This is a genomic window from Marinobacter sp. G11, assembly GCF_021282325.1.
GTDB classification, from domain to species: domain Bacteria; phylum Pseudomonadota; class Gammaproteobacteria; order Pseudomonadales; family Oleiphilaceae; genus Marinobacter; species Marinobacter vinifirmus.
On the sequence record NZ_JAJSPB010000006.1, the window covers coordinates 54899 to 112569 of the forward strand.

At 58.2% G+C, this 57671-nt stretch carries 43 protein-coding genes and 1 riboswitch (2 of these 44 running past the window's edge); of the genes, 26 read left to right on the forward strand and 17 right to left on the reverse strand.

The features are described 5' to 3' along the window. A protein-coding gene (locus LWH94_RS05770; protein ID WP_232901572.1) for a glycosyltransferase family 2 protein crosses the window boundary here: on the forward strand, positions 1-175 show its final stretch. It extends 629 nt beyond the left edge of the window; only the last 175 of its 804 coding nucleotides appear in the window; the start codon falls outside the window, past its left edge; its stop codon occupies positions 173-175. 16 nt (positions 176-191) lie between these two features. Here LWH94_RS05770 and LWH94_RS05775 read toward each other — a convergent pair whose 3' ends face one another. The 4 genes from LWH94_RS05775 to lpxL are packed head-to-tail and all read right to left on the reverse strand — an operon-like array spanning position 192 to position 4234. Further along, the gene (locus LWH94_RS05775) at positions 192-1199 is read right to left on the reverse strand and encodes a glycosyltransferase (RefSeq protein ID WP_232901515.1); all 1008 of its coding nucleotides are present in this window, start codon (positions 1197-1199) and stop codon (positions 192-194) included. Then, a complete protein-coding gene (locus tag LWH94_RS05780; protein ID WP_232901516.1) occupies positions 1196-2305 on the reverse strand; it encodes a glycosyltransferase family 4 protein in 1110 nt (369 codons plus the stop codon). Before LWH94_RS05780 ends, LWH94_RS05775 begins: the two co-directional genes overlap by 4 nt. Continuing rightward, the gene (locus LWH94_RS05785; RefSeq protein ID WP_232901517.1) at positions 2302-3267 is read right to left on the reverse strand and encodes a mitochondrial fission ELM1 family protein; all 966 of its coding nucleotides are present in this window, start codon (positions 3265-3267) and stop codon (positions 2302-2304) included. Before LWH94_RS05785 ends, LWH94_RS05780 begins: the two co-directional genes overlap by 4 nt. Positions 3268-3271: 4 nt before the next feature. Further along, positions 3272-4234: an LpxL/LpxP family Kdo(2)-lipid IV(A) lauroyl/palmitoleoyl acyltransferase gene (gene lpxL, locus LWH94_RS05790; RefSeq protein ID WP_232901518.1), complete on the reverse strand. Its 963-nt coding sequence runs from the start codon at positions 4232-4234 to the stop codon at positions 3272-3274. Positions 4235-4336: 102 nt separating this feature from the next. Between lpxL and waaA the strand changes: the two genes are divergently transcribed. After that, positions 4337-5590, forward strand: a complete 1254-nt coding sequence (gene waaA, locus LWH94_RS05795; protein WP_232901519.1) for a lipid IV(A) 3-deoxy-D-manno-octulosonic acid transferase — start codon at positions 4337-4339, stop codon at positions 5588-5590. A gap of 46 nt (positions 5591-5636) precedes the next feature. On the opposite strand, the gene LWH94_RS05800 is transcribed toward waaA, so the two are convergent. Beyond that, positions 5637-7001, reverse strand: coding sequence for a TolC family outer membrane protein (locus tag LWH94_RS05800; protein ID WP_058341508.1), 1365 nt, complete (start codon positions 6999-7001; stop codon positions 5637-5639). Positions 7002-7138: 137 nt separating this feature from the next. Further along, positions 7139-7252: riboswitch (TPP riboswitch) on the forward strand. Between the two features lie 80 nt (positions 7253-7332). Between LWH94_RS05800 and thiC the strand changes: the two genes are divergently transcribed. The 4 genes from thiC (at position 7333) to cpdA (ending at position 11744) form a co-directional block, all read left to right on the forward strand. Next, positions 7333-9210, forward strand: coding sequence for a phosphomethylpyrimidine synthase ThiC (gene thiC / locus LWH94_RS05805; protein ID WP_232901520.1), 1878 nt, complete (start codon positions 7333-7335; stop codon positions 9208-9210). Positions 9211-9669: 459 nt separating this feature from the next. Then, positions 9670-10290, forward strand: coding sequence for an NUDIX domain-containing protein (locus tag LWH94_RS05810; protein ID WP_232901521.1), 621 nt, complete (start codon positions 9670-9672; stop codon positions 10288-10290). Then, positions 10287-10772: a DUF1249 domain-containing protein gene (locus LWH94_RS05815; RefSeq protein WP_232901522.1), complete on the forward strand. Its 486-nt coding sequence runs from the start codon at positions 10287-10289 to the stop codon at positions 10770-10772. The genes LWH94_RS05810 and LWH94_RS05815 overlap by 4 nt, the downstream gene beginning before the upstream one ends. 165 nt (positions 10773-10937) lie before the next feature. Next, positions 10938-11744: a 3',5'-cyclic-AMP phosphodiesterase gene (gene cpdA / locus LWH94_RS05820; RefSeq protein WP_232901523.1), complete on the forward strand. Its 807-nt coding sequence runs from the start codon at positions 10938-10940 to the stop codon at positions 11742-11744. An 84-nt stretch (positions 11745-11828) separates the two neighbouring features. On the opposite strand, the gene metE is transcribed toward cpdA, so the two are convergent. Then, positions 11829-14099, reverse strand: a complete 2271-nt coding sequence (metE, locus tag LWH94_RS05825; RefSeq protein WP_232901524.1) for a 5-methyltetrahydropteroyltriglutamate--homocysteine S-methyltransferase — start codon at positions 14097-14099, stop codon at positions 11829-11831. Between the two features lie 111 nt (positions 14100-14210). On the opposite strand from metE, the gene LWH94_RS05830 reads away from it, so the two are divergent. From LWH94_RS05830 to LWH94_RS05840, 3 genes are read left to right on the forward strand one after another with little or no spacing between them, the layout of a single operon-like run. After that, the gene (locus LWH94_RS05830; protein ID WP_094625532.1) at positions 14211-15101 is read left to right on the forward strand and encodes a LysR family transcriptional regulator; all 891 of its coding nucleotides are present in this window, start codon (positions 14211-14213) and stop codon (positions 15099-15101) included. A gap of 47 nt (positions 15102-15148) precedes the next feature. Beyond that, the gene (gene gcvH / locus LWH94_RS05835; protein ID WP_153741312.1) at positions 15149-15541 is read left to right on the forward strand and encodes a glycine cleavage system protein GcvH; all 393 of its coding nucleotides are present in this window, start codon (positions 15149-15151) and stop codon (positions 15539-15541) included. A gap of 6 nt (positions 15542-15547) precedes the next feature. Continuing rightward, complete coding sequence (locus LWH94_RS05840; protein WP_232901525.1) at positions 15548-16744, forward strand: class I SAM-dependent rRNA methyltransferase; 1197 nt, start codon at positions 15548-15550, stop codon at positions 16742-16744. A gap of 92 nt (positions 16745-16836) precedes the next feature. On the opposite strand, the gene LWH94_RS05845 is transcribed toward LWH94_RS05840, so the two are convergent. Continuing rightward, positions 16837-17493, reverse strand: coding sequence for an HAD family hydrolase (locus tag LWH94_RS05845; protein ID WP_022989891.1), 657 nt, complete (start codon positions 17491-17493; stop codon positions 16837-16839). Positions 17494-17664: 171 nt separating this feature from the next. On the opposite strand from LWH94_RS05845, the gene LWH94_RS05850 reads away from it, so the two are divergent. The 3 genes from LWH94_RS05850 to LWH94_RS05860 all read left to right on the forward strand — a co-directional run bounded on the left by LWH94_RS05850 (position 17665) and on the right by LWH94_RS05860 (position 21842). Continuing rightward, positions 17665-18177, forward strand: coding sequence for an RNA pyrophosphohydrolase (locus LWH94_RS05850; protein WP_022989890.1), 513 nt, complete (start codon positions 17665-17667; stop codon positions 18175-18177). Between the two features lie 29 nt (positions 18178-18206). Then, the gene (gene ptsP / locus LWH94_RS05855; protein WP_232901526.1) at positions 18207-20513 is read left to right on the forward strand and encodes a phosphoenolpyruvate--protein phosphotransferase; all 2307 of its coding nucleotides are present in this window, start codon (positions 18207-18209) and stop codon (positions 20511-20513) included. 87 nt (positions 20514-20600) lie between these two features. After that, the gene (locus LWH94_RS05860; RefSeq protein ID WP_058341516.1) at positions 20601-21842 is read left to right on the forward strand and encodes a patatin-like phospholipase family protein; all 1242 of its coding nucleotides are present in this window, start codon (positions 20601-20603) and stop codon (positions 21840-21842) included. A 32-nt stretch (positions 21843-21874) separates the two neighbouring features. On the opposite strand, the gene LWH94_RS05865 is transcribed toward LWH94_RS05860, so the two are convergent. Together LWH94_RS05865 and tnpA are read right to left on the reverse strand one after the other, a co-directional pair. Then, complete coding sequence (locus tag LWH94_RS05865) at positions 21875-23080, reverse strand: Fic family protein (protein WP_199456771.1); 1206 nt, start codon at positions 23078-23080, stop codon at positions 21875-21877. A 317-nt stretch (positions 23081-23397) separates the two neighbouring features. Continuing rightward, positions 23398-23814, reverse strand: a complete 417-nt coding sequence (gene tnpA / locus LWH94_RS05870) for an IS200/IS605 family transposase (RefSeq protein WP_081697630.1) — start codon at positions 23812-23814, stop codon at positions 23398-23400. A gap of 21 nt (positions 23815-23835) precedes the next feature. Here tnpA and LWH94_RS05875 point away from each other — a divergent pair, with 21 nt between their 5' ends. After that, positions 23836-25059, forward strand: coding sequence for an RNA-guided endonuclease InsQ/TnpB family protein (locus LWH94_RS05875; RefSeq protein WP_232901527.1), 1224 nt, complete (start codon positions 23836-23838; stop codon positions 25057-25059). 51 nt (positions 25060-25110) lie between these two features. On the opposite strand, the gene hslU is transcribed toward LWH94_RS05875, so the two are convergent. The 6 genes from hslU to LWH94_RS05905 form a co-directional block, all read right to left on the reverse strand. After that, positions 25111-26442, reverse strand: a complete 1332-nt coding sequence (hslU, locus tag LWH94_RS05880; protein WP_058341517.1) for an ATP-dependent protease ATPase subunit HslU — start codon at positions 26440-26442, stop codon at positions 25111-25113. 11 nt (positions 26443-26453) lie between these two features. After that, the gene (gene hslV, locus LWH94_RS05885) at positions 26454-26984 is read right to left on the reverse strand and encodes an ATP-dependent protease subunit HslV (RefSeq protein ID WP_022990117.1); all 531 of its coding nucleotides are present in this window, start codon (positions 26982-26984) and stop codon (positions 26454-26456) included. 261 nt (positions 26985-27245) lie between these two features. Then, positions 27246-27881 carry an SPOR domain-containing protein gene (locus tag LWH94_RS05890; protein ID WP_232901528.1) on the reverse strand — a complete coding sequence of 212 codons (636 nt, stop codon included), beginning with the start codon at positions 27879-27881 and terminating at the stop codon, positions 27246-27248. A 7-nt stretch (positions 27882-27888) separates the two neighbouring features. Next, complete coding sequence (argS, locus tag LWH94_RS05895; RefSeq protein ID WP_232901529.1) at positions 27889-29574, reverse strand: arginine--tRNA ligase; 1686 nt, start codon at positions 29572-29574, stop codon at positions 27889-27891. Positions 29575-29712: 138 nt separating this feature from the next. Next, the gene (locus tag LWH94_RS05900) at positions 29713-34359 is read right to left on the reverse strand and encodes a hypothetical protein (protein WP_232901530.1); all 4647 of its coding nucleotides are present in this window, start codon (positions 34357-34359) and stop codon (positions 29713-29715) included. 232 nt (positions 34360-34591) lie between these two features. Then, a complete protein-coding gene (locus LWH94_RS05905; RefSeq protein WP_232901531.1) occupies positions 34592-36763 on the reverse strand; it encodes a primosomal protein N' in 2172 nt (723 codons plus the stop codon). Positions 36764-36996: 233 nt separating this feature from the next. Here LWH94_RS05905 and rpmE point away from each other — a divergent pair, with 233 nt between their 5' ends. Continuing rightward, complete coding sequence (rpmE, locus tag LWH94_RS05910; protein WP_022990121.1) at positions 36997-37218, forward strand: 50S ribosomal protein L31; 222 nt, start codon at positions 36997-36999, stop codon at positions 37216-37218. A 215-nt stretch (positions 37219-37433) separates the two neighbouring features. Beyond that, positions 37434-38699 (forward strand): malic enzyme-like NAD(P)-binding protein, encoded by a 1266-nt coding sequence (locus tag LWH94_RS05915; protein WP_022990122.1) that lies wholly within the window; start codon positions 37434-37436, stop codon positions 38697-38699. A 79-nt stretch (positions 38700-38778) separates the two neighbouring features. On the opposite strand, the gene LWH94_RS05920 is transcribed toward LWH94_RS05915, so the two are convergent. Further along, entirely contained in the window at positions 38779-41310 is a 2532-nt protein-coding gene (locus LWH94_RS05920) for a penicillin-binding protein 1A (RefSeq protein ID WP_232901532.1), read from the reverse strand. Between the two features lie 238 nt (positions 41311-41548). Between LWH94_RS05920 and LWH94_RS05925 the strand changes: the two genes are divergently transcribed. The 11 genes from LWH94_RS05925 to LWH94_RS05975 all read left to right on the forward strand — a co-directional run bounded on the left by LWH94_RS05925 (position 41549) and on the right by LWH94_RS05975 (position 56425). Continuing rightward, positions 41549-42613: a pilus assembly protein PilM gene (locus tag LWH94_RS05925; RefSeq protein ID WP_232901533.1), complete on the forward strand. Its 1065-nt coding sequence runs from the start codon at positions 41549-41551 to the stop codon at positions 42611-42613. Continuing rightward, positions 42613-43176, forward strand: coding sequence for a PilN domain-containing protein (locus LWH94_RS05930; RefSeq protein ID WP_094625481.1), 564 nt, complete (start codon positions 42613-42615; stop codon positions 43174-43176). Before LWH94_RS05925 ends, LWH94_RS05930 begins: the two co-directional genes overlap by 1 nt. Beyond that, positions 43176-43787, forward strand: a complete 612-nt coding sequence (locus LWH94_RS05935) for a type 4a pilus biogenesis protein PilO (RefSeq protein ID WP_022990126.1) — start codon at positions 43176-43178, stop codon at positions 43785-43787. Before LWH94_RS05930 ends, LWH94_RS05935 begins: the two co-directional genes overlap by 1 nt. Positions 43788-43789: 2 nt before the next feature. Beyond that, the gene (locus tag LWH94_RS05940) at positions 43790-44332 is read left to right on the forward strand and encodes a pilus assembly protein PilP (RefSeq protein WP_058341526.1); all 543 of its coding nucleotides are present in this window, start codon (positions 43790-43792) and stop codon (positions 44330-44332) included. Positions 44333-44352: 20 nt separating this feature from the next. After that, positions 44353-46470 (forward strand): type IV pilus secretin PilQ, encoded by a 2118-nt coding sequence (gene pilQ / locus LWH94_RS05945; protein ID WP_232901534.1) that lies wholly within the window; start codon positions 44353-44355, stop codon positions 46468-46470. Between the two features lie 139 nt (positions 46471-46609). After that, positions 46610-47194, forward strand: coding sequence for a shikimate kinase AroK (gene aroK, locus LWH94_RS05950; protein ID WP_199456782.1), 585 nt, complete (start codon positions 46610-46612; stop codon positions 47192-47194). After that, positions 47169-48257 (forward strand): 3-dehydroquinate synthase, encoded by a 1089-nt coding sequence (aroB, locus tag LWH94_RS05955; protein WP_232901535.1) that lies wholly within the window; start codon positions 47169-47171, stop codon positions 48255-48257. Before aroK ends, aroB begins: the two co-directional genes overlap by 26 nt. 255 nt (positions 48258-48512) lie before the next feature. After that, entirely contained in the window at positions 48513-52961 is a 4449-nt protein-coding gene (gltB, locus tag LWH94_RS05960; protein ID WP_232901536.1) for a glutamate synthase large subunit, read from the forward strand. A gap of 78 nt (positions 52962-53039) precedes the next feature. Beyond that, positions 53040-54458, forward strand: a complete 1419-nt coding sequence (locus tag LWH94_RS05965; protein ID WP_232901537.1) for an FAD-dependent oxidoreductase — start codon at positions 53040-53042, stop codon at positions 54456-54458. 125 nt (positions 54459-54583) lie between these two features. Next, positions 54584-55648 (forward strand): uroporphyrinogen decarboxylase, encoded by a 1065-nt coding sequence (gene hemE, locus LWH94_RS05970; protein WP_232901538.1) that lies wholly within the window; start codon positions 54584-54586, stop codon positions 55646-55648. Positions 55649-56056: 408 nt separating this feature from the next. After that, on the forward strand, positions 56057-56425 hold the full coding sequence (locus LWH94_RS05975; protein WP_232901539.1) for a PilZ domain-containing protein: 369 nt from the start codon (positions 56057-56059) through the stop codon (positions 56423-56425). A 183-nt stretch (positions 56426-56608) separates the two neighbouring features. Here the strand turns inward: LWH94_RS05975 and radA are convergent, their stop codons facing one another. Continuing rightward, positions 56609-57671 carry the 3' portion of a DNA repair protein RadA gene (radA, locus tag LWH94_RS05980; RefSeq protein ID WP_022987737.1) on the reverse strand. 314 nt of this gene lie beyond the right edge of the window, so the window shows 1063 of its 1377 coding nt (coding positions 315-1377); its start codon lies beyond the right edge, outside the window — the gene reads right to left on this strand; its stop codon occupies positions 56609-56611.

A 57671-nucleotide genomic window follows, 5' to 3' on the forward strand; every position in this document is an offset into this window, starting at 1 on the left:
CGAATTTCCTTTGAAGTTTTTGAAGTATTACCTGATTCACCGCCAGGTATTGAATGGCTGGTTCGGGTTCAGTGTTTCTGTTGTGGCCGCTAACCGTAATTTCATGCGATTGGCGAAGGCAAGGGAGCTGCAGGTGCTTGAGGGAATCAGTCGTTCCGGTGGCGAGGAGCGGTAAGACGCTCTCGCAGGTACTATTCGGCTTGATACACTCTGACGGTTGCCTCTGCCATGCCCCTGAGCGTGAGATGTGTCTGCGCATAGTCAAATGCGGATTGCTCAGATTCTTGAAGACCACCCAGGTTGTTCAGTGCGCTAGCGATCACGTCGGCGATAGCCTGAGCGGAAATGTCCCTGGCGAGAGCGTTGTCTGGAAGCAGGTCGACACTGCCTGACACCGGGGTTGAGACAACCGGTAGTCCGGCCATCAAGGCTTCGATCAACACGTAAGGAAACCCTTCCCGCCTTGAGCTGAGAACCATCAAGTCGGCGTGGGACAGTGCCGACGCCAGTGTTGTTTGGTGCCCTGCCATCGTCACAGAGTGTCTCAGGCCTTCATCGTCAATCAGCCGATGCAGGTTTCTGGCTTCAGAGCCATCACCAAAGATGGTTAGGTGTGCCGTCGGAAAACGGTCATGGATCATACTCCATGCCTGAATTAGCATATCGAAGCCCTTTACTGCCTCCAGTCTCCCGGCAGCAATGACGTTCGTTGTTTCGGGGAGTGGATGGTTGCCGGGGGGCGATTTAGGAGTTTCCTTCCGGATTCCATTGTAAATCAGATGACGGGACGGGTGACTCAGGCCCTCGTAGATCGACCCGCTGACGGCAATGACTTTGTCCAGCAGAAGGAAAGGGCGAAGGTGTGATTTGCTTCCGTGAATAGTCCCTACGGTTTGCCAGGTCTGACGAGGCAACCTGCCCAGTATGAGGGCAGCTTTATTGCCGTGGGCGTGGGCGACATCAGGAGAAACCCGCTTCAATATCCGGGAAACGCACCAACGAAGCCAAGGGTTGTTTCGGCTCAGCTTCATCGGGCACGGGTGAAACTCGGCGAATGGGAAGTGCGAGCGGTAGTCGGGATGGGCGATTATGTGCACCTCGTGTCCGATGCCCGTGAGGGCTTCCGCCAGGTCCGCCACATGTTTTTCCATGCCCCCCCAGGCACTACCAGGCGTTGCGAATATCAGGGCGACCTTCAAACCGGTTTTCCGTTCAGGGCTTGTTGATAAACCCGAAGCGTCCCCTCCGTCTGGGCCCGCAACAAAAACCGCTCCGGCAATTCAATCTCCGGCCGGGGCTTATCCAGCAGGCCCAGCACCGCACTGGCGAAGGCTCCGGTATCATCCGGCGTAACCAGTCCCTCGCGGAAACAGGCCTGCAGGGTTTCGGCCGCACCGCCCCGGTTGTAAGCCACCACCGGTGTGCCGGACGCCAGGGCTTCGGTTACTGTCCGCCCGAAGGGTTCAGGCTTGGTGGACATATGGCAAACCACATCGGCCAGCAGGTACAGGTTGGTCATGTCATTGCGCTGGCCCAGGAAGGTGACCTTGTCGGTCAGACCCAGGCGGCTGCGTTCTTTTTCCAGCTCTTGCAGAAATCTTTCCTTACCGGGCTCTGCGCCGCCAACGATGATGCCGTGACAGTCCGGCCGTTGGCGTACGATTCTGGCCATGGCTTCCATGAAATGCAGTTGGCCTTTCCAGCGGGAAATTCGGCCGGGCATCATGATGATCTTCTTGCCAGCCAGTTGTGGAAACCGTGATAGCAGGATATCAAGCCACTGGCCGTTGATGGCGCGGTTGCGGAAGGCGTCAATGTCTACGCCGCGCTGGATTACCGTCAGTTTGTCTTCCGGAACATGGAAGTTCTTCTGTACGTAATCCCGCACGCAATTGGACACCGCAATCACCCGGTCTGCCCTGGCCATGATGGCGCTGTACGGATTGACGGAATACATGCCGTGGAAAGTCGAGACTATGGCCGGGTGTTCGTTCCGTGGCAGTGTTTTCAGGGCCAGATGAATAATCCATGCGGGCATCCTGGAGCGCACGTGCACAATATCCGGCTTGAGCTCTTGCAGCAGTTTGCGCATCGGCAAAACCTGCCCGAACGAGGCGGGTGTTTTACGATGAATGGGCATGTGGATATGAGTCGAGCCCTGGCCGCGAACTTGTTCGGCCATTGGGCCACCGTTGGAGACCACGAATGACTGGTGGCCGCGTTTAACCAGTTCTGCCGCAAACTCTACGGTGCCACGTTCCACGCCACCGCTGTACAAGGCGGGCAAGGCCTGCAGTATTTTCACGGTCGTTGCTCCTTGTCTTGTCTGGGCTGGAGAAGGCGGGGAAATCGTTCGATGATCCAGCGCGCTGCTCTGTCGGCTTCCCATAGCCTCGGGTGTTGTGGCCGGTGTTCTGCCATTACACTGGCATGGTCGCTCCAGTGGGCGACCAGCCCGAGCCTGGCTAAACGGCTAATGCCATTAACCACCCGGCTACCCGCCCGGGGGGGCAGGTCGAAAATGCCGGTAGGAACGCCAGAGGTGGCGGCTTCACACACCATGGACATGCTGTCTGGCGTTACCCAGACAGCCCGGGAATCTGCCAGTTGGTATTTCAGCCAGTCGTCGCAGGTCTGGCTGTGGTGAACAACCGAGATGGTTTCACTTTGAAGTTCCGTCAGTCGCCGGTAAAGAGCCTCCGGTGTGCGCCGGGAATCGCTGATGGTCCAGTGCCACCGGGGGTATCGGGCAATCAGGTCGCTGATCTGCGAGGTGATTGTGTCGTTGTTCCAGTCAAAGTGCTCCGAGGGACCACCGACGAGTATGAGTGCGTTGGGCTTGCCGGTCAGTTCGGCCAGCGGCGTGATTGCATTGATGACGCCCTCCGTGTTCAGCACGGTTTTTGAAGGTTTTACGTCGTCGTGGGCGGGAATGATGGCGCCATCTACCCAGTTAAGGGGAAAGGCTGGTTTCATCAGTACCAGTGTTTTTGCCTTGCGGTACCGGCGCAGGGCCAGTAGCAGCCGGTGAGTGCCGGAACCTGCCGCAACAATCAGGTCAGGTTGGGGCAAGGCCTTGTCCAGAGTGGGAGCGAGCCCCAGCAAAGCCCGCCACAGCGGCACGGGGTAATCCGCGGCGTTTAACCAATACAGCTTTGCACCCGTTAGTGCGCGCAAACGCCCGGCAAGGCCTCGCAACTGGCTGCGGTGGCCGGGTTTGTTGTCGGTAATCAGCCAGATTGCCGGCGCCTGCGCATCGTCTTCCAAGGGACTAGCCTTTTTTCTTGCGTTTGCGGCCATAGAAGCCGGGGTCGTCTTTGTCCGGCCGGGTTTTGAAGCGGCGGTGCATCCAGAGGTACTGATCCGGCGCCTTGCGGATTTCCTGTTCGATGATGGCGTTGATGCGGGTAGCATCTTGCAGGTCATCACCGGTCGGGAAATTTTCCAGCGCCGGCTGGAAATAAATGTCGTAGCCCGGTTTGTCTTCGCGGCGGAAGTGGCTGAACGGCACTACCTTGCATTTGCTGCGCTCCACAATCCGGGAGGTGGCGGTAATGCTGCCGGCCGGAATGCCGAAGAAAGGGGCAAAAACGATGTCTTTGCGACCGTAATCCTGGTCGGTGGCGTACCACACAGCGTGGTTTTGCTTCAGGCACTTGAATAAGCCGCGCAGGTCTTTGGCGCCGAGCACTGTGCCATAACGCCGGCCCCGGGCCCGGGTCATCACTGCGTTCATCAGCGGGTTGTTGTGGTCCCGCTGCATCACATCCGCGTTAATAAACTCGGTTACCAGGCTGCCGCCCAGATCGAGTGTGCTGTAATGACCGCCCAGAAGCAGCACGCCGTGGCCGCCTTCCAGCGCTTTCTCAAGATGCTCCACGCCATGAACCTGCGTGATGCCAGTGAGTTTGGCCGGGTTTCGGAACCAGGCAATGCCCAGTTCCATCACGCCAATGCCGTTGGCGATAAAGGCATTGCGCACCAGTGCGTCCTGTTGGTGCTTGTTCAGCTCCGGAAAACACAGCCGGATGTTGGTTTCGGTAATATGTCGCCGGCTCTTCGCCAGTTTCCAGGCAACCAGGCCGATTATCTTTCCCAGCCACCACTGAAAACGAATGGGTAACTGCGCAGCCAGCCACATCACCGCAATGCCCAGCCAGGTTGGCCACCAGCGGGGATGACGGTAAGCTGAGTAGTCGGTGTTTCTGGGGAGTTTGCGGTACTTCTTTTTCAAAATCGTGAATCCTGCATCGACAAACGTTTTACCGGGGGGCAAGATGCCCGTCCACAGCAAATTTATCCCTATGATAACGCACTGTTTTGCCGGGAGTCCTGCGTGTTCCAGTTTATCTATTCCCTGCTGATCCGGCTCGCCCTGCCGTTTATCCTTGTCCGGCTCTGGTGGCAAGGCCGTAAGGCGCCGGCGTTGCGGCAAGACTGGCAACATCGCCTTGGGCTGGTGCCCCAACTACACGGCCCGGTGATCTGGGTGCACGCGGTTTCGGTGGGTGAAACCATTGCCGCCGGCCCCATGGTCCGGCGCCTGCTGGCCCGTAACCTGGGTGCGACCATCCTGATGACAGCCATGACCGATACCGGGCTGGCCCAGGCCCGGAAGATGTTTGGTGACAGGGTAGCCTATGCCTATGCTCCTTACGACACGCCAGGAGGTATTCGGCGCTTCCTGAATCGTGTTAACCCCCGCATCCTGGTGATCATGGAAACGGAAATCTGGCCCAATATGATCCGCCAGTGCCGACACCGTCGGGTGCCTGTTTTTCTGATCAATGCCCGCCTGTCTGAACGATCTGCCCGGGGGTATGAGCGGGTTCGGGGCGTGGCAGCACCGATTATCAAAAGCATCAGCTGGGTGGCTGCGCAGGCGGAGAAAGACGCGGAGCGGTTTCGCCGCATTGGAGTGGCTCCGGGAAATGTTGAGGTCACCGGCAGCGTAAAATTCGATGTGGATATTCCTGATGATGTCCGTGCGGCCTCTGTCAGCTTCCGAAAATCCCTGGGTGAGCGCCCCGTCTGGATTGCCGGCAGCACCCACACCGGAGAAGACGAGCAATTGCTGGCGGCTCATCGCCAGATTCTGGCTCAGCACGCCGATGCCTTACTCATCATTGTGCCCCGGCATCCGGAGCGGTTTGATTCGGTAGCTGAGATGGCTCAAGGCGAGGGCTTTTCCGTGGTTCGCCGGTCAACAGGAGCATCTCTCGCTGGTGCGGAGGTGTATCTTGGCGACACCATGGGAGAGCTGATGATGCTTTACGGAGCCAGTGACCTCGCCTTCGTGGGCGGCTCACTGATCGAGCGGGGAGGGCACAATCCGCTGGAGCCTGCGGCCTGGGGCATTCCGGTATTCTCCGGCACTCATGTGTTTAATTTCGAGACAATCTATCAGCGCTTACTGGATGATCAGGGTGTCCAGTTGGTCGAAAATGCGGATGAGCTGGCCCGGGCAATCTGTTCACTGATGGACGATCCGGAGGCGCTGAAGGCATACGGTGAGCGGGCATTGGCAGTAGTCAACAAGAACCGGGGTGCGCTGGATAAGGTCGTGGAGGGTATTACGGAGCGGTTGTAACTCCGGGTGCCGCGCTGGCACCCGGAATTCAGCACGGTTAGCCCGCTTACTGCATCGGGTCGTCCAGTGTTTTTCCTTCTTCGGCCAGGGCTTCAATGCCCCGGGCGCCTTCGCTGAGCCAGTTGTTCAGATCAATCAGGTCCTGCGGGCTCAGGGTGCCTGCCGCCTGCTTCAGTTGCAGGGTGTTGATCACGTAGTCATACCGGGCGTTGGCGTAATCCCGCAGCGCTACGTAGTAAGCGCGTTCGGCATCCAGCACTTCCACAATGTTCCGTGTACCTACATCGTAGCCGGCGCGGGTTGCATCCAGTGCGCTGCGGCGGGAGATGATGGTTTGCTCAAGAGCAGAGGCAGTTTCCACATTGTTGTTAACGGTCAGGAACAGGCTGCGGGTGTTCACCTGCACATCCCGGCGCGTGGTGTTCAGGTCCTGCTCGGCCACGGTGACCAGTGAACGCTGTTGGCGCACGCCGGCTTCGGTACCACCGCCCATGTAAAGGGGAACGTTCAGCTGCAGGCCGATGACGCCTTGTGATCCTTCAAACTGGCTGGCGTTTTCCCGGCCATGAATGTCGGTTTCACTGTATGACGCAGTAAGGTCAAGAGTTGGCAGATGGCCGGACTTGGCCACTTTAAGGTTCGCCTCGCTGGCGTTTAGCTGCGACATGGCCGCCTGAATCGCCCAGTTCTGGTCGAGCGCAGTATTTTCCCAGTCATTCGGGTTCATCGGCTCCGGGCGGCCCAGCGGGAAGTTCTCCCGCAGATTTTCCAGGTCTTCCGCGTATTCACCGGTCAACCGGGCCAATTGTTCGCGCGCCACGTTCAGCTGGTTCTCGGCGGCGATGCGCTGGCTCTTGCTGTCGTCGTAGCTGGCGCGGGCCTCGTATACTTCGGTGATCGCAATCAGGCCTACGTCGAAACGCTCCTGGGCCTGTTCGTACTGGCGCTGGATGGCGGCTTCGGTAGCGCGGGCGGTTGTTACGGTATCCTGGGCGCGCAGCACGTTAAAGTAGGCGGTGGCCACATCCAGAATCAGCTGCTGCTGGGCCAGGTTGTACTGGGCCTGGGCGGCTTCGGTCTGGAACTGGCTGGCGTCGTAGCGGAACCAGTTGTCGGCCCGGAAGATGGGTTGAGTAAGCTGTACGCCATAGCTGAATGGGCGGTTGTTTGTTGCAGAGCCCCGTTTCGGATCTGCAGAAACGTGGCTGCCTTCAGCAAACGCACCAATCTGCGGCAACAAAGAGCTCTTGCTCACATCACTGGCGGCCTGCTGGGCCTGGAACTGTGCCATGGCAGAGGCAATGCCGGAGTCGTAAGACAGGGCTTTCTCGTAGGTTTCCATCAGATCCAGAGCAAGCGCAGGCTGGGCTGCGAGCAGGGTGATCAATCCTGGAAGTAAACGTTTTTTCATTGGTTCTCCTGAAATACTGACTCCGGGAATCTGCCCGGCAATGACCCAAAGGTATTGGTTGACCATTATGGACAATAATCGTTCCCGTCTCTAGACTTGCTAAGTCCACGTATTTTGTGGACAAACGAATTCAGAATCGCGTCTTGACGGGGTGCTGATCTGCCGGAAACCGGCGATCGGCTGAGATTGCAACGCAGAACCCGCGACCTGATCCGGATAATACCGGCGTAGGGATTAAGACCAGATGAACCGCGACACTAAGCCTGCAGGGCAGTCTGTCGCAACTCCGTCATACGCGACCCGATACCACAAGAGCAACCGGGAGCATTTCATGACGGACTTACCAGCATACCTCAGCGACTCCGCAAAAGTAGACTCCGCAGCAATCAAACCATTACCAAGCTCACGAAAAATATACGTGCAGGGTAGCCGACCCGATCTGCGGGTGCCAATGCGGGAAATTACTGTGGGCGACACCCCCACTGAAATGGGTGGCGAAAAGAACCCGCCAGTGGTGGTGTACGACACCTCCGGGCCCTACACAGACCCGGAAGCCACTATCGATCTGCGTAAGGGCTTGCCGCCGGTTCGCGCCGCCTGGATTGCCGAACGGGGCGATGTAGAGCAACTGGACGGCTACACCTCCGAATTCACCCGCCGCCGCATGAAAGACCCGCAACTGGACCCGCTGCGTTTCATGGACGAACGCAAGCCCCTGCGCGCCAGGCCTGGCCGGAACGTGTCGCAAATGCATTACGCTCGCCAGGGCATCATTACGCCGGAGATGGAATACGTTGCCATCCGGGAAAACATGAAACTGCAGGAAGCCTGGGCCAACGGCTTGCTGGCGGACCAGCACCCCGGCCAGTCCTTCGGTGCCAACCTGCCGCCGGAGATCACCCCCGAGTTTGTTCGGGACGAAGTGGCCCGCGGCCGAGCCATCATTCCCGCCAACATCAACCACCCGGAAACCGAGCCGATGATCATCGGTCGCAACTTTTTGGTGAAAATCAACGGCAACATCGGCAACTCGGCGGTGACCTCGTCCATCGAAGACGAAGTAGAAAAACTGACCTGGGGCATCCGCTGGGGTTCCGACACGGTGATGGACCTGTCCACCGGCAAGAACATCCACGAAACCCGCGAGTGGATTATCCGAAACTCCCCGGTTCCCATAGGCACCGTGCCTATCTACCAGGCCCTGGAAAAGGTAGGCGGCGTTGCGGAAGACCTGACCTGGAAAATTTTCCGGGACACCCTGATCGAACAAGCCGAGCAGGGCGTGGATTACTTCACCATCCACGCGGGTGTTCGTTTGCACCATGTGCCACTCACCGCCAAGCGCACCACCGGCATCGTCTCTCGCGGTGGCTCCATCATGGCCAAGTGGTGCCTGGCGCACCACAAGGAAAGCTTCCTGTACGAGCACTTTGAAGACATCTGCGAAATCATGAAGGCCTACGATGTCTCCTTCAGCCTCGGTGACGGCCTGCGCCCGGGTTCCATTGCCGATGCCAACGACGCGGCACAATTTGGCGAGCTGGAAACCCTGGGAGAGCTTACCAAGATCGCCTGGAAACACGATGTGCAGTGCATGATCGAAGGCCCTGGCCACGTGCCCATGCACCTGATCAAGGAGAACATGGACAAGCAGCTGGAATGCTGCGATGAAGCCCCGTTCTACACCCTCGGCCCGCTGACCACGGATATTGCCCCGGGCTATGACCACATCACCTCCGGCATTGGTGCGGCGATGATCGGCTGGTATGGCTGCGCCATGCTTTGCTACGTCACCCCGAAGGAGCATCTGGGCCTGCCCAACAAGGGTGACGTGAAAACCGGCATCATCACCTACAAAATCGCTGCCCACGCTGCCGATCTCGCCAAAGGCCACCCAGGCGCCCAGATCCGCGACAACGCCCTGTCCAAGGCCCGCTTCGAGTTCCGCTGGGAAGACCAGTTCAACCTCGGCCTGGACCCGGACACCGCCCGCGCCTACCACGACGAAACCCTGCCCAAGGAATCCGCCAAAGTGGCCCACTTCTGCTCCATGTGCGGGCCGAAATTCTGCTCTATGAAAATCTCGCAGGAAGTGAGGGATTACGCCGCAGAGCAGGGCATTGACGAAGTCTCGGCAATTGACGCCGGCATGGAGGCCAAGTCTCGGGAGTTCGTGGAGTCTGGCTCCAAGCTTTACGACAAGGTCTGACTTTGGCGCTCTAGATCGCCTTAGCCTGCTGGTTAGGCGTTGTGAGTCGGGGTGGGGGTGCCGTTCAGGAGACGCCTCAAGACGTCCCTGTGCGGCTTGGGCTCCGCCATCCCTGGCTCCGCACACTCCTGAACGGCACCCCCACCCCAACTCTCTTGGGCTTTGGCAGTAATCGCTCCCAAGAGGGCGTCAGGCAATGTTGGGGCGTGTCGCACAAGCGTCGGCTGCAGGCGTTGGGTATTGCTTTCCAAAACTGTGCGGAGCCATGGATGGCGGAGCCCAAGCGCCCCATGGATGGGCCGAAGGAGCGTGTTTTGGAAAGCAATACCCAACGACTGCGATGCACCAACCTGAGCAGGCTAGGGCCAGAACCAAACCATTACGCCAGCCGTAAGACACTTGCACCCAAGCAATCCCAAAGGCTATCGTTCCAAGCCGAACACCAAACCGGAAACCCGAATGCCGAAACCGTTCCAGTTCAACGCCAGCGACGTCAAAATCGAAAAACGCGAAACCGTCTTCCAGGGCTTCTTTCGCATGGACAAACTCTGGCTGACCCACCCGCGCTTTGACGGCCGCGACATGCCCACCTTCACCCGCGAACTCTTCATCCGCGGCGATGCCACCTGCGTGCTCCCCTACGACCCGCAAAGGGATGAAGTCGTGCTCCTGGAACAGTTCCGTCTCGGGGCCCTGGGCCGCAACCAATCCCCCTGGTTGCTGGAGCTCGTAGCCGGAATGAACGAAGACGGCGAAAGCCCGGAAGACGTAGCCCAGCGGGAAGGGCAGGAAGAAGCCGGCCTGAGTTTCAGCCGGCTGGACAAGATCTGTGATTACCTGGTTTCCCCCGGCGGCACCACCGAGATGATCCACCTGTACTGTGGCCGGGTCAGCACTGCCGAAGCCGGCGGTATTTTCGGTGTGGAGCATGAACACGAAGACATTCTCAGTCACGTGGTCAGCGCCGACGAGTGCTTCGCCATGATTACCGATGGCCGCATTAACAATGCCGCTGCGATCATTGCTATCCAGTGGCTACAGCTGAACCGTGACAGGCTGCGCCGGGAGTGGTTGGCATGACTGAGTGGGTGAAGCGTCCCAAGTCCTATGTACCGGATTTGCGCCAGCTGGGTGCGCTGTGTGATGGCAATTACCAGCGGCTTCGCAAACTGCGGCAGCTGGAATCCGATGGCAAGCCGGTGTGCGAGTTTGAATTGCACCGGGAGAGCCAATACCTGGGGCGAGTGCGGATTGAAGTGCTGCAAACGGCAAAGTTTACCGAAACCCTGTTGCTGGAGCAGGTTCATAACAGCGGCCGCTGGCTGAATAATCCACAGATGACCGTGCGTGTCTACCACGATGCAATGATGGCGGAAGTCATCAGTTGCTACCGGCAGCGCCAGATCGCGCCGGTGAACGATTACCCGAACCGTTTTATGCATCACCCCGATGAAAAGGTTCAGGTGAATGGTTTCCTGGCCGACTGGCTGGACTACTGTTTGCGCTTCGGGCACCTGCCTATGGAGAATGCCGTCTGGTCGGCGGGTGAGGGGATCGACTAGACAGCGTCTCACTCTGCCTGTGGTGAAGTTGTCAAAAACTGCAAAAATTTTGTGTCTGCGGGCCAGAATGTGAACAATCTACGATTTCACATTAATCAAAAGGAACCCGGCCATCGTACACTCGTTGTAATTTCAACCGTTTGCTCCGAACACAACAGGTCCTGAATGTCTGACCACCAATCTGCCCGCCCGCTAAAAGTCTTACAGCTGACAGACCCGCACCTGATGGCACGGGAAAATGGTGCCCTGCTGGGGGTGAACACCCGCGAAAGCCTGTCGGCCGTCATTGAAGAGGCTCTGCGCAGCCATGGCCAGCCGGACCTGGTGCTGGCCACCGGCGATATCAGCCAGGATGCTTCCGTGGCTTCCTACCATTATTTCGGGCAGAAACTGGAGGCTTTCCAGTGCCCGTCTGCATGGATTGCCGGCAATCACGATGACTCAGCCACCATGTACGCCGTTGCGGATGAATTCGACGCCCGGCGCCGGCAGTTTGTGCTTGGGGGCTGGCACTTCGTTATGCTGGATTCCTCCGTACACGGGAAAGTGCATGGAGAACTTTCGGCGGACGAGTTGACGTTCCTGGACCAAACCCTGTCGGAACACTCGGGCTTGCCCGCCATGGTTTGCCTGCACCATCACCCCGTCGATATCGGCTCGGACTGGATGAACCAGATAGGCCTCAAAAACCGTGAGGCTTTCTGGCAGGTGATCGACCGGCACACGAACGTCAGATGCGTGCTCTGGGGGCACATTCATCAGGAGCTTCAGCAGCAGCGCAATGGCGTGCAGCTAATGGCCTCTCCGTCGACCTGTATTCAGTTTGCGCGAGGTTCCACTGATTTTGCGGTAGAACCGCTAGCCCCGGGCTACCGTTGGTTTGAGCTCGATCCTTCCGGCAACATCACCACAAAAGTCTGCCGCGCAGAGGAGTTCCGGTTCAACCTGGATGAAGGTAGCCCCGGCTACTAGCCGATCAAAATGTCCCTATATATTCCCAATGACTGACCTGCGCGCCAGTATGTAAACATATAGGGACAACACTGTGCGCGAGTGTCAGGCGCGCAGTGCTTGCGCAGCCGCCACCATCGTCTCCAGGGCCGGCGTCACTTCCTCCCACTTGCGGGTTTTCAATCCGCAATCCGGGTTAATCCACAGCCGCTCTGCCGGGATGCGCTCTGCCGCCAGGGTCATCAGGTTGATGATGTGGTCCTTGTCCGGAATGTTGGGCGAGTGGATGTCATACACGCCTGGCCCGATATCGTTCGGGTATTCAAAGTTCCGGAAGGCATCCAGCAGTTCCATATCTGACCGCGAGGTTTCAATGGTAATCACATCGGCATCCATGCGTGCGATGGCTTCGATGATGTCGTTGAACTCCGAATAACACATGTGGGTGTGGATCTGGGTGCCGTCTTCCACGCCATTGGCAGCAATGCGGAAGCTGTTGATAGCCCAGTCCAGGTAGGCTGCCCAGTCTGACTGCCGCAACGGCAGGCCTTCGCGCAGGGCGGCTTCGTCGATCTGGATGATGTTCACGCCGGCTTTCTCCAGATCCTGCACTTCCTCGCGAATGGCCAGGGCCAGTTGCAGGCAGGAGTCTTTTCTTGGCTGATCGTCCCGCACGAAGGACCAGTTCAGAATGGTCACCGGGCCGGTCAGCATACCCTTCACCGGTTTGTCGGTGAGAGACTGGGCGTAGCGGATCCAGTCCACAGTCATTGCCCTGGGCCGGCGAATGTCGCCAAACAGAATGGGCGGTTTCACGCAGCGGGAGCCATAGGACTGTACCCAGCCGAAGCGGGTAAAGGCGTAGCCATCCAGCTGTTCACCGAAGTATTCCACCATGTCGTTGCGCTCGGGTTCGCCGTGCACCAACACATCCAGCCCCAGTTTTTCCTGCTCTTCGATGCAGCGGGCGATTTCTGCCTGCATCTGCTCGGTGTATTGCGTGTCGCTCAGCTTGCCTTTGCGGAAGAGCAGTCGTGCCTGACGAATTTCCGCAGTTTGCGGGAAGGAGCCAATGGTGGTGGTCGGGAATGCCGGCAAGCCAAGGATTTGCCTTTGCTTGGCGATTCGCTGGGGGTAGGGGCTTTGGCGATCGCCCAGCTCTGGCGTTACTGCTGCAACTGCTTTTTGAACTGCAGGGTTGGTTACCCGGCTGGAGTTACGACGGCTTTCGATAGCAATTCGGTTTTCAGCCAGTTCGCTGCGCACGGCGGTGCGACCTTCGTTAAGTGCTTTTGCAAGCGTTTGCAGCTCATCGAGTTTCTGAACCGCAAAGGCCAGCCAGCTACGGATTTCGGTATCCAGCTCCTGCTCACGGGCCAGGTCGACCGGCACGTGCAGCAGTGAACAGGAGGGCGCCAGCCACAGGCGCTCGCCCAGCTTTTCGTTCAGTGGTTCGAGCCAGTCCAGAATATTGTTCAGGTCGGATTTCCAGATGTTGCGGCCATTGATCACGCCCAGCGAGAGAATCTTGTGGCTCGGCAGCCAGTCCGCCACCCGGCTGACTTCTGCCGGTGCGCTCACGGCATCAATGTGCAGCCCGGCCACCGGCAGTTCGCAGGCCAGTTGCAGGTTGTCCCGGAGTTCTCCGAAGTAGGTGGCCAGCAGCAGTTTCGGGCGATTGGCCTTGAGCTGGTGATAGGCCAGATTGAAGGCATAGCGCCAGTTGGCGTCCAGGTCGGTCACCAGGGCCGGTTCATCAATCTGTACCCAGTCAGCGCCGGCATCGGCCAGGGCTTCCAGCAGTTGCGAATACGCAGGCAGCAGGCGTTCCAGCAAGTCCAGCCGGTTGCTGCCATCGGAGGTTTTACCCAGCCAGAGGTAGGTCACTGGCCCGATGATGATGGGTTTGGTCTTAACGCCCTGTGCCTGCGCTTCGGCCAGTTGGGCCAGCAGTCGCTCAGGGTTCAGTTGAAAGCGGGTGTCGGCGGTAAACTCCGGCACAATGTAGTGATAGTTGGTGTCGAACCACTTGGTCATCTCGCCCGCCGCGGTGGCGCAACAGGGGCTGTCATTGGCGCCCCGGCCCCGAGCGGCGCGGAAATAGGCGTCCAGCTCCGAGCCTTGCTTGCCTGCGGCTCTCTCAGGCAGGTTGCCCAGTGTCACGGACATGTCTAACACCTGGTCGTACAGGGAAAAATCTCCCACAGGTACGAAGTCCAGCCCGGCCTGTTGCTGCCAGTGGTGCCGACGCAGGTCAGTGGCGGTGATTGCCAGCTCCTGCTCGGTTTGCCGGCCGGCCCAGTAATCTTCCAGTGCAAATTTCAGCTCCCGCTGTCCGCCAATGCGGGGGAAGCCCAGGTTGTGTGTGGTTGCCATGATCAAATCCTTGAATCTGTGTGTTGAGTCAGGAGCTAAGGTTAGGCGGGTGATTGCATGAATAAAAATGGTATTATTTCAACATTCAATGAACAAAATTCACGGATGGTCATGATCGAACGAAATCACCTGGAGATTCTGCGCGCTGTTGAACGGCAGGGTTCCCTGACGGCTGCGGCCGAACAGCTGCACCTTACCCAGTCGGCGTTGTCCCATGCCATGCGAAAGCTGGAGCAGCAGCTGGGTACGCCTGTCTGGCTTCGGGAAGGCCGCCAGTTGCGGTTTACCCAGGCCGGCAATCAGCTGCTGGGGCTGGCGAATAGGCTGCTGCCACAGTTTGAGCATGCAGAAATGCAGATCCGCCAGATTGCCAAAGGCCAGCGAGGCAGCTTGCGGGTGGGTATGGAATGCCATCCCTGTTACCAATGGCTGTTGAAGGTCGTCGGCCCCTACTTGCAGCAATGGCCGGATGTCGATGTGGATGTAAAACAGGAGTTCCAGTTCGGTGGCATGGGCGCGTTATTCGGCCATGACATCGACCTGCTGGTGACCCCCGACCCGCTGCACAAGCCCGGCGTGTGTTTCGAGCCGGTATTCGATTATGAGCAGGTGCTGGTCGTCCCCGAAACCCATCCGCTGGCGGGCGAGCACTGGGTAGAACCCCATCAGCTCGAGCAGGAAACCCTCATTACCTATCCGGTTGCGGTCGAGCGCCTGGACATTTTTACCCGGTTCTTCCTGCCCGCCCATACTGGTCCGGCTCGGCATAAAACCATTGAAACCACTGACATCATGTTGCAGATGGTGGCCGCAGGGCGAGGCGTGAGTGCACTGCCCCGGTGGCTGGTGGATGAATATGCCCGCAACCTGCCTATAAAAGCACTGAAACTGGGCCAGCAGGGCATGCCCAAACAGATCTTTCTGGGCTTCCGGGAGCGCGACGAAGCCGTGGATTACCTGAACGCGTTCGTGAAGCTGGCCCGGAGCATTCGCTGGAACTAATCTCTTCGGTTAAACTGCGCGGAAAATTTCAACAGGACACACAAATCATGAGCGACATTCCTGCAGATCTGAAATACATCGAGACTCACCAATGGGTGCGGGTAGAGGCTGACGGCACGGCTACCGTGGGCATCACCGACTTTGCCCAGGAGCAACTGGGCGATGTGGTCTATATCGGTGTGCCCGAGGTCGGCGTGACTGTAAACGGTGGTGAGGAAGCCGGTGTGGCGGAATCCGTTAAGTCAGCGTCTGACGTATTCAGCCCGGTGACCGGTGAGGTTATCGAGATCAATGAAAAGCTTGAAGACGAGCCGGAAATCGTCAATGAAGACCCGTATGGCGATGGCTGGATGTTCAAGGTGAAGCTGGCCGATGAAGGCGAGCTTGACGGCCTGATGGATGCTGCGGCGTACGCAGAACACGTGGCCGCTGAGGAATAATCATTGATGGACTTTCCCGTTCTCTACCTGCGCAAAGGCGCAGAACGCCGTCTCCGTGCCGGCCACTTGTGGGTATACAGTAACGAAGTAGACACCCAACGCAGCCCGCTGCCCGGGTTTGAGCCCGGCTCACAGGTGCAGGTGCGTGCTTCGAATGACAAGCCCATGGGTATCGCCTTTGTGAACCCTCATGCGTTGATTTGCGGCCGGCTGATCAGCCGGGATGCGGATCATGGCATGACACCGAAGCGGCTGACGGACCGGATGGAGACGGCGTTGAGTCTTCGGGAACGTTTGTTTGATAAGCCTTTTTACCGTTGGGTGTTTGGCGACAGTGATGGCTTGTCGGGCCTGGTGGTCGACCGCTTTGACGACGTGGTGGTGGTGCAAATCTCCACCGCTGGCATGGAGCAGATGAAAGACGCCATCGTGCGAGCCGTTCAGCGCCTGGCCCATGCCCGCATTATCGTGCTGAAAAACGATGGCAAGATGCGCAAGGTGGAGGGGCTGGACACCTACGTGGAATTTGCTCATGGCCCGGAAGCAGACACCGTGCTGGTAGAAGAAAACGGCGCCCGCTTTGAAGTGCCATTGGCTGGCGGCCAGAAAACCGGCTGGTTCTACGACCACCGCATGAACCGCCAGCGCCTTCAGGCCTATGCGCCCGGCAAGAAAGTGCTGGATGTGTTCAGCTACGTGGGTGGTTGGGGTATTCAAGCGGCTTGTGCGGGTGCCTCCCAGGTGACCTGTGTAGACGCGTCTTCATCGGCAGTGGATGCGGTGCATCACAATGCCAAACTGAACGGGCTGGAGAATGTGGACACCATCGAAGGCGATGCCTTCGACGCCCTGAAAGCCCTGGCGGACGAGAAAGAGAAGTTCGACATCGTAGTGCTGGACCCGCCCGCACTCATTCCCCGCCGCCCGGATCAGAAAGCGGGTGAACAGGCCTATGCTAGGCTGAACCAGCTCGGACTGCGCTTGCTGGAGCGTGATGGATTGCTGGTATCCGCATCTTGCTCCATGCATTTGTCCCAGGAAAAACTGATCGACATTATCCGGGGCAGCGGGCGCAAGATCGACCGGTTTGTGCAGCTGTTGGAGCAGGGCCACCAGGCGCCGGACCATCCGATTGTGCCGGGGATTCCGGAGACCGACTATATCAAGTCGTGCTTTGTGCGCTCTCTTACCGGGTTTTTGTGATCGCCGCCAGGGGAGAAAGGCGGTAGAGAAGGGTGGGGTCTGACCCGTAGGGTCAGACCCCTTTGTATCCGTCCGGGTTGGTGCACCAAGCCTTACCCCCGCAGCGACATCACCGCCCAGCCATTCTCGATAGCCGTCTTCTCCAGCGTCGGGTCCGGGTCCACCGCCACCGGATTCTCCACCTTCCGCAACAGCGGCAAGTCGTTGTGGGAGTCACTGTAAAACCATGCGCCGTCCAGGCTCTCGTTATGGGCGGCCAGCCAGTCATTTAGCCGCACCACCTTGCCTTCCTGAAAGCTCGGCGTACCTGCCACTTCGCCGGTGAACTTGCCGTTTACCAGCTCCGGTTCCGTAGCAATCAGGTGGTCTACGCCCAGTAATTCGGCAATCGGTTCGGTAATAAAGCGGTTGGTGGCGGTGATGATCATCAGCGTATGACCCTGCTCGCGGTGCTCTGCCAGCAGTTTCGCGGCCTTGTCTTGCATCATCGGCTGAACTTTCTTGGCCATAAAGGCTTCGCGCCAGCTTTCCAGCTCATCCATGCTGTGCCGGGTTAACGGTGCCAGTACAAAGCGCTGATAGTGGAAAACGTCCAGCTCGCCATTCAGGTATTCCTCGTAAAAGCGGTCATTGGCCCGCTTGTACTCTTCGGCATCTACCATGCCTTCTTCCACCAGAAACTCACCCCATGCGTGGTCGCTGTCACCATTGAGCAGGGTGTTGTCCAGATCAAAAATTGCGAGCGTCAAGCCGTTTCCTCCCATCGTTACAGGCTTCGTAGCAAGGCGCACAGTCTAGCATGACCTGCCGCCAACGGCTCCGTTTGCCGAACCCTTGGGATTCTGTAAGAATGAGAGCAACTTGGACAATTTCCGCCGGTTACAAATTAACCGGCAGCCGACTTTAACGAGGACTGTGCCGTGATCGACTCAGACGGTTTCAGACCCAACGTCGGAATCATTCTGGCCAACCACAGGGGAGAAGTTCTCTGGGCAAGGCGAATAGGGCAGGACTCCTGGCAGTTTCCGCAGGGTGGTATCAAGCACAATGAATCACCGGAAGACGCGCTGTATCGGGAGCTTGGAGAGGAAATCGGCCTCAGTGCCAGCGATGTGGAAATCATCAGCTGCACCCGGGGCTGGCTGCGATACCGTCTTCCGCGAAGGATGGTACGCCACAACTCGCACCCCGTTTGTGTGGGGCAAAAACAGAAATGGTTCCTGCTGAGGATGTTATCGCCAGACGCGCATGTACGCGTGGATGGCACGGATTCACCGGAGTTCGACGGCTGGCAGTGGGTAAGCTACTGGTATCCGTTGGGGCAGGTGGTCTCATTCAAGAGAGAAGTATACAGACGTGCGCTGAGAGAACTGGCTCCCAGACTGTTCCATAACATGGAACAGTGGCATCGGAGTGAGCAGAACCGGCGTTGAAGGAACATCAGAAATGACGGACTGACTCCATGCTGAGCATCCTGCGAAGTCTAGTACAAGAGGTGAACAGCGCCCGCGATCTGAACGAGGCGCTGGATATCATCGTATCGCGGGTGCAGAAGGCTATGAACACCGAGGTCTGCTCCGTTTATCTGCTGGACCCGGCCTCCAACCGTTACATCCTGATGGCCACAGAAGGCCTGTACAAAGATTCTGTGGGCAAGGTCAGCCTGGCCTATTCCGAAGGCCTGGTTGGCCTGGTCGGCTCCCGCGAAGAACCCATCAACCTGGAAGACGCCCCTTCCCATCCGCGCTACCGCTACTTTCCGGAAACCGGTGAGGAGCGATTCCGTTCCTTCCTGGGTGTGCCCATTATCCACCACCGTCGCGTACTTGGTGTGCTGGTGGTACAGCAGCGGGAAAGCTCCCGGTGCTTTGATGAAGGGGAAGAGGCATTCCTGGTCACCGTATCAGCCCAACTGGCAGGAGTGATCGCGCACAGTGAAGCCACGGGCGCGATCAGCGGCCTGTCGCTTACCGGTGAAGAAACCCAGGACGTCAGTTTCAACGGCGTGCCCGGTGCTCCGGGTGTGGCCATTGGCACCGGCGTAGTTGTGTATCCGGCGGCAGACCTGGACCTGGTACCCGAGAAGCCCACCGAGGAGATCGAGCAGGAACTGGGGCTGTTCCAGTCTGCTGTGCAGGCGGTGCGTGAAGACATCGAACGGGTAGCGAACCGGCTGGCGTCCCAGCTGCGCCCTGAAGAGCAGGCGCTGTTCGACGTGTATCTGCGCATGCTCAGCGATGAAGCCCTGCCCGGCGAGGTGGTCAACAAGATCCGCGAAGGCATCTGGGCCCAGGGTGCCCTGAAGCAGGTGGTTCAGCAGTACATCCGGCATTTTGAAATGATGGACGACCACTACCTGCAGGAGCGGGTGGTGGATATCCGGGATCTCGGCCGCCGCCTGCTGTCACATTTGCAGGAAGGTGAGCAAAAGCACCTGGAATATCCCGAACATACCATACTGGTCAGTGAAGAAATCACTCCGGCCATGCTCGGGGAAGTGCCCAAAGGCCAGCTTGTGGGGCTGGTATCCGTAAAGGGCTCCAGTAACTCCCACGTGGCCATCCTGGCCCGGGCCATGGGCGTACCCACGGTGATGGGCCTGGTGGACATTCCGGTGAACCAGCTGGATGGCAGGGAACTGATTGTCGATGGTTTCGAAGGGCAGATTTTCGCCTCGCCCTCAGCGGATCTGCGGGCCTTCTACCAGGCTATATGCGATGAAGAAAACGAGCTGATTCGCGGCCTGGAAGCCCTGCGGGACAAACCCTGTGAAACCACCGACGGCCACCGGGTCGCGTTGCTGGTGAATACCGGCCTGATGACCGATGTATTGCGGTCACTCTCCCATGGCGCCGAGGGCATTGGCCTGTACCGCACCGAAGTGCCGTTTATGATCAAGGATCGCTTCCCGTCCGAGCAGGAGCAGCGGGAATACTATCGGGAGCAGTTGGAAGCCTTCGCGCCCAACCCGGTTACCATGCGTACCCTGGACATCGGCGGCGACAAGGCCCTGACCTATTTCCCCATCCAGGAAGAAAACCCGTTCCTGGGCTGGCGTGGCATCCGGGTTACCCTGGACCACCCGGAAATTTTCCTGGTGCAGGTGCGGGCCATGCTCAAGGCCAGCGAGGGCCTGAACAATCTGCAGATCATGCTGCCCATGATCAGCAACATTTCCGAGGTGGAGGAGTCCCTGCACCTGATTTACCGGGTCTACCACGAGGTTCGGGAAGAAGGTTACGACATCCACATGCCCAAGGTGGGCGTGATGGTGGAAGTGCCGGCTGCGGTTTACCAGATTCGCGAACTGGCCGAGCGAGTGGACTTCCTGTCGGTCGGTTCCAACGACCTCACCCAGTACCTGCTGGCGGTCGACCGAAACAACCCCCGCGTGGCCCAGCTTTACCACTCTTACCACCCGGCCGTGCTGCAGGCACTCGTACGGATTGCACAGGATGCCCACTCCGTTGGCAAGCCTGTGGGAATCTGTGGCGAGCTGGCCGGTGATCCGGGCGGTGCCTTGTTGCTGATGGCCATGGGCTACGATTCCCTGTCTATGAACGCAGCCAGCCTGCCCAAGGTGAAATCGGTTATTCGCAGTATCGACCGGGAATGGGCGATCCAGTTGCTGGAAGATGTGCTGCTGCTGGACTCTCCCCATGTGATCAAGAGCTGCGTTGACCTGGCCATCCGAAATGCCGGTTTCGGCCGCTACCTGCGGCCGGTGAAGTCCTCTCCCGTTGCACTGGCGGAACAGGCCGTTTCCTGATTTTCCGGTGGTTATAGGGTGCGCACTCTAAAAACCGTTGTTAGGTTAGTAGGGTAAATTCGCTGCAGTAACCGTGAAGGACAGCCGATGAAGCAGTCGACCGAGCTTAAATCCGCACCACGCATAGGCCTAGCCCTTGGCGGCGGCGGCCCATTGGGCGGTATTTATGAAATCGGTGCCCTGCGGGCGCTGGATGAAGCGCTGGACGGCCTCGACTTCAACAATGTGGACGTGTACGTAGGCGTGAACTCCGGCTCCTTTGTGGCCGCCAACCTGGCCAACCAGGTGACCACCGCCCAGCTGTGCCGGATCTTTGTGCGCAACGAGGCCGAAGTGCACCCCTTCCATCCGGAAGTGTTCTACCGCCCGGCGCTCCGGGAATACGGTAACCGCTTGCTGGCCGTGCCGAAGCTGATCTCCACCGCCATCAGCCGTTTCGTCAACAACCCCTACGACCAGAGCCTGCTGGAAGCCATGACCATCCTGGCCCAGGCAGCCCCGGCGGGGCTGTTCGACAACGAAGGTCTTCATGATTACCTGCGCCGGGCGTTCACTATGCTGGGGCGTACTAACGACTTCCGGCAACTGAAGCACCGGCTGTATGTAGTGGCTGCCGATGTAGAAAGTACCGAAGCCGTGTGTTTCGGAGCGCCGGGTTTTGACCACGTGCCCATTTCCAGGGCGGTACAGGCCAGCACGGCCTCTCCGGGCTTGTATGTGCCGGTAGACGTAGATGGCCGGTACTATGTGGACGGCACCCTGAGAAAAGGCCTGCATGCATCCGTCGCTTTCGAGGATGGTGCGGACCTGGTGCTGGCGGTTAATCCGCAAGTGCCCATCGATGCCAGCGCCGCCGTGCGGGCCGGCACCATGCAGCCGGGCGATCTCACCCGCTCGGGCATGCCCAACCTGCTGTCCCAGATGTTCCGCACCATGGTTTATTCGCGAATGCAGTCGGGCATTGCCCAATACGCCCGGGATTACCCGGACAAAGACATCCTGCTGTTCGAACCCACCCGGGACGATGCCAAGCTGTTCTTCTCCAACGTATTCAGCTTCCAGAGCCGCCGCATGGTGTGCGAACACGCCTACCAGATGACAAGGCGGGACCTGCTCAGCCGGGCTGATGAGCTGGAACCGAAACTGGCGAAATACGGCATCAAACTACGCCGGGACCGCCTGGAAGACGAGCAGCGCACCATCTCCACCAGCCTGTATGGCGAACTGTTACCGCTGTACGTGGCCAAGGGCCGCAAGAAGCAAGCCGAGAAGGGCAAGCTGGCCAGCGGGCTGAGTAACGTTACCCATCTGTTTTCCCGGGCCCAGTAGGGCCTGTGGCTCTTTTGTCCTTTGATCGATAGTCAGATACCGGGAGCAAGCTGCGGGAAGTAGTAAGGTTCCGCATGTTCCGGGATTTCCCATTTCAGAGGGGATCGACTGCTGGTTTCACTCAGCAGCCCGTCGTCTTTCAACTGCTTGATGAGCCTTCGTGCTGTGCGGCTTTCGGACGCGCCGGTCATTTCCAGTGCGGTGGAGCGTTCGAGCGCGCCCTGAATGAAGGCCTGGAACAGAATCTGTGAAGCTTCCGGTTTCAGTGCTCCGTCAACGCCCGGAATTCGGCCTTCATTTCTCGCCTGAACATAACTGCGAATGCGTTTCTGCATCCCGCTAAGATCAAGCAAGCCGGCAATGTAAGCCACCTGATCCCTGGCAGTCTCAAGCATGAATCTGGCGAATAACGCCAATTCCGTTTCGCTGAGGTATCCTCGGCCATCATGGTTGCCCTGGCGAGGGAAGTCCGCGCGGGCCAGCTTTGCCTTATAGCTATCCGACTGCCGGGCAAGGCCCCGGCTAAGACACCAGACCCCGATACTTTCCAGCCCGGCTGCCTTCCATGCCGCGTCGGTCCAGAGCCGGATAACACGGCCATTGCCATCCAGGAACGGGTGAATCCAGAGTAGACGATGGTGGGCACACGCCAGGGCGATAAAACGCTTGTCGCCAGAGTAAAGCTTGCCCGAATAATGCTCGCATGCCTGAGACACAAGCTGTTCGATATGTTCCGCAGGCGGGGGCAGGTGCCGGCCGACTGTGACAGACTGTCTTCGGAACCTGCCTGGTTCTACCCATCGCTCCTCTCCGTTCCCGGATTTCATGATTCGAAGCGACTCGGGTAAATCCCGGTAAAAGCGCTCGTGTAACTCTCTCAGAAAGCCCGTTGAGCATACCCGGTCAAGATCCGGATTCTGCTCCTGAACCCAGTCCTGGACAGCAATGTGTGCGATAGATTCCAGCTGGTGGTCTCTGGCCACCGGATCGTGGCTGAAATCGCCCCGCTGGGCTTCCCGTATTTCATGGGGAAGGGTTCGATTACCTTCGATCAAATTCGAGTAGTAGGAATTGATCACCGCCATGTGCTTTCGGATAGTTACGGCCGTTTCGTCGGCCAGCCGGCCGGTCAGTTTGGCGGCTTCACGGTTCAGCGTGCTGGCAAGGTCCAGAAGCTCGTGCTTAATCAGCGCCTCTTCCTGCGGTACGAACGGGGCCAGGTCCATAAATGAAGTCATACACAGTCCTTGGTATATTCTGGTCGAGCTTTGTCAGGAGTGTCCGGTTTAATGTCCGCTTTGAAAGTTCCACAATGCCACAGTGAGTGCCCATAAATAAAGGTTTTGGTGTGAGTCGGTGGCAGGAGAGAGCTGCTTTTTAGGCGTTAAATGTCCGGTTTAAAGTCCGCTTTCTGAATGGCTGCCTGGCAAGCTGGCACAAAAAAGGCCGGACGGGATAACTCCCTCCGGCCTTTTGCTTACCCAACACACCGTAAAGCCCGGTCATTCATGGCGGGGATATAAGGTGAGAGCGGCGTCGCCGCTCCATTGGTCGGTTAGTGCGGTGTTTGTTGCTGCTCGATATATTGGCGAATGATCTCTATCGGCGCCCCACCACAACTGGACGCAAAGTAGGACGGAGACCAGAGCACGCCTTTGTAATAGAACCGTGAGGCGATATCAGGCCGCTCTTTGCGCAGTACGCGACTGGACGCGCCTTTCAGACTGTTCACCAGCGATGATACCGCCACCTTGGGCGGATAGTTCACCAGCAGGTGAACGTGATCGCCCTCCCCATCCATTTCTTTCAGCTCAGCATCAAAGCCGGCACAGATCTTTTCGAACAACTCCCGCAGGCGCTCGATCGCATCCTTGTCGAACACGGTTTTTCGGTATTTGGCGACAAAGACCAAATGAACGTGCATCACAAAAACGCAATGCCGACCTGTTCTTATATCGTTGATTTGTGTCATAGACCAAACTATAGTGGGGTTATGAAACGCCTGCAAGCCTTTAAATACGAACTCCGGCCCGATGGTCAGCAACAGCGCCTCATGCGCCGTTTCGCTGGCTCCTGCCGGTTCGTGTTTAACAAGGCATTGGCGCTGCAAAAGGAGCGCTATGAGCAAGGTGAGAAGAAGCTGAGCTATGCGGGTTTATGCAAAGAGCTAACCCAGTGGAAGCTGGATAGTGCAACCGAATGGTTAGCTGAAACCCCTTCGCAGGCATTGCAGCAAAGCTTGAAGGATCTGGATCGGGCCTACACCAACTTTTTCGCCAAGCGGGCGGAATTTCCCCGCTTCAAGAAGAAGGGTGTTTCCGACAGCTTTCGCTACCCTCAAGGCTGCAAGCTCGACCAGGCGAACAATCGCCTGTTTCTGCCGAAGCTCGGATGGGTGCGATACCGCAACAGCCGCGAGGTTCTGGGCACGGTGAAAAACGTCACCGTGAGTCAGTCGGGCGGCAAGTGGTTTGTCAGCATCCAGACTGAGCGAGAAGTGGAAACGCCGACCCCCAAGGGCGATGCCATTGGCATTGATCTAGGTGTGGCTCGCTTTGCCGCCTTTGATCGTCCCTTGCTGGCGTTTGAGGGCGAGGATCACCTGAAACCCCTTAACAGCTTTAAGAAGCACCAGGCTCGACTGCGCAAGGCGCAGCGGGCTTTGAGTCGAAAAACCAAATTCAGCAACAACTGGAAGAAAGCGAAAGCCAGAGTCCAGCGGATTCACGCCCAGATCGGCAACGCCCGCCGCGACTACCTCCACAAAGCCACGACCGCCATAAGCCAAAACCACGCGATGGTGTGTATCGAGGACTTAAAGGTGCGGAATATGTCGGCGTCAGCGGCCGGCACGCTCGATCAACCCGGGCGCAACGTCCGGGCCAAATCCGGTCTGAACCGGAGCATTCTGGATCAGGGCTGGTTCGAGTTCCGGCGCCAACTGGACTACAAGCTCCAATGGAGCGGCGGGTGGTTGGTGGCGGTACCACCCCGCAACACCAGTCGAACCTGTCCGGCCTGCGGTCATGTGTCGGCAGAGAACCGCCAAACCCAGGCCCAGTTCCACTGCGTGGATTGCGGCTTTAAGGAAAACGCCGACACGGTTGGCGCGATCAATATTTTAAGGGCGGGACACGCCCGGTTCGCCTGTGAAGTGAGCGATGCACCAAGGTCGCCAGCAGCAGGAACCCACCGAAGCGACTCAGCAGCGGCTTAACGCCGCCACTGAGCGCCGTAGGAATCGCCTTCCTTCAGGTGGGCGAGGATGTCAAAGGATATACCGGCTCAGGTCTTCGTCTTCGGCCAGCTCGCCCAGTTTTTCGTCGACATAGGCGGCGGTGACTTCGAACACCTCTGTAACCTTGTCGCCGGCATCGTACGACAGGCTTTCCAGCAGGCGTTCCAGCACCGTATGCAGGCGGCGGGCGCCGATGTTTTCGGTGGTTTCGTTCACCTTGTAGGCCACTTCCGCAATGCGGGCAATCGCATCGTCTGCGAACGTCAGTTTCACGCCTTCGGTGCCCATCAGGGCTTCATACTGTTGCACCAGAGAGGCGTCCGGCTCGGTCAGGATGCGCTTGAAGTCGTCCGGGGTCAGCGCTTGCAGCTCTACCCGGATCGGCAGGCGGCCCTGCAGTTCCGGAATCAGGTCAGACGGCTTGGACAGGTGGAACGCACCGGAGGCGATGAACAGGATGTGATCGGTACGCACGGCACCATACTTGGTGCTTACGGTGCTGCCCTCGATCAGCGGCAGCAAGTCGCGCTGTACGCCTTCGCGGGAGACATCAGACGAGGTGTTCTCGGAACGCTTGGCCACCTTGTCGATCTCGTCGAGAAACACGATGCCGTTCTGCTCAACGGCTAACAGGGCTTTCTGTTTGATCTCTTCCTCGTTCACCAGCTTGGCGGCTTCCTCGTCCTTGGCCAGTTTCAGGGCGTCTGCCACCTTCATTTTCCGGGTCTTACGCTTATCGGAAGACAGGTTGGAGAACATGCTCTGCAGCTGGTTGGTCATCTCCTCCATGCCGGGAGGCGCCATAATCTCAACGCCGGCGCCGCTGCTGCGCAGGTCGATCTCGATTTCCTTGTCGTCCAGCTCACCTTCGCGCAGTTTCTTGCGGAACATCTGGCGAGTGGCGGAATCGTTGCTGGTACGCTGGCTGTCTTCGTTGAAATCCCGCGCCGGCGGCAGCAGGGCATCCAGAATGCGGTCTTCGGCCGCGTCCAGGGCACGGTTTTCGTGCCGTTTCATCTCCTTCTCACGGAGCATCTTCACAGCCATATCCGCCAGGTCCCGGATAATGGACTCCACATCCCGGCCCACGTAGCCCACTTCGGTAAACTTGGTGGCTTCTACCTTCAGGAAGGGCGCGTCGGCCAGCTTCGCCAGGCGGCGGGCAATCTCGGTTTTACCCACACCGGTGGGGCCGATCATCAGGATATTCTTGGGGGTAATCTCGTCACGCAGGCTGCTGTCCAGCTGCATCCGGCGCCAGCGGTTACGCAGGGCAATGGCCACGGCACGCTTGGCTTCCTGCTGGCCCACGATGTGTTTGTTAAGTTCGTGAACGATTTCACGGGGAGTCATTGCAGACATGGTCGCTCCGGTCAGTCTTTGATGGGCAGCACTTCCAGAGTGCGGTTCTGGTTGGTGTAGATGCAGATGTCGCCGGCAATCTCCAGCGCCTTCTCTGCAATCTCGTGGGCGCTCATATCGGTATTCTCAAGCAGTGCCCGCGCCGCCGCCTGGGCAAAGGCCCCGCCGGAACCAATGGCAATCAGGCCCTGTTCCGGCTCGATGACATCACCGTTACCGGTAATAATCAGCGACGCAGTCTTGTCGGCGACGGCCAGCAAGGCTTCCAGCTTGCGCAGGGCCCTGTCACTACGCCAGTCTTTGGCCAGCTCCACCGCCGCGCGGGTGAGGTTGCCCTGGTGTTTCTCCAGCTGGGCTTCAAAGCGTTCAAAAAGGGTGAAGGCGTCTGCAGTGCCACCGGCAAACCCGGCAATAACCTGGCCGTTGTACAAACGGCGAACTTTGCGGGCGTTCCCTTTCATGACGGTGTTGCCCAGAGAAACCTGGCCGTCACCTCCCATGGCGACTTCATCGTCACGACGGACGGATACGATCGTAGTCATTATGGCTCCAGTTGCCTGTATCAAATTTTCATTTTGGTTTTATGGAGACGTTTCGCGGTAATTCAAGTGGCGTTTGCCGGAGAGCGGGCTTGGGAGCGGTTTGTTTGAGCCGAAGGTCGCGCAAGAGTTTGCGGGCAGGTTTGGGGGAGGCTTTCCAAAAATGTGCGGAGCCATGGATGGCGGAGCAGAAGCGCCACATGGATGTGCCGCAAGGAGCGGTTTTTGGAAAGCCTCCCCCAAACCTGCCCCATGCACCCGAGCTTAGCCTTCTTTGGGAACCTTACGCACCAAGGGCTGGATATTGATGGACACCAGCTTGTCCACAGCCGAATTCATCTGGCTGCGTGAGGTGAACGGCCCGACATTCACCCGGTACCAGACTCCGCCATTATCCTGTGTGATCTGCTGAACGTGGGCGCGTAGCCCCTGAAACGCGATTTGGGCGCGCTGGCGCTCAGCGTCTTCCTTGCTGCGGAAGGAACCGGACTGGAGGATGTAGTCGAACGCCGTTTTGGCCGGCCCCGGGGTGTACTCCTGTACTTTCGGCGGCACCACCTCGGATTCCGGCAGCATTTCATAGAAGCGGAAATTCTGCTCTTTTTGCCGGGCAGCATCCTGCCTGGCCTTGGTGGCCGCAGGGTTTGCTTGTTGCTGGGCCGGTGCTGCCTGTTTCGGCGCTTCCGGGCCTGCAGGCAGGGTGTTCAGGTAAACAATAAAACCGATAAAGCCACCGACGGCGGCCAGAGACAGAACCCACTTCAAGGACAAACTCCCGTGCTGCCTGTGCGCAGGGGCGCTGCGCTTGGATTTTGGTGCCTTGCGGGCGGCAGCCTTCTGCCTGGGGGCAGCGGCGCCTTTGCCCGCGGGGCGATCCTTTTTGGCGTAGTCTCTGGCCATGGCCGGCTTACATCTCTTCCGGTGCGCTCACGCCCAGCAAGTCCAGGCCGTTGGCAATCACCTGGCGTACCGCCAGGTAAAGGCTCACACGGGCGTCCCGCAGGGCTGTGTCTTCAATCAACACCTTGTGGGCGTTGTAGTAGGTGTGGAACTGCCCGGCCAGCTCACGCAGGTAGTGGGTGAGGTGGTGCGGCTCGCGCTGGGCGGCGGAATTGGCAATCAGCTCCGGGTACTTGGCCAGCTGGTTGGCCAGTTCTTTTTCTTCATCCAGGGTCAGCAGGCTCAAATCGCCCACACACTCGTTCATGCCCCGCTGTACGCCTTCGGCGGCCAGCTTGCGCAGTACGCTGCAAATCCGGGCGTGGGCATACTGGATGTAATACACCGGGTTTTCATTGGTTTGGGAGCGGGCCAGGTCGATATCGAAGGTTAACTGGGAATCCACGCGGCGCGCCGCCAGGAAGAAACGGGTGGCATCGCGGCCGACTTCGTCGATCAGGTCGCGCACGGTAACGTAGCTGCCGGCGCGCTTGGAGATTTTCACTTCCTGGCCGGAGCGGGTCACCATCACCATCTGGTGTAGAACGTAGTCCGGCCAGCCTTGGGGGATGCCGGCTTTCAGTGCCTGCAGGCCGGCGCGTACACGGGTCACCGTGGAGTGGTGGTCCGCGCCCTGTTCATTGATCACGGTGGTAAAGCCACGCTGCCACTTGTCCAGGTGGTAGGCCACATCCGGCAGGAAGTAGGTGTAGCCACCGTCTTTCTTGCGCATCACGCGGTCTTTGTCGTCGCCGAACTCGGTGGTTTTCAGCCACATGGCGCCGTCCTGTTCGTAGGTGTAGCCGTTGGCTTTCAGGCGCTCAACGGTGGCTTCTACTTTGCCATCTTCGTACAGGGACGATTCCAGGAAATACACATCGAACTGAACGCCAAAGGCTTTCAGGTCCAGGTCCTGCTCCCGGCGCAGGTAGGCCACGGCGAATTCGCGGATGGCGTCCTGGTCGTCCGGGTCGGCCTTGGCGGTCACTTCCCGGTCGTCGGCAATCACGGTTTCGCCGGCCATATAGGCGTTGGCTACGTCGACAATGTAGTCGCCCCGGTAGCCGTCTTCCGGCCAGCTTTCGTCTTCTGGGGTCAGGCCTTTAACGCGGGACTGAACCGACAGGGCCAGGTTGTTGATCTGGGCGCCGGCGTCGTTGTAGTAGAACTCACGGGTAACATCGTAACCGTTGGCTTCCAGCAGGCGGCACAGGCAGTCGCCAATCGCGGCGCCACGGCCGTGGCCCACGTGCAGGGGGCCGGTGGGGTTGGCAGACACAAACTCCACCTGAACCTTCTCGCCCTGGCCGGTGTTGTTACGGCCGAACTGTTCTGCTTCATCCAGAATGTTGTTCACAATGCCGAACGCGCTGGCGGTGCTCATGAAAAAGTTAATAAAGCCCGGCCCGGCAATCTCCACCTTCTCCACGGCCGCGCTTTCCGGCAACGCTGCCACCAGTGCCTCGGCCAGCTTTCGCGGCGGGCAGCCAGCCGCCTTGGCAGCCATCAGGGCAATGTTGCAGGCGTAATCGCCGTGGGATTTGTCCTTGGTGTTACCTACCTGCGGGGTAAAGGTCTGGTCAGCCGGCAGGGTGCCTTCGGATTGCAGGGCGGCCAGTGCAGACTGGAGAAGCTCGGATACGGTCTCTTTCATGCGTCAGATGACTCGGTGTTCAGGAGAATGGATACAGGGCAGGGCGCCCGTTGAAATCAGAAGGGGCGTATTATCGCGGAAAGTTGGGGTGTAAGCAAAAAGCCCGGCGCTGTGGCCGGGCTTTTTGGATAGTGCGCGTTAATCTGCGCGATCAGTCTTAGCTTGTCCGTTTGGTGGTGTCGCTGTAACTGTAAGGCGGAGCGGGTCGGTCGACGTCAGGTCCGGCTCCACATAAGTACAGGCGATGAAGGAATACCCTTCCACATTAGGGTCAGCGGGTACAGGTTCCTCGTTCAACAGCTTGCCGGATGAGCCAAGTGTGAAGGTACTGCTACTTGCCGGGAACAGAGTGCCCCCCTGAACTTCAAAGGCGATCTGCGTCCCGACAGGCGGTGAGTTTTTAGCGCCATTGCCAAGAAGATCAACCCAGGTCTCTGCACAGAATGCTCCGCCTGTTGCTGGCATTGTTGCGGGAGATAGCTGAACATCTTCCAAATCTGAAGTCGACATCAGCATTTGTACGCTGGATTCAATCCTTCCAGTGGGCTCGGGGCTAGTTGGATCGCCAACAAGGCTGCCGTGCGTGTAGGCGGTTACAGTGGCAAACTTTTCCGCAGCATTGGAGCTGTTTATCTCGAGGCTCTCCCATGTGACAGTGCAGCGACCATCGTTGTCCAGGATGCACTCTGGATCAATGGAACCTTGGTCAGTATGGAAATTCACTATCGTATTGCCACGTATGCGGTTGCCTTGCTCATCCGCAGCCAGCACAGTCAGCTGTACTTTTACGCCGTCTATGCCCTGTGTGTCCGGGGCAAAGTTGCTTGTGCTGATTGAGAATTTTCCAGCAACCGGCAGTTTCGAGTTCACGGCAATCGGGGCGGAATAGGCTTCCAGCAGGTTACCCTTAGTATCTGTGTAGCTGGCAATAACCCTGAAGACCACATTGTCGAAACCGTCGAGGGCTTTGATCTTAACCTCGGCGAAGCCGTTGCTGTCAGTTTCACCACCGTCTACAGGTTCTAGCACGGCTACATCAACTGCTCCGGGATTATCAAGGGTGAAGTTTATGACTTCACCATCGACACCGTTGTTCTGGTTGTCTTTCAACTGAACACGAAGTGTGGATGTAGTCTCACGGTCTTCCGTGGAATACCAGGACGGTGCAATCGAGTTCGGCTCAGGCAGCCCGGCTGTCAAAGAGTTTGCCGGCAGATCGGCCAGTTCGATAGTGGCTTCAGCTGTTGCGGTAAAGCCATCGACTCCGGTCAGCTCTGCTCGCACCAGATCTGTGGTCTGTGAGCCGCAGTTTTGCGCTGTGTACAGAATCTCGATATAGCCAAGGCTAACAGATGCATTATCGGCGGAGAGCGGAGATGCGGTCGCTCCGGGTTGTTCACCACACTGGGAAGTGAACTCCACTGTCAGCGGCTGCCCCTTTACCTGAGTTTCAGTCACGGCATCGGCGATGGACAGATAGAGTTTGGTCTGAACGCCCAGAGGCAAGGCGGTGTCCCGAGAGTTGCCGATTACGCGAGCATTAAACGCACCTGCTTCGTCAAAGTAACCAAGTGCCAGCTCCTGGCCTTCTTTGGCTGCAATATTGACCGTTGTGGATGCAAAAGTATCTGTCCCGCCAATTCGGGCGTAGATGGTGTCCTCGCCAACGCAGCCTTGTGCCCGGTACGTGCTAATCAGCTCCCCTGACTCTGTGTTGCCGGTAGTGTCAATCGTGGCCAGGCCAGAATCCAGACAGGTAGAGAAGAACTCGATAGAGCTCTCGAAGCCGGTTAGCTGCTCAATGAAGTTACCGGCATCATCAACCTTGGCGATGACTGAGCGGATGTCGGTGCTTGGCTCGGCTTCGGTGTTGTAATCCAGCTCAGATTTGCTGGCAGCCAGGCTGTCTGTGAACAGTTCCGCGCCATCATAAGAACCGATGGCTAGCTTGGTGTCAGACACAATGATGTCTGCGCTGGCTTTCAGTGTGCTGTCGCCATTAAGGAAAACCACCACGTTGTCCGTGCCCAGACAGTCCGGGGCGGCATTGTAGGTTGCCAGAATGGCGCCACTTGTCGTGGTGTTTGTGCCAGTTACAGAGGCTCGGCCTGCGTCTATGCACATGGATGTGAACTCGGCGCTGTAAGGAGTGGCACTCGCTGGTTCGCCATCGCTCTGAATGTTGACGATCAGGTCTGTTGAGGCTACTCCGTTAGCGTCCAAAGTCAGGGCCGGGTTCGTTACACGGATTACTCCGGGCTGGAAAGTGCCGCCGGCATCGAGGGAGCCCACCTCAATGACAGGTTCGGCGGGCGGAACAATCGGAGTGTTAGTGAAAGTTACTTTTGCAAGCTTTTCACTGTCATCGTTCAGTTTGGCGTAGAGGGTATCTTCGCCAATACACTGTGAACCCGGCGTATAGATCGCGCGGACTTCTCCTGCTTCGGTGGATACCTCGAGGTTGTCCATAGAGGCCCAGCCGGAAGAAATACAGGCCGAGAAAAAGGTGATATTACTTGTTTCGCCCACCAAAGGATTGTCGGCGTTATTAGGGTCAGCGATCGTGAGTGCTACGCTAGCCTGGCCATTTTCCGGGTCGCTTATAATCAGATTGGTTGATGGTGTGACCTTGATTTCACCAGCAACAAAGTTTCCTGAAGAATCGGTATACCCCAAAGCAGGATCTGTGGCCGGGGGCTGGGATGTCAGGGCGATGGCGACACTTTCTTGTATGTCATCCGAGCTGTTCAGTCGTGCCGTGATGACGTCCTCCCCGCCGCTAAGTTCCAGACATGCTTCGGTGGCTGTGTAGCTGGTGTAGATCACGCCCTCCGAACCAGAAACCGATGCAGGATTGAAGGAAGCTGCGCCAGCGACCGAGCAAGCAGACGAGAAGCTGACCGAATTGCTGCTTTGCTTGATCAAATCACCTGTTTCAGGATCGATGATGCGAGTGGTGATGGTAGCGCTATCGCCAACTGTCAGGGTGGAAGGGGTTGCCTGCAACGGAGCCAGAGTTGCATCCGGCGCCGATGCTTCACTTTGAAGTGTTACGACGGCTTCAGCGGTGAAGGTTTGATCTCCTGCGGTTAATTTAGCTCGGATAGTGTCGGTGCCATAAGCATCGAGACACTCTTGAGAGGGGGTGTAAGTAGAGAGAACCTTACCCTCAGAGCCCGGGACAGTGACAGGGTTAAATGTAGCTTGTCCGGATACTGAGCAAACCGAGAAGAAGGAAACCTCTGTGTCGCTATCTTTTACTAAGGCATACGCATTGTTCGGGTCAACGATAGAGACTGAAATTGGGGTTGCTTCGCCAACAGAAACGGTGTCGTGCGCTACAGCAACCATGCCCTCCCGGAAACTAGGAGTCGGATCAGTCGCGGTGGTGGTAAAAGCACCAAAGGCGAGGGAGGTTGTGGTGGAAGAGCCGGATACGACTGTAACATCTACTTCGGCGATTATTTCGTCACTGTTGTTCAGCTTGGCAGTAATCTTGTCCACGCCACCGTTGTTTGAGACGCAATCTTCAGACGGAGTGTAGGTAGTAGGGGCGAGGCCATCATCTCCAGAGATGCTCTGGGGAGCAAAATTTGCCCAGCCCGCCCGTGAACAGGTGGACGAGTAGCTGACTGAGTTCTGGGATGATTTTACCAACGAATGAGGTGCAGGAGTGCTCAGGTCCACAATAGAAACAGAGATCGGTGCGCTAGTCCCGGCAGTGGCCGATCCAATGAACTGAATCTGGCCATTATTAAAGGTAGAGCCATTAAAGAATCCAATAGCTGTTTGCTTTTCTACCAGGGTTATTGTTGCTGTAGCTTCAAGATCGTCTTGGCCCTCTACCTTGGCGGTGATTACATCTTCACCGCCGTTGGCTTCGAAGCACTCGAGGCTGGCCGTGTATGACGCAAGCACCTTGCCTTCAGAGAGTGGGATTGAGGAAGGGGTTACGCTGGCATAGCCGGATAACGCGCAAACAGAGCTAAAGGAGACGGAAGCACTGCTGTTGGTTGCCAGCTCATTGCCTTTCGATGGGTCGACTAGCGACAGCGATAAGTCGACTGTGTGGGCTGAGTTTTGTCCTACAACAAGAGTGTCTTGGGACAGGCCAATTTCCTTGTCGATGAAATTGGCTCCATCAAAAAAGCCTAATGCAACGGAAGGTGCATTAGCCTGATCGAGAAGATTAATTTCAATAGTTGCCGTATTGTCATCGTCGCCGTTGAGGCGCGCGGTGATGACGTCTTTGCCTCCATTATTTTTAAGGCACTGCTCTGTTGGAGTGTAGATCGTGTTGATAACACCTTCCGAGCCCGGAACTTGCTCAGAACCAAATGATGCCCAGGGGCCTGTTTCGGGACTAGAGGCGACAGAACATTGAGATGAAAAGCTGACGCTGTTCTCTGAGACTTTCGCCAGAGCGTTACCTTGACTTGAGTCCACGATATTCAGCGTCAAAATTGAGCTGCCAAATTGTTCGGAGCCAATCGTCAGGGTATTCGTATTTGCAGAAATTTCCCCGCGCACGAAAGCATCGCCTGTCTCGGTTCCAATGTGAAAGACGGTGGTTGAGTCGTTGTCTGTCCCAGAACCGTCTGCACCATCGTTGCCGGCATCTGAACCAGAATCAGTGTCGGTGCCGGAACCTGGGTTTGTGACAGGGGCTGAGTTCTGATCGCCGTTATCGGCACCATCATCTATGGGTGCGAGTGGAGACGAGCTATCATCCCCCCCCACAAGCCGCCAAAAATACAGCCAGCGACAACGCCGACGCACGCGCAAGGAATTTCCCTGACATTTTTATATCTCCAGTGTTCGTTACAGCAAAAGCCTTTTCGCTGCGCATTCCCTGCACGAGAACCGCAACCTTAGGTGTTGTTACAGAATTCTTCTATAGTTTGCTGAAAATCATAGCACAGTCGGTGAAAAGGCAATGATTACGGCGCGAGTTTTCTGCAAAAGATTGTAACGTTTTGCAGGGCGTGCGCTGTGTCGCACTTCAAAGCTTTCCAGCTCAGCCGGTTTCCTGCGGGTCTACATCCACCATCCAGCGGGTGCTGGTGGGCAGTTTGGTCTGGTCCAGGTGTTGGCATATATGGCTCAGTAGCCGGTTCAGCTGGCCCCGGCTGTCGCTCACCAGTACCAGCTGGGCCCGGTGGCGGTCGGCCTTGCGGGCGATGACGGCTGGTAGCGGACCCCATACTTCTATGCCCGGTGTTTGCGCCATGGGTTTCAGGGTGTCCAGCAGTTGCAGGCTGTGCTGCATGGTGTCCGCTTCGGCCCGGAGGATGGCCATGGCCCGGAAGGGCGGGAGTTGGCCGCCTTCGCGTTCGGCCAGTAGCTGGTCGGCGATGTTGGCGTAGCGGCCCTGGTGCAAAGCGTTGAGCAATGGGTGGTCGCTGTGGCAGGTCTGGATCAGTACTTTGCCGGGTTTGTCGCCCCGGCCGGCGCGGCCGCTTACCTGTAACAGGGTCTGGATCATCTGTTCCGGTGCGCGGAAATCCACGCTGAACAGGCCTCCGTCTGCATTCACCACGCACACCAGGGTCACGTTGGGGAAGTCGTGGCCCTTGGCCAGCATCTGGGTGCCCACCAGTATGCACGGCTCGCCGCTGTTCACTTTTTTCAATATGGCCTGGATACTGCCCTTGCGCTGGGTGCTGTCCCGGTCGACCCGCACCACGGGAGTGTCCGGAAACTGTTCGGCCAGGGTGTCTTCGGTACGCTCGGTGCCCTGGCCCACAGGTTTGTAGTTTTCGCTCTGGCATTTCGGGCAGGTGTGGCTGGCGGCCATCTGGAAGTCGCAGTGGTGGCAGCGCATGGCCCTGTCCCGCCTGTGATAGGTCAGGCGGGTGTCGCAGCGGGGGCATTCCTCCAGGTGGCCGCAGTCAAAACACATCATCACCGGGGCGAAGCCGCGGCGGTTTACAAACACCAGTGCCTGTTCGCCTTTATCCAGTGTGTCTTTGATGGCATTCAGGACGGGTCGGGACAGCCCGGCTTCCAGTGGCCGGCTGCGGATGTCCAGTAGCTCTAGCGCCGGAGGCTTGGCGTTGCCGGCCCGTTCTTCCAGCCGGATTAACTGGTACTTGCCCTGACTGGCGTTGTGCCAGGATTCCAGAGATGGCGTGGCGGAGCCCAGGATCACCGGGCACTGGTTCAGGTGGGCCCGGTATACGGCCACATCCCGGCCGGAATAGCGGAAGCCCTCACCCTGCTTGTAGGAACTGTCGTGCTCTTCGTCCACGATGATGGTGCGCAGCCCGGTAAACGGAAGCAATACGGCAGAGCGGGTGCCAATCAGGATAACCGGCTCGCCGTTGCGGATTTTCAGCCAGGTGCTCAAGCGCTCGCCGTCGTTCAGGGCGGAATGCCATACCGCAATCCGGTTGCCGAAATAGCGGCGGAAGCGGGCCAGGGTTTGCGGCGTCAGGTTGATTTCCGGCACCAGCACCAATGCTTGCTCGTTGTTCTGCAGGCGGGTTTTCAGGTAGTGCAGGTAGAGCTCGGTTTTGCCGCTTCCGGTAATGCCATATAAAAGGGTGGCAGAGAATTCGTCGGTGCGCTCCGGAAAGCCGGCGGCGGCTGTTTGCTGGGCCGGTGACAGCTGCGGAGCGGGCAGGTCGGCTTCCGCAGCTGTGGTTATGCTGGCAATCGCTTCCTCCTGCTGTATCAGTTCTTTCTGCTCCAGCGTGCGAATCTGTGCACGGCTGAAGCCGGCCTGAACCAGGGCGCTGGTGGTTATGCCCGGCGCTTCTTTTACCGTATTGAACAGCGCCCGTTGGCGGTGCGCGGTGGCCGGCAGGGCGGGTTCGCTGGCGGTGCAGTGCCAGCTTTCATCCGGCTTTTCTCGCGCGGGCCGGCCTTTGCGCAAGGCGGGGGGCAGGGCGGTGAACAGGCATTCGCCCAGTGGGTGCTGGTAGTAGTCGCTGGCCCAGGTTAATAGCCGGAAGGTGCTTTCGGGTAGGGCGGGCCAGGGCTCCAGGGCTTCGGCCACCGGCTTCAGGGTAATGCCTTCAGGCGGTTGAACCCCGGTCTCCACCACCAGGCCGGTCAGGGTTTGCCGGCCGAAAGGCACTTTCACCCGCTGCCCCGGGGCCAGCTCAAGGCCATCCGGAACCCGGTAGTCAAACAGCCTGCGGAGCGGGCGGTTGAGGGCGATGCGGGCAGTTGCTGGCCGTGTCACGGTATCTGCGTATCCTGAAAACGGGCGGTATGGCGCCGGCGGTAGTTTACGGGCTGGTTCCGGGGGAGCAAGATACTTGCCTGTGGCCGGGTTTGTCAGTAAGATTCGCGGTCTGTTTCTGGCCGGGCTTGATTGTGCACGGTCTTTCCAATTGATTCAAACATGCGGTGCCTGGCTGAAACCGCCCCTTACGGCGGGTGATCAGGTAGCGGCATGACCGAAAGAGGTTCGCCATGAAAGAAGGTATTCACCCGAAGTACGAAGACATCACCGCTACCTGTTCCTGCGGTAACGTGATCAAGACCCGTTCTACTGTTGGTCACGACCTGCAGCTGGACGTTTGCTCCCAGTGCCACCCGTTCTACACTGGCAAGCAGAAGGTTATGGACACCGGTGGTCGTATCGATCGCTTCCAGAAGCGTTTCGGCAGCCGGATCGGCGGCAAGAAAGACTGATCATTGCCGCAATGCTGAAAAAAGCGCCTTCGGGCGCTTTTTTTGTGCCTGCAGATTGGGCCCTTTTGTTGCTGCATACGCAAAATGCCCTATTGACTGATTGTAAAATGTTCGATTTCGGCTTGTCGTTTCGGGTCGGGCGCGCCATAATGGCGCGCTCCGCTGGCTAGCTCCGGCGGTATTTACCTTTAAACGTGACAAACGGAACAGTGGCAATGTCTCAAGATCTGAAAGAAGCAGCCCTTGAATATCACGCCAAACCGCGGCCGGGTAAGCTGAGTGTTGAAATCACCAAGCCGACCGAAACTGCCCGCGATCTTTCCCTGGCGTACAGCCCCGGGGTTGCCGAACCGGTCCGCGAGATCGCGAAGGACCCCGAGAATGCATACAAATACACAGCCAAGGGTAACCTGGTAGCCGTTATTTCTGACGGTACTGCCATCCTGGGTCTGGGTAATCTCGGCCCCCTGGCGAGCAAGCCGGTAATGGAAGGCAAGGGCGTACTGTTCAAGCGCTTTGCCGGAATCGACGTATTCGATATCGAAGTCAATTCCGAAAGCCCGCAAGCGTTTATTGAAACTGTTGAGCGTATCGCAGATACCTTCGGCGGCATCAACCTGGAAGACATCAAGGCACCCGAGTGCTTCGAGATCGAGCGCGCTCTGATCGAAAAGTGCAATGTGCCCATCTTCCACGATGACCAGCACGGTACTGCCATCGTAACTGCAGCCGGCATGATCAATGCCCTTGAGCTGCAGGGCAAGAAAATCGAAGAAGCCAAGGTGGTTTGTCTGGGCGCTGGTGCGGCCGCAATCGCCTGCATGAAGCTGTTGGTCAGCTGCGGTATCCGCTCTGAAAACATCTACATGCTCGACCGTAAGGGTGTGATCCACTCTGGTCGTGACGATCTGAACCAGTATAAGGCGATGTTCGCGAACGAGACGGACAAGCGCACCCTGGACGACGCTATCGACGGTGCTGATGTATTCCTGGGTCTCTCCGGCCCGGACCTGTTGGGTGCCGAGCAGCTGGCCAAGATGGCTCCGAACCCGATCGTGTTTGCCTGCTCCAACCCGGATCCGGAAATCAGCCCGGCGGTGGCCATGGCTACCCGTGATGACCTGATCATGGCGACCGGTCGCTCTGACTATCCGAACCAGGTAAACAACGTACTGGGCTTCCCGTTCATTTTCCGTGGCGCGCTGGACGTTCGTGCAACCGCCATCAACGAGGAAATGAAAGTGGCCGCTGTTCACGCCATCCGTGAGCTGGCCAAGGAGCCGGTACCCCAGGAAATCTGTGCCGCTTACGGTGTAGATAGCCTGGAGTTTGGCAAGGAATACATCATTCCCAAGCCGATGGATGTTCGTCTGCTGGAAGTGGTTCCTGCTGCTGTGGCCCGTGCCGCGGTAGACTCCGGTGTAGCTGGCCTGCCTTACCCGGCCCACTACCCGCTGAAGTCCATGGACGACATCATCTGATTGCGATGTAGTCTGGCTTCATAAAAAAAACCGGCGGAGATCCCGCCGGTTTTTTTATGTCTGTATCTTCGCTTCTCGGTCAGAAAATCTGCCGTGACAAGCCTTCAGATTCGCCGTTCAGTCCGGAGCCATTGTCGTCTGCAGAAAGCGGTGCCGGCACGTCTTCTTCCTTGAACAGCTCGAACACCCCGTCCTCTCCCGGACGTGCCCGCTCGCCGGTCTGCGGATTAATGCGGATGCTGGCAAGGCCGTTTGGCCGGTCCATAGTGGCGGCAGGCGCATCCTTCAGCGCGACTTTCATGTAATCCAGCCACACCGGCAGGGCGGTGCTGGCACCATATTCGGCGCGACCAAGCGGGGCTGGCTGATCAAAGCCGACCCATACGGTTGTTGCCATGTCGTGGTTGAAGCCGGCAAACCAGGTGTCTTTCTGCTCGTTGGTTGTACCGGTTTTGCCCGCCAGGTCACTGCGCTCAAGGACCAGTGCGCGGCGGCCGGTACCCCGGCGGATGACGTCCTGCATGATCGAATGCAGGATGTACACGGACCGCTCATCGGCCAGCCGGCGCATTACCCGTGGCCCTTCGGGTTCGTCTGCAGAGGCGGGCAGTGCCATGCCTTTGGTATCGGGAAGCTCGTCGGTCTGGATGTCTGTGGCGTTCTCGTTTTCCGCCAGCTGATCGCAGTTACTGTCGCACAGTATGGTTTCCGGTGCTTCGTATACCACGGTGCCGTCAGATTCCTCGATGCGTTCGATCAGGTACGGTTGTACATCGTAGCCCCCGTTGGCGATAACCGCGAAGGCGCGGGCCAGTTCCATCGGAGTCAGCAAGCCGCTGCCCAGAGACAGTGACAGGTTGGATGGCATGTTGTTGGTCGGTACCTTCAGCTGGCCCAGGTAATCCAGGGTGGTCTGAATGCCCAGGTCCCGAAGCAGGCGAATAGATACCAGGTTCCGTGAGCGATAGAGGCCCTCACGCAAGGTGGTGGGGCCGTAGAATTGCCCTGATGAATTCTGGGGGCGCCAGGTGTCTTCCAGTTCCGAGTCATCGAAAACAATCGGCGCGTCATTATAAAGGGTGGCCGGTGTGCGTCCGTTTTCCAGGGCAGCCAGATACAGGAACGGCTTGAAGGTGGAGCCCGGCTGGCGCTGGGCCTGGGTGGCACGGTTGTATTTGCTCTGGCTGAAGCTGTAGCCGCCGGCCAGGGCTTCGATGGCGCCGGTTTTTGCGGCCAGCGAGATCAGCGCGCCTTCCACTTTGGGTGCCTGGGCAAGGGCCGCCTTCAGGGTGCCGGCACCGGCTTCTGCGGGTTTCGGCTGATCGTCATTGGCCTCTGGCAGTTCGGTGACCTGCGGCAGCTCCAGGATCTTCGTGTAAATCACGTCACCGACGCTCACCACGTCTGACGGCTTTTTCGGTTCCGGGCCGGTCAGGTTTTCGGTGCGGTACCGCTTGGCCCAGGTCATGGTGTCGAAGCCTATGATACCGGTGCCCAGTCTTCGCAGCTGGGCATGCACTTCACCGGCCTCATCGTCGATGCGGGTAACCACGGCGGGCACCAGTGACTCCACTTGCGGATAGTTGAGCAGTTGTCGGGAGATTTCGTCGCCTGACAGGTCGCTCACATCAATCTGGCCGATCGCGCCACGGAACCCGTGGCGGCGGTCATAGTCTTCCAGACCCGCCTGCAGGGCTTCGGTGGCAGCCTGTTGCTTCTCACTATCCACGGTGAGGGTTACGCTGTAGCCGTCGGTGTAGGCTTCCTCGCCAAATCTGCGAACCATTTCGGCGCGGGCCATCTCGGCCAGGTAGTCGGCGTTAACTTCGGTTTCCCTGGTGTTGTAGCTGGCTGTAATAGGTGCGTCTTTGGCAAGGGCCCAGGCTTCTTCGCTGATGTATCCCAGATCTTTCATCCGGCCAAGAATCCAGTCCCGGCGAATCAACGCCCGCTCTGGGTTTGCTAGCGGGTTATAGGCAGAAGGTGCCTTGGGCAGGCCTGCCAGCATGGCCATCTGGGCGAGCGAGAGTTCGTTAACCGGTTTGTCGTAATACACCTGAGCTGCCGCTGCGATACCATAGGCCCGGTTACCCAGATAAATCTTGTTCAGGTACAGCTCGAAGATCTGTTCTTTGTTCAGTTCACGTTCAATCTGAAGTGCCAGCAGTATCTCGTTGAACTTGCGGATGAAAGTGCGGTCCCGTGACAAAAAGTAATTTTTTGCAACCTGCATGGTGATGGTGCTGCCTCCAGACTGGATTTCGCCGGTGGAGACCAGTTCGATGGCAGCCCGCACCAGGCCTTTGATGTCTACCCCGAAGTGGTCGTAAAAGCGGGAGTCTTCAGCGGCCATAAAGGCTTGTAACTGAATTGTAGGGATCTGTTCTATTGTGACCGGTGCCCTTCTCTTTTCGCCGAATTCTGCTATTAATCTGTTGTCTTTGCTATACACCCTCAGCGGCGTCTGCAGCTTTACGTCCAGCAGCTGGTCAACATCCGGCAGGTTGGGGCGAAGGTAAAGGTAGAAGCTGGAGGCAACAATAACAGCGACACTCAGGCCGGTGAGAATGAACCAGGCTAAAACACGAGATGTACGCAGCAGATTAGACATTTTTTTCTGACAACAGTTGGATATAGGTCTATTATTTGAGAAATTGCTTTAGGAAGGCTTGGGTGGCCTTTCCAACCTGCAATCGCTCCTGAATAAATAAGAGAGTGCATTGTAGACGTAAAAAACAAGAAATTCTCTTACATAAAAAACAGATAGCGCAATTCTGGGTTAGCTACCGGAACTCAGGAGCTCCAGGGTTGCACAGCCGGGTGTATTCAACCAGGTATAGGGTGAGCGCGTGTTCGGATTACCAGGAAAAAAATCCAGTGCTGTGCTGGGCGTGGATATCAGCTCCAGTTCAGTGAAGCTGCTCGAGCTGTCGAAACATGGCAGTCGTTATCGGGTCGAGAGCTATGCCGTAGAGCCGTTGCCGGCTGATGCGGTAGTCGAGAAAAATATCACCAACGTCGAAGCTGTGGGCGAAGTGCTCAAGCGGGTGGCGTCCAAGTCCCACACCAGCGTCAAACAAGCTGCTGTCGCGGTGTCCGGTTCGGCGGTCATCACCAAGATCATCGAAATGGATAGTGGCCTTAACGAGTTCGAGATGGAAGACCAGATCGGCCTCGAAGCAGATCAGTACATTCCTTATCCGCTGGATGAAGTGGCCCTGGATTTTGAGGTTCAGGGGCCTTCCGAATCTAACCCGGACAAAGTTGAAGTGCTCCTGGCGGCTTGCCGGAAAGAGAACGTAGATGTCCGGGAAGATGTGCTTGAAATTGCCGGCCTGAAATCCAAGATCGTCGACGTTGAAGCCAATGCCCTTGAGCGCGCTTACACCCTGATCGAACAACAGCTCGATGGGCAGGGCGAGGAAATGGTCGTTGCCATTGTCGACCTGGGTGCCACCATGACCACGCTCAGCGTTCTAGCCGGCGGCACAACGGTTTATACCCGTGAACAAATCTTCGGCGGCCGCCAGCTGACGGAAGAAATCCAGCGCCGCTATGGCGTGTCGTTCGAGGAAGCCGGCCTGGCCAAGAAAAAGGGCGGGCTGCCGGACGACTACGAAGAGGAAGTACTTGGCCCCTTCCGGGAAGCAGTGGTTCAGCAGGTTGCCCGCGCACTGCAGTTCTTCTTCGGTGCCAGTCAGTACAACTCGGTGGATTATGTGGTGCTGGCAGGCGGTACGGCCTCTATCCAGGGACTGGTGGATATGGTTGAAGAAAAAACCGGTACCCGGACCCTGGTGGCTAACCCCTTCGCCGATATGTCGATCGGCTCCCGGGTAAACGCCTCAGCCCTGAGCAATGATGCCCCGTCGTTGATGATTGCCTGTGGTCTGGCAATGAGGAGTTTCGACTGATGGCAAAAATTAACCTCAGGCCCTGGCGTGAAGAACTGCGGGCTGAAAAACAGAAACAGTTCGTGGTGATGATTCTGGGCGCGGCGATTATTGCCGCAGGCCTGGCATTCCTCTGGAAGAGCGATATGGATAACCGGATTGCCTACCAGCAGTCCCGTAATGCCTACATCGAAACGGCCGGTAAGGAACTGGATAAGCAAATCAAAGAGATTGAAAACCTCAAGCGGCAGCGCGACGAGCTGCTGGCTCGTATGCAGGTCATCCAGGATCTGCAGGGCAAGCGCCCTGTTATTGTCAGGGTATTTGACGAGTTGGTGCGCACGTTGCCCGATGGCCTGTTCTTTACGGACCTGAAGCGGTCGGGGGATCGGATCGATATCGTTGGCATGGCCGAGTCCAACAGTCGCATTTCGAACCTGATGCGCCGCTTTGACGAGTCTGACTGGTTTACCAGTCCGAACCTGTCCAACGTGGCTGTGGCAGACGATCGCCGTGCCGGATACAGCCAGTTCAACCTCTCTGTGCAGCAAAAAACTCCAGAGCCCGAAGGGGAGGATAAATAATGAGCCTCGCGGACTCACTTAAAAGCCTGAATGAATTCGATATCAATGACCTTGATATCAATAACGCGGGTATCTGGCCTGCGCCAGTCAAGGCAATTGTTGCGCTGATAGTCTTCGGCCTGATTCTTGGTGGTGGCTACTGGTTCTTTATCAAGGATCAGTACGCTCAGCTCGACCGTGTCGAAAAGCAGGAGCAGGAACTCAAGCAGCAGTACGAGCAAAAAGCCTATCAGGTGGCGAACCTGGACGTGTTCAAGGCCCAGATGGCCGAGATGGAGGAAACCTTCGGAGCGCTGGTGCGTCAGCTACCCAGTGAGACGGAAGTTCCGGGCCTGCTCGAGGACATTACCAACACGGCGTTGGGCAATGGCCTGGCGTTGCAGGAAGTGAAGCTGCAGCCGGAGCAGCGCCGGGACTTCTACTCGGAGCTGCCGATCAACATCCGGGTTTCGGGCGCCTACCACGAGCTTGCCTCTTTCGTGAGCAGTGTGGCCAGCCTGCCGCGGATCGTTACATTGCACGATTTAACCATCAAACCAATCAGCGGAGAGGGTGACCAGCTTGATATGCAGGTTGTTGCCCGTACCTACCGCTACCGGGCTGGAGAGTGAGCATGACAGGAAAGCATGCGGGAAAAGCCTGGCTGGGTGTGTGTCTGGCCTCTTTGCTGACGGCTTGTTCCCAGGGAAACGGTTTCTCTGATCTGGACAAGTTTATGGCGGATACCCGGGCCAAGCCCCGGGGCCACGTTGAGCCCCTGCCGGAATTCAAAGCCTATGAGGCGTTCAGTTATTCGGCAGCCGATCGGAGAGCGCCGTTCGAGCCGCCCATCGATGTTCAGCTGACCATGGCTGAGGAGCAGCCGGTAAGTGACGTAGAACCGGACCTCGATCGACCGAAGGAAGTGCTGGAGAACTTTGACCTTAAATCACTTGGAATGGTTGGTACTCTGCAGGGCGTGGATGGCAGCCTGTTCGCGTTAATACGGGACAACGAAGGCGGGATTCACCGGGTCCGCACCGGTAACTACATGGGCCAGAATTATGGCCGGGTGGTTGGCGTGAGCGACACCCGGATTGAGCTGGTGGAAATCGTTCCGAACGGCCGGGGTGGTTGGGTCGAGCGCCCGCGCTCCCTGTCCCTGGATGAAGGATGAGGCAGGGGAGCGGCAAAAACATGAATGACAGAAACATGCACGAACAAAAAGTTGTGGGATCGAGGCTAGCGATGTTCAAAAAACTCAATGTCTGTGTCGGCGTGATTGCCATCGGGTTATGGAGCAGCCTGGCCGGAGCGGTCACGCTGGAAGACGTATCGTTTACGTCGCTGCCGGGGGAAGGCCTCGAGGTGACCATGAAGTTTGATGGTGCCCCGCCCGAACCTAAGGGTTATACCATCGAGCGTCCTGCACGGATCGCCGTAGACCTGTCGGATACCACCAGCGGCCTCAATCAGCGCAGCATTCCGCTGGGTAGCGGAAATGCCCAGAGCCTGACGGTCGTGGAAACCAAGGACCGCACCCGGTTGATCTTCAACCTGGTGGAGCTGGTGCCTCATGAAACGGTTCGCAACAATAACTCGCTGGTGATGACCATTGGTGGAGGCGGTTCAGCGCCTGTGGCGAGCTCCCGCCCGGCACAGCCCCAGTCAGCGCCAGTTGCCTCAACCTCATCTTCCAATGCGCTGGCAGATGTGGATTTCCGCCGGGGCAAAGACGGTGAAGGCCGGGTGATTGTGGATCTCGGCAGCACCAAGGCCGCTGTAAACCTGACTGAGCTTGGTGGCCGTATCCGGCTGACCATGCCGGACCTGGAGGTGCCGGCCAACCTGCGCCGTCGCCTGGATGTTTCCGACTTCGCCACTCCGGTAACCCGTATCGATACATTTGTTGAAGATGGCAATGCGGTGATCGAAATCCGTCCGGAAGGCGATTATGACTACATTGCCTATCAGTCTGGCCGGGAGTTCACGGTCAGTGTTGAAGAGCTTTCCCAAGAAGAAGCGGAAATCCGCCGCGAAGAGAAGTTCCCGTACACCGGTGAGAAACTGTCCCTGAACTTCCAGGATATTGAAGTGCGCTCTGTACTTCAGCTGATTGCCGATTTCACCGGCCTGAACCTGGTGGCCAGTGACACTGTGGGTGGCAGCATTACCCTGCGCTTGCAGAATGTACCCTGGGATCAGGCGCTGGATCTGATTCTTAAAACCAAGGGCCTGGACAAGCGCCAGATTGGCAACGTTCTTCTGGTAGCGCCGGCGGAAGAAATTGCCGCCCGTGAAAAGCTTGAGCTGGAAACCACCAAGCAGATCGCTGAGCTGGCGCCGGTTCGTCTGGATATCATTCAAGTGAACTACGCCAAGGCAGATGAAGTCGTTGAGCTTATTCGAGCAGACGCGGAGTTGATTTCTTCCAGAGGCTTTGTTTCGTCTGACAAGCGTACTAACACAATTACCATTCGAGAAACCGCTGGCAAGCTGGAAGAAATCCGTCGCTTAGTAACGACTTGGGACGTGCCCGTGCGCCAGGTTTCTATCGAAGCGCGTATTGTTCGGGCCCAAACCAGTGTGGCCGAAGACATCGGTGTTCGCTGGGGTGGTGCTGCTTACAACGTCGACGGTGATGATGTTGTAACCATCGGCGGCTCGCTGGGCACCCTGCAGGAAGCTCGCGACGCAGCTGGCGGTGGCAGCAATACCATTTCCTTCCCGGGTGCCTTGGGTGTTGATCTAGGGGTGTCTGGCGAGGGCGCATCCTCCTTCGCAATCGGCTGGGGCAGTGATGACTTCCTGGTAGACCTGGAGCTTTCTGCCCTCGAAAGCGACGGCCGTGCAGAAGTGGTCTCCCAGCCGCGGGTTGTGACTGCGGACCGCCAGACTGCGTCGATCAAGTCCGGTGAAGAGATTCCGTACCAGGAAGCCGCCTCAAGCGGTGCGACCAACGTAGAGTTCAAGGAAGCGGTGTTGTCTCTGGAAGTGACCCCGCAAATTACCCCGGATGATAAGATCATTATGGATCTGGTAGTCAACCAGGATTCCCGGGGCGAGGTCACGGCCGGTATTCCGTCGATCAACACCAATGAAGTTATGACTCAAGTGCTGGTGGCGAACGGCGAGACAGTGGTTCTGGGTGGTATCTTCCAGTCCGAGGTGGCCACGCAAACCACCAAGACTCCGTTCCTGGGTGATATTCCCTACCTTGGCCGCCTGTTCAAGCGTACTGAGCACATCAATGAGCGTAGTGAGCTGCTGATCTTCATCACTCCGAAGATCATCAAGAACGACCTGATCGACTGATCCGGCCAGTAAACCGAAAAAGCCGCCGCTAACCCCGGCGGCTTTTTCGTGTCTGGAGTAGTGCTTCTGGTGCCGGTGACTTATGGAAAGGTGCGCCCTGTGCTATTCTCACCCGCTTGAAATCTGTTGAGCGGAAATTATGTCTTTGCCCAAACGCGTAGTACTGGTCGGGCCCATGGGGGCCGGAAAAAGTACCATCGGCCGGATGCTAGCCAAGGAACTCGGGTACCGTTTTCTCGATTCTGACCGCATTATTGAAGAACGCTGCGGCGCCAATATTCCCTGGATCTTCGATGTGGAAGGGGAGGACGGCTTTCGCCAGCGGGAAACGGCCATGCTGGATGAGCTTACCGGCGAACAGGGTACCGTTCTGGCCACCGGTGGTGGCGCTGTAATGCGCCCGGAAAACCATCCGTTACTGAAGAAAAACTCTGTGGTGGTGTACCTGAAAACCTCCATCGAGCAACAGGTGGAGCGCACCCGCAAAGACCGTAACCGCCCGTTGCTGCAGAATGACGATCCGGAGGCCGTCCTGCGCAGGCTGTTCGACATCCGTGATCCGCTGTATACCAGACTGGCGGATATCGTGATGTACACAGATAGGAAAAGCCCCCGGCTGGTGGTCCGGCAGCTGGTCAACCGTATCAACCCCAGAACCCCCCGGCACAAACGGCAAAGACGCAAAGAAGGTCGTGACTATGCACAAGGTACTTCGAGAACTTGACGTTGACCTCGGGGAGCGCAGCTACCCGATTATTATCGGTCAGGGTTTACTTGGCTCCTTTGACCTGACCCCCTGGGTGGCCGGCAACCAGGTGATGATCGTTACCAACGAAACGGTCGCGCCCCTGTACCTCGAAAAAGCCCGTGCCTGCTTCCCCGGTAAAACCGTGGATGTGGTTACCCTGCCGGATGGTGAAAAATACAAAGACTGGCAAACCCTGAACCTGATCTTCGACGGCTTGCTCGAAAACCGTCACACCCGAAAAACCACCATCGCGGCCCTGGGTGGCGGTGTAGTGGGGGACATGGCCGGGTTTGCGGCGGCCTGCTATCAGCGGGGCGTGCCCTTTATCCAGATTCCCACAACCTTGTTGTCCCAGGTGGATTCCTCCGTAGGCGGAAAAACCGGCATCAACCATCCCTTGGGCAAAAACATGGTTGGTGCATTCCATCAGCCGCAGGCTGTGCTGATCGATACCGATTCCCTGGCCACCCTGCCACCCCGGGAAGTCTCTGCGGGGCTGGCGGAAGTCATCAAGTATGGTTTGATCCGGGAAGAACCTTTCCTGGGTTGGCTGGAGCAGCACATTGATGATCTGGTCCGGCTGGAGCCGGCTGCCCTGGGTGAAGCTATCTACCGTTCTTGTCTGTGCAAGGCCGAGGTAGTGGCGCTGGATGAAAAAGAAGGCGGCCTGCGGGCGATTCTCAACCTGGGGCATACCTTTGGCCATGCCATCGAGACCTTTGCGGGTTACGGCAACTGGCTGCATGGCGAAGCAGTGGGTGCCGGCATGCTGATGGCGGCTGATCTTTCGGTTCGTGAAGGCAATATCACGCCTGAGGACCGGGATCGTGCTGCGGAGCTGATCCGCCGTGCCCGACTGCCAGAGCTGGCTCCGGAAGGCATGACCGAAGAGAATTTCATGAGCCTGATGGCGGTGGACAAAAAGAATGTCGACGGCAAGCTCCGCCTGGTGCTGATGAAAGCACTTGGAGATGCCTATGTAACCGACGAAGCGGCCCCCGGCAATATCCAGGCGACGCTGAACGCCTTTATCCGCTGACCTTATTCCTGCATACCCGGCTGCAGGGGCCGATTATGGTGCCCTGCGGCCTTTCTGCCCTCTTTTAGACCTCCTGTTTTGCACCATCCCGGTGCAAAATTGCAAAAAGTAGCATCTCCCGTATAAAAAGTTGTTGCGTAGGTATAAATACGTGCGTAGACTCCCTTCCCCCTTTTTTTTGGTGTCAGTTCATTTTGTGCACTAAGGTAGTGCATAAGGGGCTGGCGGGAAGCCTTTTTACACGAGAGAACGCTTATGACAACAGGCTTGTATCATCCCGATGAATTCAGGGACAACTGCGGTTTTGGCCTGATTGCCCACATGAAGGGCGAGGCCAGCCATAAGCTGTTGCAAACTGCTATCGAATCCCTAACCTGCATGACCCACCGCGGAGGTATCGCTGCGGATGGCAAAACCGGCGATGGTTGTGGGCTCCTTTTGCAGAGCCCCAAGGCCTTCCTCGATAAAGCTGCGGAAGCGGCGTTCGGAAAAAAACCTGGCGACTTGTTTGCAGTTGGCCAGGTTTTTTTAGCTCCGGAGGAAGCCAGGGCTGCGGCCGGAAGGGCTTCGGTTGAGCAAAGACTGACCGAACAGGGCCTGGAAATCCTGGGCTGGCGGGAAGTGCCGGTGGATGACAGTTGCCTGGGCCCCATGGCCCGGGATTGTATGCCCCGCATCGAGCAGGTGTTCGTGCTGCCGGCCGGAAAGTCTGAGCAAGACTTTGCCATCAGCATGTTTGTTGGCCGCCGCCATGCCGAGCGGGATATGGCGGATGACTCCGAGTTCTACATCTGCAGCCTGTCTCACCGTACCCTGGCCTACAAAGGCCTGATGATGCCGGCAGACCTGGCGAACTTCTATAAGGATCTGGGCGACCCGGACCTGCAAACTGCGATCTGCGTGTTCCACCAGCGGTTCTCCACCAACACCATGCCGCGCTGGCCGCTGGCCCAGCCGTTCCGCTTCCTTGCCCACAATGGTGAAATCAACACCATCGACGGCAACCGTAACTGGGCCATCGCCCGTGCTGCCAAGTTCAGCTCTCCGGCCCTGCCGGACCTGCAAACCCTGCAGCCGCTGGTGAACCTGACCGGTTCTGACTCCTCCAGCATGGACAACATGCTGGAAATCCTGCTGGCCGGTGGCGTGGACCTGTTCCGTGCTGTGCGGATGATGATTCCGCCGGCATGGCAGAACGTTGAGACCATGGACCCGGACCTGCGCGCCTTCTACGAATACAACTCCATGCACATGGAGCCCTGGGATGGCCCGGCCGGCCTGGTGATGTCCGACGGCCGCTACGCCCTGTGTATGCTCGACCGTAACGGCCTGCGCCCGGCGCGCTGGGTGGTTACCAAGGATGACTTTATTACACTGGCATCTGAAGTCGGCACCTACAGCTACACCCCGGACGACGTGGTTGCCAAGGGCCGGGTAGGGCCGGGCCAGATGCTCGCCATCGACACCGAAACCGGCGAAGTACTGCACACACCGGATATCGATGAGCGGCTGAAAAACGCCAAGCCTTACAAGCGCTGGCTGCGGGGCAACTCCCTGCGAATCGAAACCACCCTGGACCAGGCCACACCCGAGTTCCGGCTGATGGAATCGGACGATCTTCTGGTGCACCAGAAGATGTTCAACGTCTCGTTCGAAGAGCGGGACCAGGTGCTGCGGCCCCTGGGAGAGGGTGCCCAGGAAGCGGTTGGCTCCATGGGTGACGATACCCCCATGGCGGTGCTGTCCAGCAAGGTTCGCCATGTGGCCGACTACTTCCGGCAGAAGTTTGCCCAGGTGACCAACCCGCCCATCGACCCGCTCCGCGAGACCATTGTGATGTCTCTGGAGACGTGTCTGGGTGCCGAAAAGAACGTGTTCCAGGAAACCCCGGACCACGCCAACCGGATCATCCTGACCACGCCGGTGCTGTCCCCCGCCAAGTTCCTGAAGATCAGCAACAACGATCGTCCGGGCTTCGAGGTTGAGCACATTGCCCTGAGCTACCGCCCGGAAGAGGGACTGGAGCAGGCGGTTCGCCGTATCTGCGAGCAGGCGGCCAATGCCGCGCGCAGTGCCAAGGTACTGCTGATTCTGAGCGATAAGGGGCTGGCCGAGGGCGAACTGCCGATCAACTCCCTGATGGCCACCGGCGCCGTTCACCACCACCTGGTGCGTAACGGCCTGCGTTGCGATTCCAACATCATCGTGGAAACCGGCTGGGCCCGGGACCCGCACCACTTTGCGGTGCTGTTCGGTTTTGGTGCCACCGCGGTGTATCCGTACCTGGCCTACCAGGTGCTGAACGACCTGATCCGCACCGGCGAAATGCTGATGGACCCGGTCCAGGCCAAGAACAATTACCGCAAGGGCATCAACAAGGGCTTGCTGAAGATCCTGTCCAAGATGGGGATCTCCACCATTACCTCCTATCGGGGTGCCCAACTGTTCGAGGCCATCGGCCTGGCCGACAGCGTTGTGGATCTGTGCTTCAAAGGTGTACCCAGCCGTATTAAGGGTGCGGACTTCTATGACTTCCAGCAGGACCAGGAACAACTGGCCGCTGTAGCCTGGAAACCCCGCAAGTCCCTGTCTCCCGGTGGTCTGCTGAAGTATGTACACGGCCAGGAATACCATGCCTTCAACCCGGATGTGGTGGCGAAGCTGCAGGATGCCGTTATCAGCGGCGACTATGGTCACTACAAGGAATACGCAGGCCTGGTGAACGAGCGCCCGGTGGCGACCTTGCGGGATCTGCTGACCTTCAAGAAAGATATTAAAGGCATCGACCTTAATGAAGTAGAGCCGGTGGAAAGCATCTTCCCCCGGTTCGATTCCGCTGCCATGTCTCTCGGTGCCTTGTCTCCGGAAGCCCACGAAGCCCTGGCTGTAGCCATGAACACCCTGGGTGGCCGCTCCAACTCAGGTGAGGGCGGGGAAGACCCGGCCCGCTATGGCACTAACAAGCGCTCCAAGATCAAGCAGGTGGCCTCCGGTCGTTTCGGCGTAACGGCTGAATACCTGCGCAGTGCGGATGTTATGCAGATCAAGGTGGCCCAGGGTGCCAAGCCCGGTGAGGGCGGCCAGCTGCCCGGTGGCAAGGTGAATGACCTGATCGCCCGGCTGCGTTACTCGGTGCCCGGCGTGACCCTGATTTCACCGCCGCCGCACCATGACATCTACTCCATCGAAGACCTGGCGCAGCTGATCTTCGACCTTAAACAGGTGAACCCGGAAGCGCTGGTGTCGGTGAAACTGGTATCCGAGCCTGGTGTCGGCACCATCGCCGCCGGCGTGGCCAAGGCCTACGCCGACCTGATCACCGTTTCCGGCTACGACGGCGGTACTGCGGCCAGCCCGCTGACCTCCATCCGTTACGCCGGTTCGCCCTGGGAGCTGGGCCTGACCGAAACCCAGCAGGCCCTGCGCGCCAACGATCTGCGCGGCAAGATTCGCCTGCAGACCGATGGCGGTATCAAGACCGGCCTGGACGTGGTGAAAGCCGCCATTCTGGGTGCTGAAAGCTTCGGTTTCGGCACCACGCCCATGGTGGCCCTGGGTTGTAAATACCTGCGGATCTGCCATTTGAACAACTGCGCCACCGGTGTGGCCACCCAGAACGACTACCTGCGGGAAGAGCACTTCAAAGGTACCGTGGAAATGGCCATGAACTTCTTCCGCTTTGTGGCGGAAGAAACCCGGGAGTGGCTGGCCAAGTTGGGCGTGCGCAGCCTGGAAGAACTCGTAGGTCGCGTAGACCTGCTGGAACGCCTGCCGGGCGACACCGAGCGCCAGAAGAAACTGGACCTCAGCCGCCTGCTGCAGAACGATCATATTCCGGCTGACAAGCCGCAGGTGTGCCAGGTTGAGCGCAACCAGCCCTTCGATGAGGGCAAACTGGCAGAACAGATGGTGAAAGACACTGCCGCCGCTATCGCCGAGAAATCCGGTGGCGCCTGGAGCTACAAAGTCACCAACTGCGACCGTTCCATCGGCGCCCGCCTGTCTGGTGAAATTGCCGCCCGGCATGGCAACCAGGGCATGGCTGATGCAGCCATCACGCTGGACCTTACCGGTACGGCTGGCCAGAGTTTTGGTGTCTGGAACGTGGGTGGCCTGAACATGGTGCTGGAAGGCGACGCCAACGACTACGTGGGCAAGGGCATGACCGGTGGCAAGCTGGTGGTCAAGCCGCCCCGTGGCAGCGACTTCAACACCCAGGAAACCTCCATCATCGGTAACACCTGTCTGTACGGTGCCACCGGAGGCAAGCTGTTTGCCGCCGGTACCGCAGGCGAACGTTTTGCCGTGCGTAACTCCGGTGCCCACGCAGTGGTGGAAGGCGCAGGCGATCACTGCTGTGAATACATGACCGGCGGTCTGATAACCGTACTGGGCTCCACCGGCTACAACTTTGGTGCCGGTATGACCGGCGGCTTCGCCTACGTACTGGACCTGGATAACACCTTCGTGGACAAGTACAACCACGAGCTGGTGGATATCCAGCGGATCTCCCGGGAAGACATGGAAGCCTACCGGAACCACCTGCGCGGTGTAATCCGGGAGCATATTTCAGAAACCGGAAGTGCCTGGGCCGAGCACCTTCTGGAGGATTTCGACGATTACATCGGCCGGTTCTGGCTGGTCAAGCCCAAGGCCGCGAACCTGCGCAGCCTGCTGGCCAATACCCGTGCCCGCCCGGAATAACCCCGGGTTCAGAAAGGTTGATGGGCTGTTGCCGGCAGGCGCAGCCCCCGTCGAAATCGAGATGAAGAGAGCAGCAACATGAAAGAACGTCTCCATAATGACTTTCAGTTTGTGGAAGTAGGGCGGGTAGACCCCAAGAAGGTGCCCGCCAAGAAGCGCAAGAAAGAGTTCGGGGAAATCTACCACCCGTTCAGCGAAACCCATGCGGCCTCGCAGGCGCATCGGTGCCTGGAGTGCGGTAACCCGTATTGCGAGTGGAAGTGCCCGGTACACAACTACATTCCGAACTGGCTGAAGCTGGTGTCGGAAGGCAACATCATGAAAGCCGTGGAGTTGTGCCACCAGACCAACTCCCTGCCGGAAGTCTGCGGCCGGGTGTGCCCGCAGGACCGACTGTGTGAAGGTGCCTGTACCCTGAACGACGGCTACGGCGCAGTTACCATCGGCTCCGTTGAAAAGTACATCACCGACACCGCCTTCGCCCTGGGCTGGAAGCCGGATATGTCCAACGTGAAGTGGACGGATAAGAAAGTGGCGGTAATCGGCGCTGGCCCGGCGGGCCTTGGCTGTGCCGACATCCTGGTGCGCAATGGCGTGAAACCGGTGGTGTTTGATCGGTATCCGGAGATCGGTGGCCTGCTGACCTTCGGCATCCCCGAGTTCAAGCTGGAAAAATCCGTGATGGCCCGGCGCCGGCAGGTGTTCGAGGAAATGGGCGTGGAATTCCGCCTCAATACCGAGGTGGGCAAGGATGTTCAGCTGAAGGCGATCATCGACGAGTTCGATGCCGTGTTCATGGGCATGGGCACCTACACCTACATGAAGGGCGGCTTCCCGGGCGAAGACCTGCCCGGTGTGTATGATGCTCTGCCGTTCCTGGTATCCAACGTGAACCGCCGCCTGGGCTTCGAGCAAAAGCCCGGTGAGTTCATTGACATGAAAGACAAGAATGTCGTGGTGCTCGGTGGCGGCGACACCGCCATGGACTGTAACCGCACTTCCATTCGCCAGCAGGCGGAAAGCGTGACCTGCGCCTACCGCCGGGACGAAGAAAACATGCCGGGTTCGCGCCGGGAAGTGGCTAACGCCAAGGAAGAGGGTGTGAAGTTCCTGTTCAACCGCCAGCCCGTTGAAATCGTGGGCAACGGCAAGGTGGAAGGCGTGAAAGTGGTCACCACCGAACTGGGCGCCCCGGATGAAAACGGCCGCCGCCGCCCGGAAGTGGTGCCCGGTAGCGAGGAAATCATCCCGGCAGACGCGGTGCTGGTGGCCTTCGGCTTCCGCCCGAGCCCGGCGCCCTGGTTTGACGAGTTCGGCGTAAACACCGACGACTCCGGCCGGGTAACCGCGCCGGAGCAGGCGGAATTCCCGTTCCAGACCAGCAACCCGAAAATCTTCGCCGGTGGCGATATGGTGCGCGGTTCTGACCTGGTGGTTACCGCCATCTGGGAAGGCCGTCAGGCAGCAGAAGGCATCCTGGATTACCTGGATGTCTGATTAACGGCTTGACCGGTGTCAGAAGGGCGGCTTTCTAGTGGAAAGCCGCCCTTTTTTATTGGCGCAAACGGGGTATCATTGCTTCCCATTATCTCTGACCATTTACCGACGAGAAGACTGGAATTATGACTGAGCTGAAGAACGATCGCTTCCTGCGCGCCCTCATGCGCCAGCCCGTAGACCGCACCCCGGTGTGGATGATGCGCCAGGCCGGCCGTTACCTGCCGGAATACCGCGCAACCCGGGCCAAGGCCGGCGACTTCCTCAGCCTGTGCAAGAACACCCCGCTGGCCTGTGAAGTGACCCTGCAGCCGCTGGAACGCTACCCGCTGGATGCCGCCATCCTGTTCTCCGACATCCTGACCATTCCCGATGCGTTGGGGCTGGGCCTGTACTTCGAAACCGGAGAAGGCCCGAAATTCCGCAAAGTGATCCGTTCCGAAGCAGACGTAGACGCACTGCCGAAAATGAATGCCGAGTCCGACCTGGACTACGTGATGAACGCGGTCTCCACCATCCGCCGTGAACTGAACGGCCGGGTACCGCTGATTGGCTTTTCCGGCAGCCCCTGGACCCTGGCCACCTATATGATTGAAGGTGGCTCCTCGAAGACCTTCTCAGAAGCCAAGAAGCTGATGTACGGCCAGCCGGAAGTCATGCATCGCTTGCTGGACCACCTGGCGGATGCCGTTATCGATTACCTGAACGGCCAGATCAAGGCCGGCGCCCAGGCGGTGCAGATTTTCGATACCTGGGGCGGCGTGCTGAGCAGCTGGGCCTACGAAGAATTCTCCCTGCGTTACATGAGGAAAATCGTCGCCGGCCTGATCCGCGAAAGCGAAGGTCGCCCTGTGCCGGTAATCCTGTTCACCAAAAACGGCGGCCAGTGGCTGGAGTCCATCGCCGACTCCGGCTGTGATGCCGTTGGCCTGGACTGGACCACCGACATCGGCAACGCCCGCGCCCGCGTGGGTGACAAGGTAGCCCTGCAGGGCAACATGGACCCGGCCATGCTGTATGCGCCGAAAGAGCGCATCCGGCAGGAAGTGGCAGACATCCTGTCCCGCTATGGTTCCGGCTCCGGGCATATCTTCAACCTGGGGCATGGAATTACCCCGGATGTGGATCCGGAGCATGCCGGGGCGTTTATTAATGCCGTTGTCGAGCTCAGTGCCGAGTATCACCAGTAACCTCTCACTTTTGTTCCGAATTGGTTCCAGGCCGCTCCTAGCCTGCTAGGGTTGGGGGTGGCGATCTGGTGGGTGCGCCTCCAAAAAACCGCTACGAGCCCCCGCAAGCGGGTCCGGCCAGCAATCATAGATTGCTGTCGTTCGACTGCGCATGAAGCTACGCTTCATCAACGCTTGTCTCACCCATGTGCGCTTCTCTCCGGCCATCCATGGCCTCCGAAATTTTTTGGAGGCGCACCCACCAGCCCGCTGTTCCCGCTCCGTGAAATAGTCTGAGTGTTCTCGCTGTTTTTCTTTGGTTTATACCGTTTTACCTTATTTGACGCAGTCAAAGACCTTTGGCTTGTTGTGCTTCTGTTTGTGTCGGGTCTATAGTCAAAACAGAGCCAACCTGACAGGAGTTTTGCCTTGGCACCGTCAAATAAAGAGAAACGTAAATTCAGCCGAATGGAGTTCGGGGCTCCCTGTGAATTGTTCTGTGAAGACCAGGTCTGGTCGTCCGAGGTGCTGGATATTTCTTTCGGTGGGGTGATGGTCAGGCGCCCGGCGGGTGAGGCCTTACCGTACAACAAGCCGTTCGAGGTGGTGATTCACGTAGACGGCCATGCGACTGGCATTGTTATGGCCGTTGAGCTGAGGCATACGGATGATGAGCGGCTTGGTTTTCGGTGTGATTACATAGACGCTGAAAGTACTGAAAACCTGGAGCGGTTGGTTGCCAGTAAGCTTGGGGACTTGGCCCTGTTAGAACGGGATTTCGCCAAGCTTATTGGGTGATTTGTCCTGACGGTGTTTTGCAGGCTTTTGCAATGTATGGAGGGGCAGTGTCGGGATACCTTTTCCAAAAATTTCGGAGGCCATGGATGGCCGGAGAGAAGCGCACATGGATGTGCTCGTAGCGGTTTTTGGAAAAGGGATCCCGACACTGCCCCTGTGCTCCAAACCTCGAAGCCGGGAACTCTAAAGCTCCTCCAGCGCTGAAAGGGCATCCGATAGCTTGGTTACCGGGATGACTTTCATGCCCTCCACCGGCTTTCTCGGTGCGTTGCCTTTGGGCACCAGGGCCCGCGTAAAGCCGTGCTTGGCAGCTTCGTAGATGCGCTCCTGTCCGCTTGGCACCGGGCGGATTTCGCCAGATAAGCCGACTTCCCCGAAGATTACCAGATCCTGCGGCAAAGCCCGGTTGCGGAAGGATGAAACCACCGCTGCAAGCAGCGCCAGGTCTGCACTGGTCTCGTTGACCTTTACGCCACCCACCACGTTCACGAACACATCCTGATCCGCCACATGCATCCCGCCATGGCGGTGCAGTACGGCGAGCAGCATCGCCAACCGGTTCTGATCCGTGCCTACGGCTACACGCCTCGGGTAGCTGCCCTGGGCCATATCCACCAGTGCCTGGATTTCCACCAGCATTGGCCTTGTGCCTTCCCAGACCACCATCACCACACTGCCCGGCGCGGCTTCTTCGCCCCGGTTCAGGAAGATGGCGCTGGGGTTTTTTACTTCCTTCAGGCCCTGTTCCAGCATGGCGAATACGCCCAGCTCATTCACCGCACCGAAGCGGTTCTTGATGCCGCGAAGGGTGCGGTAACGGCTGTCGCTGGAGCCTTCCAGCAGGATCGAGCAGTCGATCATGTGCTCCAGCACCTTCGGGCCGGCCAGGCTGCCGTCTTTGGTGACGTGGCCGACCAGTAGCAGAATCGTGCCGGTCTGCTTGGCAAAGCGGGTGAGGAACGCCGCACTCTCGCGTACCTGGGAGACCGAGCCGGGGGCGGATTCGATTTCCGCCACGTGCATTACCTGGATACTGTCGATCACCAGGATGCGGGGTTTTTCCGCTTCTGCTACCTGCAGCAGGCGTTCCACGGAGGTTTCCGAGAGCATTTTCAGGTCTTTGGTGGGCAGGCCCAGCCGCTTGGCGCGCATGGCCACCTGCTGCAGGGATTCCTCACCGGTTACGTACAGGGCAGGGTGCTGGGCGGCGAGCTGACATACTGCCTGCAGCAGCAGGGTACTTTTA

Bases quoted from the DNA above. Each gene is read 5' to 3' on its own strand.
- LWH94_RS05800 (WP_058341508.1), bottom strand. From the start codon at position 7,001: ATGAAAAAACGTTTACTTCCAGGATTGATCACCCTGCTCGCAGCCCAG.
- thiC (WP_232901520.1), top strand. From the start codon at position 7,333: ATGACGGACTTACCAGCATACCTCAGCGACTCCGCAAAAGTAGACTCC.
- LWH94_RS05810 (WP_232901521.1), top strand. From the start codon at position 9,670: ATGCCGAAACCGTTCCAGTTCAACGCCAGCGACGTCAAAATCGAAAAA.
- LWH94_RS05815 (WP_232901522.1), top strand. From the start codon at position 10,287: ATGACTGAGTGGGTGAAGCGTCCCAAGTCCTATGTACCGGATTTGCGC.
- cpdA (WP_232901523.1), top strand. From the start codon at position 10,938: ATGTCTGACCACCAATCTGCCCGCCCGCTAAAAGTCTTACAGCTGACA.
- metE (WP_232901524.1), bottom strand. From the start codon at position 14,099: ATGGCAACCACACACAACCTGGGCTTCCCCCGCATTGGCGGACAGCGG.
- LWH94_RS05830 (WP_094625532.1), top strand. From the start codon at position 14,211: ATGATCGAACGAAATCACCTGGAGATTCTGCGCGCTGTTGAACGGCAG.
- gcvH (WP_153741312.1), top strand. From the start codon at position 15,149: ATGAGCGACATTCCTGCAGATCTGAAATACATCGAGACTCACCAATGG.
- LWH94_RS05840 (WP_232901525.1), top strand. From the start codon at position 15,548: ATGGACTTTCCCGTTCTCTACCTGCGCAAAGGCGCAGAACGCCGTCTC.
- ptsP (WP_232901526.1), top strand. From the start codon at position 18,207: ATGCTGAGCATCCTGCGAAGTCTAGTACAAGAGGTGAACAGCGCCCGC.
- LWH94_RS05860 (WP_058341516.1), top strand. From the start codon at position 20,601: ATGAAGCAGTCGACCGAGCTTAAATCCGCACCACGCATAGGCCTAGCC.
- LWH94_RS05865 (WP_199456771.1), bottom strand. From the start codon at position 23,080: ATGACTTCATTTATGGACCTGGCCCCGTTCGTACCGCAGGAAGAGGCG.
- tnpA (WP_081697630.1), bottom strand. From the start codon at position 23,814: ATGACACAAATCAACGATATAAGAACAGGTCGGCATTGCGTTTTTGTG.
- LWH94_RS05875 (WP_232901527.1), top strand. From the start codon at position 23,836: ATGAAACGCCTGCAAGCCTTTAAATACGAACTCCGGCCCGATGGTCAG.
- hslU (WP_058341517.1), bottom strand. From the start codon at position 26,442: ATGTCTGCAATGACTCCCCGTGAAATCGTTCACGAACTTAACAAACAC.
- hslV (WP_022990117.1), bottom strand. From the start codon at position 26,984: ATGACTACGATCGTATCCGTCCGTCGTGACGATGAAGTCGCCATGGGA.
- LWH94_RS05890 (WP_232901528.1), bottom strand. From the start codon at position 27,881: ATGGCCAGAGACTACGCCAAAAAGGATCGCCCCGCGGGCAAAGGCGCC.
- argS (WP_232901529.1), bottom strand. From the start codon at position 29,574: ATGAAAGAGACCGTATCCGAGCTTCTCCAGTCTGCACTGGCCGCCCTG.
- rpmE (WP_022990121.1), top strand. From the start codon at position 36,997: ATGAAAGAAGGTATTCACCCGAAGTACGAAGACATCACCGCTACCTGT.
- LWH94_RS05915 (WP_022990122.1), top strand. From the start codon at position 37,434: ATGTCTCAAGATCTGAAAGAAGCAGCCCTTGAATATCACGCCAAACCG.
- LWH94_RS05920 (WP_232901532.1), bottom strand. From the start codon at position 41,310: ATGTCTAATCTGCTGCGTACATCTCGTGTTTTAGCCTGGTTCATTCTC.
- LWH94_RS05930 (WP_094625481.1), top strand. From the start codon at position 42,613: ATGGCAAAAATTAACCTCAGGCCCTGGCGTGAAGAACTGCGGGCTGAA.
- LWH94_RS05935 (WP_022990126.1), top strand. From the start codon at position 43,176: ATGAGCCTCGCGGACTCACTTAAAAGCCTGAATGAATTCGATATCAAT.
- LWH94_RS05940 (WP_058341526.1), top strand. From the start codon at position 43,790: ATGACAGGAAAGCATGCGGGAAAAGCCTGGCTGGGTGTGTGTCTGGCC.
- pilQ (WP_232901534.1), top strand. From the start codon at position 44,353: ATGAATGACAGAAACATGCACGAACAAAAAGTTGTGGGATCGAGGCTA.
- aroK (WP_199456782.1), top strand. From the start codon at position 46,610: ATGTCTTTGCCCAAACGCGTAGTACTGGTCGGGCCCATGGGGGCCGGA.
- aroB (WP_232901535.1), top strand. From the start codon at position 47,169: ATGCACAAGGTACTTCGAGAACTTGACGTTGACCTCGGGGAGCGCAGC.
- gltB (WP_232901536.1), top strand. From the start codon at position 48,513: ATGACAACAGGCTTGTATCATCCCGATGAATTCAGGGACAACTGCGGT.
- LWH94_RS05965 (WP_232901537.1), top strand. From the start codon at position 53,040: ATGAAAGAACGTCTCCATAATGACTTTCAGTTTGTGGAAGTAGGGCGG.
- hemE (WP_232901538.1), top strand. From the start codon at position 54,584: ATGACTGAGCTGAAGAACGATCGCTTCCTGCGCGCCCTCATGCGCCAG.